The organism is Pseudomonas sp. GW821-FHT12A04 (genome assembly GCF_058807755.1).
The window spans coordinates 1-50,407 of the sequence record NZ_JBXAQZ010000024.1; the positions used below are offsets into that span (position 1 = coordinate 1).

The window sequence follows — 50,407 nt, forward strand, 5'->3', positions numbered from 1 at the left end:
GGGGTATAGCGCAGTCCGGTAGCGCGCCTGCTTTGGGAGCAGGATGTCAGGAGTTCGAATCCCCTTACCCCGACCATATTAAAAATCCTCGTATCGAAAGATACGGGGATTTTTTTTGTCCGCAGGAAACTCAAGAACGCCGCAAAATCAGTGTGGGAACGAGCTTGCTCGCGATAGCGGTCTGGCATTCAGTACATGTGTTGAATGTCAGACCGCTATCGCGAGCAAGCTCGCTCCCACAGTGGTTGAGGTGTTAGTGCAACTTGAGGCGCGGCTCGGTGCCGCGACCGATCTTGCTGCCCAGCATTAGCATCGCCGTGCGGAACGGCCCGTACAGCGCCATCTGGTGCATGCGGTACAGCGACACGTAGAACATCCGCGCCAGCCAGCCTTCGAGCATCACGCTGCCGGTGAGGTTGCCCATCAAGTTACCCACAGCCGAAAAACGCGACAGCGAGATCAGCGAGCCGTAGTCGGTGTACTTGTACTCCGGCAACGCCTTGCCTTCGATGCGCAGTTTCAACGATTTGGCCAGCAGCGAAGCCTGTTGGTGAGCGGCCTGGGCGCGTGGCGGCACATTGCGGTCGCTACCCGGTTGCGGGCAGGCGGCGCAATCACCGAACGCGAAGATGTTTTCGTCACGGGTGGTTTGCAGGGTCGGCAGCACTTGCAGCTGATTGATGCGGTTGGTTTCCAGGCCATCGATGTCCTTGAGGAAACCCGGTGCGCGAATCCCCGCGGCCCAGACTTTCAGGCTGGCCTTGATTTCGTTGCCGTCGGCGGTGATCAGGCTGTCGGCCGTCACTTCGCTGACAGCGGCATTGGTCATGACGTTGACCCCGAGTTTCTCCAGGGTTTTATGCACAGGCCCGCCAATGCGCTCCGGCAGCGCCGGCAGCACCCGTGGACCGGCTTCGATCAGGGTGATGTGCATGTTTTCCGGTTTGATCCGGTCCAGACCATAGGCTGCCAATTCGTGGGCGGCGTTGTGCAGTTCTGCGGCCAGTTCGACCCCGGTGGCACCGGCGCCGACGATGGCCACGCTGATTTGCTCGATCGTGTCGGTCTGACCGGCGTGCGCGCGCAAATAGTGATTGAGCAGTTGCTGGTGGAAACGCTCGGCCTGTTTACGGGTGTCTAGGAACAGGCAGTGTTGCGCCGCGCCCTGGGTGCCGAAATCGTTGGTGGTACTGCCGACGGAAATCACCAGCGAGTCGTAAGGCACTTCGCGGGCCGGCACCAGCTCCAGACCGGCTTCGTCGTAGGTGGCGGCCAGCTGGATTTTCTTCTTCGCGCGATCGAGCCCGCTCATGCGGCCCAGCTGGAACTCGAAGTGGTTCCATTTGGCCTGGGCGACATAATTGAGTTCGTCTTCGGAAGAGTTCAGGGAACCGGCCGCCACTTCGTGCAACAAGGGTTTCCAGATGTGGGTCAGGTTCGCGTCGACCAGCATCACGCTGGCCGTACCGCGCTTGCCCAGAGTCTTACCCAGACGGGTAGCCAACTCCAGACCGCCGGCGCCGCCGCCGACAATGACAATACGATGGGACATGGGGATAACTCGCAAGGCTAAAGGAAATCGGTGCAATTACCCGAGCGAGCGCAAGGCAGCTCATAGCGTCAGGTAACTGATAAGTCGGCTCAACAGGCCCAGACCAATGGTCACTGCCAATACCAGTACAAGGAGCATCCACGGCCGGAAAGGCCGGCGCTCGACTTGGTGCTGGGACAACTGCAGGTACTCTTCGACATGCTTTTGGTCGTCGGGGTTCAGGCGGCTGGTCATATCGGGCCTCGTCAGGAGTAGACGTTGCTGAATGTGTAGAAGCTACAGTGTTTTTACCCAGGGTTGAACGCAGCATAGCCGCTGTCCGCAATGGGTTCGACGCTAACGATGTCGTCCAGGCGAATGATGCCACTTTGTAACACCCGGGCAGTGATTCCGCCATGTCCGCGCACGGCCTGAAAGGTGCCGATGCCCAGGTTGCTTTCCAGACGCGCGCAGGGCTGGCACCAGCCGGTGGTTTCGAACGTTGCCTGGCCGATCCGGAAGCGGCGGCCCTTGAGGCTGAACAGATTGATGCCACTGATAACGAGATTGCGCCGCAGATCTTCAGGCCGGACCGGATGATCCTGTGCTCGCCCCATCAGTGAACTGATCACCGCCAGGTGCTCCCACTGAATCAGCGTTACCTGCCGCGCATTGCGCACGCCGGGGCGGGCGTGGTCGCCGGTCAGGCCGGCCTCCAGGCGCGCTTCCACGGCATCGAGTGCAAGCATCGCCGAACGTGATTGCGGGCGCACGCCGATCCAGCGTACACGACCCTGTTGTGGCACCTCGGCGATCAGCTCCTGCAGCGGGCTCACAGACTGATCCCGACGTCGAACACAATGCTGCGCCCCAGGTTGCTGCGCAAGAAGTCCGGCGCATCCGGGTGAGCGAACAGCACGCGGGCGAATGTCGGCCCAACCAATGACAGCGAGCGCCAGCCCTGGCGCAGGTATTCGGTCGGCGGCGGGAAATGGCTGTTGAGGTCCAGTACTTCGCGTTTGAGGCTGGCGAAGGCAATGATGTCCAGCTCACCCAGATCCATGCCGCGCTCTTTGTAGTTGTGCGCTTTTTTGCGCAAGGTCGGCGCCAATCGCAGCAAGAACTCGTTGGCGGGGATGCGTCGTGGCTTGGCCTCGCGGCGCACCAGTTGGCTCAGGGAAAACGCGCTGCGTCGGCGTTGCAATTCGTCGCGCCATTCATCGTTGAGGCGCCGGCCCTCGTCGAGCACGAAGAACACCTCGAAACTGGCATCGCGAAACAACACATCCGGCGGCTCCCCGGCGGGGGCGAACTCATCGGCGCGATAGGGAATGTTCAAGCCTTGCAGCAGGCGCTGGCAGACCCAACGCTCACGCTCCCACTTGCGGGCATTGGACAGGAACGCGTTGGCTTGCTCGGCCGCGATGGTCAGCAGGCGTAAGTAATCTGAGTCATCCATAGGCCCAAGCTTAGCGTTCAAATGTGATCGCAAAGAAGACAATTTGTCGGAGAGGGTCAATGCCTCCCGCTCCCATGCCCGTTTCAGGGCCCTGCACAAAATGGATAGTGATCTGCGCGCACTGGATATTGCCACGTATCGGGCGGCTCTACCCTCGGCTGTACGGACGTAAGCCGTGTTACCGCCGCTCTAAAAAAACAACAACAAGAGATATATGCCATGCGCAAGATCGACGTACATGAGGTTATCGACAACGCTCGTTTCAACCGCTTTCACTGGATGGTGCTGTTCTGGTGTGCCCTGATCATCATCTTCGACGGTTACGATCTGGTGATCTACGGCGTGGTCTTGCCGATGCTGATGAAAGAGTGGGGGCTCAGTCCTCTGCAAGCCGGTGCACTGGGCAGCTATGCACTGTTCGGCATGATGTTCGGTGCGCTGTTCTTCGGTCCGCTGTCGGACAGGATCGGTCGCAAAAAAGCCATCACGATCTGCGTGATGCTCTTCAGTGGCTTCACCGTGCTCAATGGTTTCGCCCGAAACCCCACCGAGTTCGGCCTCTGTCGCTTCATTGCCGGGCTCGGCATTGGCGGCGTGATGCCTAACGTCGTGGCACTGATGAACGAGTACGCGCCGAAAAAAATCCGCAGCACTCTGGTCGCGATCATGTTCAGCGGTTACTCGGTGGGCGGCATGCTGTCCGCCGGACTGGGCATTGTGCTGATCCCGAGTTTCGGCTGGCAGTCGGTGTTTTACGTGGCGGTCCTGCCGTTGCTGTTGTTGCCGCTGATCATGTATTTCCTGCCCGAATCGGTGGGCTTCATGTTGCGTCAGGGGCGCAATGAAGAGGCGTGCAATATTCTTCAGCGCATCGATCCGGCCTACGTCGCGCAAACCTCTGATCAATTGCACATGGCCGAAGTGAAAGGCACGGGCACCCCAGTGTTGCAGTTGTTCCGTGAAGGCCGTGCGCTGCGCACGCTGATGCTGTGGCTGGCGTTTTTCTGCTGCCTGTTGATGGTGTACGCGCTGAGTTCCTGGCTGCCGAAACTGATGGCCAACGCCGGTTACAGCCTGGGTTCGAGCCTGTCGTTCCTGCTGGTGTTGAACTTCGGGGCGATCTTCGGCGCGGTCGGTGGCGGGGTGCTGGGCGACAAACTCAATCTGCCGAGAGTGCTGGCGGTGTTTTTCGCCATGGCGGCGGTGTCGATCACGCTGTTGGGCTTCAACAGCCCGATGCCGGTGTTGTACTTGCTGATCGCCATTGCGGGTGCCACCACCATTGGCTCGCAGATTCTTTTGTACGCCTGTGCCGCGCAGTTTTACTCCATGACGATTCGGTCTACCGGTCTGGGCTGGGCGTCGGGCATTGGGCGCAACGGGGCCATCGTCGGTCCGCTGCTGGGTGGTGCCTTGCTCGGGATCAGCTTGCCCCTGCAACTGAACTTCATGGCGTTTGCCTTGCCCGGTGCGGTGGCGACCCTGGCCATGACCGTGTTCGCCATCAGCAGCCGACGTAGCGCCGCTGGCGTCAACCCAGCGTTGTCAGCGACCGGTGCCTGAATCATGAAAGCGTTTTTCCAGGACTTCTCGTTGTCAGCCGCCGTGGCTGGATTCATTGCCACGGTGATTTCCTACGCCGGCCCGTTGGTGATCATCTTTCAGGCGGCAGAAGCGGCACATCTTTCGCGGGAAGTGTTGTCGTCCTGGATCTGGGCGATCTCCATCGGCAGCGCCGTGCTCGGCATCGGCTTGAGCCTGCGCTTCCGCGTTCCGGTGATCATCGCCTGGTCGGCGCCGGGCTCGGCGTTGCTGGTGACGCTGTTGCCGGACATCTCCATGGCAGAGGCCGTGGGGGCGTATCTGGTCAGCAGCCTGATCATTTTCGTGGTTGGCATCTCGGGCGCTTTCGACCGGATCATCAGCAAGCTGCCCGCCGCCATCGCGGCGGCGATGCTGGCGGGGATCCTGTTCAGTTTCGGCACTGGCTTGTTCGTGTCGATGCAGCGCAAGCCGTTGCTGGTCCTGGCGATGTTTGCCTGCTACCTGATCTGCAAGCGTGTGATGCCGCGTTATGCGGTGATGATGGTGCTGCTGATGGGCTGTTCGATTGCCGCGTTCACCGGTGATTTACATCGTGAAGCGCTGGTGATCGGCCTGGCCACGCCGGTGTGGATCACGCCCGAGTTCAGTCTGGGCGCGATCCTGAACATTGCCTTGCCGCTGGTGATGGTGGCGCTGACCGGTCAGTTCGTGCCCGGCATGGCGGTGCTGCGCGCCAGTGGCTATCCGACGCCAGCGAGCCCGATCATCGCCAGTAGCGCGCTGGGCACCGCATTGCTGGCGCCGTTTGGTTGCCATGGGCTGAATCTGGCGGCGATCACCGCGGCGATCTGCACCGGTCGCGAAGCTCACGAAGATCCTCGCAAACGCTACGTGGCCGGGGTCGTCGGCGGCCTGTGCTACCTGCTGCTGGGGATCTTCGGCGCCACGCTGGTCTCGCTGTTTTCAGCGTTCCCCAAAGAGTTGATCGCGGCGCTGGCCGGGCTGGCCTTGTTCGCCGCCATTGCCGGCGCGTTGACCGGCGCGATGGCGGTACCGAGCGATCGCGAAGCCGCGCTGGTGACCTTTCTGGTCACGGCTTCGGGCATGTCGTTGTTCGGTTTGTCCGCGGCGTTTTGGGGGCTGATTTTCGGCATGGTCACCCATGTGCTGTTGAGCGCCCGTCGTCCCGCTCCCCGTCGCAAATCCACTGCAACTGAAGTCCTTCAATCAGTCGATCAATAACAATAAGAGAAAAACGATGAAACAGATTCTCCCAACAACCGGTTCTGCGTTGTCCCTGGCTGTCGTCTCGGGTTTTTCCACAGGGGCGATGGCAGCTGAAACCGGCTTTATCGAAGACACCAGCGCGACGTTGCAGGCGCGCAATTACTACTTCAGTCGCGACTATTCCGACATCGTCGGCGCCAACCAGCAATCGAAGGCTGAAGAGTGGGCCCAGGGTTTCATCCTCAACGTGAAGTCCGGATACACCCAGGGCACCGTCGGGTTTGGGGTGGACGTTATCGGCTTGCTCGGTCTCAAGCTCGACAGCGCTCCGGACCGGACCAATACCGGTTTGTTGCCGGTGCAGGACGACGGCCGCGCGGCAGACAACTACAGCCGTCTGGAAGGCGCGTTAAAGATGCGCTACTCCAAAACCGAGCTGAAAGTCGGTGAGTTGCAACCCAACCTGCCGGTGTTGGCATTCAGCGATATTCGCCTGCTGCCACCCAGTTATCAGGGCGCAAGCATCACCTCCAACGAGATCAATGGCCTGACTGTGCAGGGTGGTCACTTGAGTTCAACCAGCCTGCGCAACGAGGCTGGCGACGAAAAGATGCAGGCAATGCTGGGTCACGTGCCGCAGCGTCAGGTCAGCAGTGACGGTTTCAATTTTGCCGGCGCTGATTATGCCTTCAATGACAAGCGCAGCTCGGTCAGCGCCTGGTACGGGCAACTGGAAGATATCTACAACCAGCGGTTTCTGGGTTTAAAGCACAGTGAGCCAGTGGGCGACTGGATCCTCGGCGCCAACCTCGGTTACTACGATTCGCGCGAGGACGGCAAAAAACTGCTGGGTAACATCGACAACCAGGCGTTCTTCTCGTTGCTGTCGGCCAAGCGTGGCGGTCATACGTTTTACGTCGGCTATCAGGGCATGTTCGGCGACAGTGCATTTCCACGGGTATTTGCCAACATCTCGCCACTGGGCAACGAGGTGCCGACCTACGAGTTCGCCTTCACCGATGAGCGTTCCTGGCAGGCGCGTTACGACTACGACTTCGCGGCGCTCGGCGTACCGGGGCTGACCAGCACCGTGCGCTACATCAGCGGCAACAATGTCGATACCGGCAAGGGCTATGAAGGCAAGGATCGCGAGCGTGACCTCGACATCGGCTATGTGTTGCAGAGCGGTAGCCTCAAAGGCCTTGGCATCCGTGTGCGCAACGCGATGGCGCGCTCCAACTACCGCAGTGATATCGACGAGAACCGCTTGATCCTCAGCTACACGTGGACCTTGCTGTGAGCCCGGTGATCACAGGTTGCTGGTGCAATCACCCATGACGTTGTAGGTCACACGGTGGGTCTGGCCTTGATGATCGACATACACCATGGTCGCCGGTACGACCCCGCACGCTGTCGCGGTGTTCGACACAGAAACCACGCTGGCGATGTCCAGTGGCTGCGCCGGGTTGTACAGGACTGCGAGGGGCTCGTTGTCAGCGGCCATGGCCGAGGTGGCGATGACGGTCAGCAACAGGCTGATCAACGTTTTCATGTTGGCGTGCTCCGTGTCGGTTTTGATGTCTGAATTTTAGTCTTTGCCACCGACGGATAAAGGGGCGAACGGCGGATGCAGCCTTACATAAAACGTAACAGTCATCGCCCGAGGGGGGCTTATGGATGTGCTTAACAACTTGCGCGTATTCATCCGGGTGGTGGACTGCGCCAGTTTCACCGGGGCTGCCGATGCGCTGGATCTGTCGACCGCGCAGGTATCCCGATTGGTGGCGGATCTGGAGGAGCATGTTCAGGCGCGACTGCTGCAACGCACCACGCGGCGCTTGAGCCTGACCGATGCCGGCGAGCGCTTCCTGCTGCGCAGCCGGCAAATCGTCGAAGCCATGGATGAGGCGACGGCCGAGGCCCATGGCGCTCATATCAATCCGGCCGGACGCCTGCGGGTGCACAGCATGAACGGCCTGGGTGTGCTGCTCACGCCGTTGATCGCCTGCTACAGCGAGCTTTATCCCGATGTAGTGTTCGAGCTGACCTTGTCGCAGCGCAATCCCGATCCGCTGGAGGAGGGGCACGATGTGGTGATTTCGATCGCTCCGGAACTTGCCGATTCGCAAATGGTTGCGCAAGCCATCGGGCAGATTTACAGCGTGCCCTGTGCCTCCCCGGCCTATCTGCGACGCCGGGGTGTGCCGCAGCAGCCGCTGGCGCTGAGCGATCATCAATGCCTGCGCATGCTCGACCCGCTGTACGGCGATCAATGGCTTTTCCAGGACCAGGACGGCGAGCACGCCGTCAGCCCGGCCAAGACCTTTCAGTGCAATGTTGCCGAGTCGATGGTCAAGGCTTCGGAGGCGGGCATGGGCATCAGCCTGCTGCCGTTCTACACCGCGACGCGGCCCTTGAGCGACGGTACTTTGCTGCGTGTGTTACCTGCATGGCGTCTGCGCGAACGCAATGTGTATGCGCTGTATCCTTCGCGACGCTTTCTCGATGCCAAGGTCCGCACCTGGGTGGACTTTCTCAAGTCTGAGCTACCGAAGCTGTTCGCCGAACATGACGCGGTGATGAACGATCCGCGGCATTGGGCTTGAAGTCGAAGGGCATGCGGGCGGCGGTGTAGACTGAGTGCCTGTTGTTCTTCGCCTGGGAGGCGCACGTAGCCATGATCGGTGCAGAGTTGCTGTCATCGCAAACCCTTGCGGTCGGCTGGCTGATCTATGTGCCGGTGTTGATCTGGGCGATCTGTCGCGCGCCGTGGGTTGAACTGTTCACCGACAGCCGTCGTCAGCATCTGCTCTTTGGAACGGTGTTTGCGCTGTTTCTGTTGTGGCTGGTGCGGCGCGACTTTGATACCGGCGTGTCTTACCACTTCATCGGCATGACCGCAGTGACGCTACTGCTGGACTGGCCGCTGGCGCTGGTAGGTGGCCTGGTGGCGCAAACGGGGCTGGTGTTGCTCGGCCGACAGGACCTGGCGGCGGTCGGGGTCAACGGCGCGCTGTTGATTGCGTTGCCGGTGCTGGTCACCGAGTGCTGCGCCATTCTGGTGGAGAGGGCGCAGCCACGAAATCCCTTCGTGTATATCTTCGTTTCCGGATTTTTTGCCGCAGCGCTGTCGGCGTTGCTGTGTCTGCTGCTGGCGCTTTGGTTGTTATGGTTCGACGAGCGTTTTGCCATGCCGTACTGGCTGGAAGATTTTGTCGGATATCTATGGTTGATCATTTTTCCCGAAGCGTTTATCAACGGCATGATCGTCAGTGCGCTGGTCGTGTTTTGTCCGGAGTGGCTTGAGACGTTCAACCGCACGCGCTACCTCTCGGCTCCCTGGAAGGACGACGATCCCAAGTCCTGATCCGCATCAAAACCTGGAATCGCCCACTCGATGGATCAGTGGCGCGGGTCGAAGTCACCGCTGAACATTTCGTCCTCGGCATCGGGTGCCACTGGAATCTTGTGTTCTTCGGACGCCCAGGCACCCAGGTCGATCAGTTTGCAGCGGTCGGAGCAGAATGGCCGGAATTTGCTCTCGGCGGTCCATTCCACGGGGGCGCCACAGGTTGGGCAGTCGACGGTTGTTGGTTGGCTCATGACTGGCCTCCACGCAAAGAAAGATAAAAATGATGCAGGCGTTCGACCTCGCTGTGCAGCCAGGCAAGGTCGCGGTCATTGATCACGACGTCGTCGGCATGGCTCACGCGATCCTGGCGACTGGACTGGGCCTTGAGGATCGCCTGGACCTGCTGCTCGCTGGTCTGGTCACGTTGCAGGGTACGTTCGATCTGCAATTGTTCGGGGGCATCGATCACCAGTACCCGTTGGGTCATGGCGTATTGCCCGGACTCGATCAGCAGCGGCGAAACCAGAATCGCATAAGGCGATTTTGCCAGCGCCAGGTGGTGAGCGATTTCTTCGCCGATCAGCGGATGCAGGAGGGCCTCCAGCCAGCGGCGTTCTTCTGGCACTTCGAAGATCAATTTGCGTAGCGCGGCGCGGTCCAGTTGCCCGTCGGCCTGCAACACGCCGGTGCCGAAGTGTTCGGCGATTTGTGCCAGTGCCGGGCGGCCGGGTTCAACGACCCAGCGAGCGGCGTGATCGGCGTCGACCACATGCACGCCCATATCGATGAAGTGTTGGGCGGCCGCACTTTTGCCGCTGCCGATGCCGCCGGTCAGGCCGAGAATCCAGGGTTTTTCCACAGGGCTATTCATTTCAAACCGACAAACTGCCAATAGAGGTCGGTTATTTGACCACCCCAGAGCAACGCAATCCAGCCGGCAATGGCCAGATAGGGACCGAAAGGGATCGGCGTCGAGGTTTTAGCATTGCGCCAGCGCAGCAGCATCAGCCCGATAATGGCCCCCACCAGCGAGGACAGCAGGATGGTCAGCGGCAAAATCTGCCAGCCACCCCAGGCGCCCAGCATCGCCAGCAACTTGAAATCACCGTAGCCCATGCCGTCCTTGCCCGTGATCAGCTTGAACAGCCAGAACACCGACCACAGCAGGCTGTAGCCGGCTATCGCCCCCCAAAGCGCCTCGTGCAACGACACGAACAGGCCGAAACTGTTGACGATCAACCCCAGCCATATCAACGGCAGCACCAGCACGTCCGGCAATATCTGATGTTCGGCGTCGATCAGGCTCATCGCCAGCAAACCCCAGCTAAGGACCAGCATCAGGCAGGCGGGCCAACCGAAGCCGAAGTGCCAGGCAACAAATGCCGACAACAGGCCGCAGGCCAGTTCGGTCAACGGATAGCGCGGGCTGATCGCGGCCGCACAGGCTGAGCAGCGGCCGCGCAAAAACACATAGCTGAGCAGCGGGATGTTTTCCCAGGCGCGGATGCGGTGACCGCAGTGCGGGCACTGGGAGTGGGGCAGCAACAGGTTGTAGGTCGGCAGCGGCGTTTCGCCTGGCAGCCCGAGAATGTCATGGGCCTGCTCGCGCCAGTCGCGTTCGAGCATTTTTGGCAGGCGCCAGATCACGACATTGAGGAAGCTGCCGACCAGCAGGCCGGTGATGCCTGCGAGAAGGACAAAGGCCAGCGCAGATTGAGTCAGGATTTCATTCAAGGGCATGTCAGATCGCTGAGCCAAGTTGGAAGATGGGCAGGTACATGGCAACTACCAGTCCACCGACGATAACACCCAGCACCACCATGATGAACGGCTCCATCAGGCTGGTGAGGTTATCGACCATGTTATCGACGTTGTCTTCGTAGAACCCCGCGACTTTGTCGAGCATAGCGTCCAGGGTGCCGGACTCTTCGCCAATTGCAGTCATTTGTATCGCCATGTTCGGAAAGACGCCGCAGGTGCGCATGGCGAAATGCAATTGCATGCCGGTCGAGATGTCCTGCCGGATGCGCAATACCGCGCGCTTGAACACGCTATTGCCGGTCGCACCGGCCACTGATTCCAGAGCCTCCACCAGCGGCACGCCGGCAGCGAAAGTGGTCGACAAAGTACGGGCGAACCGGGCCACGGCGGACTTATGCATCAGGGTGCCCACCAGCGGCAGTTTCAGCAGCCAGGTGTCCATCCGGTCACGCAAGGCCGGGGATGTCCTGAGGGCGTGGCGTACGCCGAAGGTCATCGTGATCAGCGTGACAAGGACCACCCACCACCAGGCTTGCATGAATTGCGAGAGGCCAATGACCATCACGGTGAAGGCCGGCAGTTCGGCGCCAAAGCCTTTGAACACCGATTCGAACTGCGGCACGACATTGACCAGCAGGATCCCGGTGACAATCGCTGCGACGAACACCACCACCAGCGGGTAGGTCATGGCTTTCCTGATCCTGGCCTTGAGGCTTTCGCTTTTTTCCTTGTAGGTCGCGACCCGCTCCAAAAGGGTGTCGAGGGCACCGGCCTGCTCGCCGGCATCCACCAGGTTGCAATACAGCTCATCGAAATACCGGGGCTTCTTGCGCAGGGCGGCGGCGAAACTGCTGCCTGCCGCAACTTCCTGTTTCAGTTCGTCCACCAGCTTGCGCATGGCCGGATTGTCGAAGCCCTCGCCGATGATGTCGAAGGACTGCAACAACGGCACGCCGGCCTTCATCATCGTCGCCATTTGCCGGGTGAACAGGGCAATGTCCTGGGCCTTGATACGCTTGCCCATGCTGAAAACCGAATGGTTTTTTTTGCGAACCTTGCCCGGACTGATGCCTTGCTTGCGCAGTTTCGCCTTGATCAGCGCCGGGTTTTGAGCGCTGAGTTCGCCGGTCACTTTTGTGCCTTTGCGGTCGATGCCTTCCCACGCATACACGCTGATTTTCGCTGCCTTGACCGCCATGTTCAGTCCTGGGTATTCCGATTGAATTGCTCTTATAGCCTAGTCAAAGGATGGGGCCAAACCCGCAAGGGTGATGTGACAAAAAACGTCAGATAGTACTGATCTTGGTAGTAAGTAAGGGCTTTGCGAACACCACGCCCCCGGCCAACAGGGGCTTCTGGCCTTGGCACAGGCTGTGCTGCCATGGGGCAGGTCATGAGCCTTCGACTCATGCATGGAGCTTGTACATGAACTATCAGAAAGGTTTTACCCTGATCGAGTTGCTCGTCGTGGTAGCGATCATCGGGATCCTGGCAACCCTGGGCCTGCCGATGTATTCCAAGTACCAGGCGCGGGCCAAGGTCACGGCGGCGATGGCCGAGCTGACTGCAATGAAGGTGCCGTTCGAGGATGTGATCAGCCAGGGGGAAACGCCGACAATTGCCAACGTGGCGCCCGCTGGCAAGACATCGACCAACCATTGCGCCCTGTCTGTGACGGCTACAACGCCGGGGGCGGGATCAATCGTTTGTACGTTGCACAATGCCCCGGGGGTGGTCCAGGGCAAAACCGTCACCCTGACACGGGACGAAGCCAAAGGCTGGTCATGCAAGAGCAGCGTTACCGAGGACTACTTGCCTAAAGGGTGTTCCGGTTCTGCGGCATGAATTGCTGAATCAAGTCCCCGCTTTTGCGGGGATTTTCCTGTTTGTCGACCCGTCGTCAAATGTTGCAGATAAAGCTCAGAAATTTCAGCATCTTAGGAACTTTCCATAAACCCGCAACTTGCATGCAGTGTTTGTGCTTCTCGTGCATTTTGCATGATTTCGAAAGTTGGCTTGTTTTGTAACTTATTGATTAATAAGGTTTTAGTTCCTTCTCCAAAGTTGGCACAGCGTTCGCAATATCCTTGGTAACCCTGCCGACAAGACATCCGGCAGACTTTCCGAAAAACAGGAGTTACTCGTATGAAGAAGTTCGCTATCACTGCCGCTGCTGCTACCGCGCTGACCCTGACCATGGCCAACGCCGCGTTTGCTCAAACCACCCAGGCAACCCAGTCGCCAATGGTGCTGGCTGCCGGTGAAATGACCGAAGTGAAAGAAGATACTTCCGATACCTGGATCACCACCAAAGTCAAGGCTGACCTGATGACTGAAAAAGGCATTCCAGGTAGCGACATCAAAGTTGAAACCAACAAAGGCGTGGTATCGCTGTCGTCGACCACCGCCGTGACCGATTCGCAAAAAGAAGCGGCTGTGGCCATCACCAAGAAAATCAAAGGCGTCAAGGCGGTCTCCGCTGACGGCCTCAAAGCCGAGTAAGGCAGGCTTCTCGCCTGGACCGGGAGAAGGCGCGACAGACGGGTAGAGTCATACGTCTGTTGCAACCTGAGTGTTCATGCGAAGGGCCATAAGGATGTGGCCGTCACAGGCCCCGCGCTTTTTTCCGGGGCCTGTTTTATGTGTAGTGCTGAAAATCAATTGTGGGAGCAAGCCCGCTACCACATTGGATAGTGGCTAATTAATTTCCGCGTTTGCTGGAGATCTGCTTCAGCCGATTACCTTCGAACCGCAAGTATTGATACATCCCGCCATTCGGTCCGTAGGTCCACTCCTCGACCTGAAACTCCTCGCGTCTATCGGCACTGCGCTTGTACCCCAGCAAGTCGCGGCTGACCGGCTCACCGCATTTCTGCACGACCTCACTCGAGCGATCGCCGACGCTGATCAACTGGCTGCCACAGCGTAGGGTATCGGCCGCCCAGGCCTGACTGACGGAGAGCGCCAGAGCCAGGCCTGCCAGCTGCCGATGCATCACTCGGCATCCAGATGCATCGGAGTCACCACGCGGCCGTCGCTTTGCGCCTCGCCCAGATTGGCATCGATGAAGTACACCCGGTCATCTTCCAACTGGGCCTTGTCGACCAGATAATCCTTGATGCTGCTGGCGCGTTCCTGGCCCAGTTGACGCAACAGTACGTCGCTGGCACTCCAGAACTTGATCACCTCGGCACGCATTTTCGCGGTGCGTTCTTCCTTGCCCAGGTCCTTCCATTCGGCAGGGGGCTGGGTTTTCAGGCGGGTGCGGTAGATACCTTCGAGCAGCGGGCCCTTTTCTCCGTCCGGCACTTCCAGCAACGAAGCCTGGGCCGGGACCTTGTCACCGCGGCGCTGGAGCATTTTGTAGTAGTTGTACTGGTATTCACGCTCCAGGCGTTGTTCGGCGATCAGCGGGCCATCGCTGCTCTGGGCGGCGGTGCCTTCGATTTCCAGGCGCAGGGCCGGGCGTTCCTTGAGCGCCTTGGACAGTTTGTCGAGGGCGCCTTCGGCGTCCTTGCTCAATTCGCTGGAACCGGCTGCGAATGAAACGCTGCCCAGGTCTTCCGAACCACCACCGTTGACCAAGCCGCCAATGAGTTTGAACGGTGCTGCCGCGGCCTTGACGATCAGGTTGCGCAGGGTCTGCCAGATAATCGGCATGACGCTGAACTGAGGGTTGTTCAGGTCGCCAGTGACCGGCAGTTCGATGGAGATCTTGCCGTCGACGTCCTTGAGCAAGGCAATGGCCAGTTTCAGTGGCAGGCTCACGGCATCCGGGCTGTCGACTTTTTCACCCAGTTGCAGTTGTTCGACCACCACTTTGTTTTCAGCTTTGAGCTGACCCTTGGTGATCTGGTAGTGCAGGTCGAGATTGAGCCGGCCCTTGCGGATACGGTAGCCGGCGAACTTGCCGGAGTAGGGCGTCAGCGTGGTCAGTTCCACGCGTTTGAAGCTGGTGGCGATGTCGAGGCTGGCCATCGGGTCGAACGGATTGACCGAGCCCTTGATGGTCACCGGTGCGTAGCGATCGACCTTGCCCTTGACGTCGACACTGGCCGGTTTCGGCCGGCGGCTGTCGATGGTGCCGATCTGCCCGTTGAGTTGCTGGATGGCGGTGGCGAAGTTCGGGGTCAGGCTGAAGTCGGCGAAGTTGGCCGAACCGTCATTGATGAAAATGCCGCCAATGTGGATGCCCAACGGTTTTTCGTTGCTGGCCGGTTTGTTCGCAGCCGGTTTTGCCCCGGAATCCGCTGGCTGTGGAATCAGCAGGTCATCGATGTTGGTGGTGCGATCATCGTTGATCATGAAACGCGCATAGGGCTGGAACAGGTTGATCTTGTCGATCGACAGGCTGTCCCCATGCTGATAGTTCAGGCCTTCGACCACGACCTGCTGCCACTTGAGGAAGTCGCGGGTTTTCAAGGTGTCCAGGGTATGCAACTGATCGACCTGGGCACGGCCGGTGACGCCGAAGGCCAAGGGCTCGGTGCTTTTCAGGTCGACCGCCAGATCGCTGCCGAGCATGCCGCTGCGCAGTTCCAGGCGAATGAACGGCGTGATGTAGGACTGGGCAACCCGCAAGTCGATGTCCTTGGTCTGTACCTTCAGCCTGGCGCTGACCGGGGCCAGGTTGACCTCGCCGTCGGCCATGATCTTGCCTTGCTTGCCTACACCGGTATCGAGCTTGAGGGTAAAGGGGGAACCGTTGAGGCTGTCGAAATTTTGCAGGTCGAGGTTCAGCGGACTCAGTTCCAGGGCGACGGCGGGTTGTGCCTTGCGGTCAGCCAGATGCACCTTGTAGTTGCGCAGTTGCACATCCTTGAGCAGCACTTGCCAGGGTTTGTCTGGCGCGGCCGGTTCAGGTTTCGGTGAGTCTGCCGCCGCCGGAGTGCCGGTCGGTTCGGCATCCGCCTTGGCTTTGGCAGCGGGTTTGGCCGGCTGGCTGGCGAACAGTTTCTGCCAGTCGAGTTGGCCGTCCGATTCCAGCGCGGCCCAGGTTTCCAGTTTGTGGCTGCGGATCTTGCCCACCACCACTTGCTGCTTGGCCAGGTCCACGGTGGTTTCGCTGACGTCCAGGCGCTCGAGCTTTACCAGCGGCCGGCCATCCGGAGCCTTGATCGCGAAGGGGGCGATGCTGACCGCTACATTGCTCAGTAGCAGCTCGGTTTCCTTGGCCAGGTTGAGTTTGTAGTCGGTGCTGATGCTCATGACGCCGTTTTCGAGATCCAGTGGCACGGCATCGCGCACATAGGGCCAAAAGGCTTTCATCTTGCCGTCAGTGATTTTCAGCTTACCTTCGGAGGCGATCGGAATCAGGCTGAAGTTGCCGGTCCAGTCGATCTGTCCGCCATTGGGGCCGATGGCCACCAGGGTCATGTCTGCGCTGTCATCGGGCAGGGTACTGAGGTTCTTCAGTTCGAAATCGAGTGTGTCGTAGAGAAACTCGATGGGCTCGCTGGGCCGGGCATCTTCAAAATGCACGGCACCGCCCGCCAGTTTGATCCGCTCGATGCGCAGTGGAAACGGCTTGGCATCCGGGTCGGCCGGCGTGGGTTCGCTCTCTGGCAGTTTGAACAGCCCGAGCAGATTGAGTTTGCCGTCCTTGCTGAACAGGATTTCGGTCTTGGGCTTGGTCAGTTCGACATCAGACAGGTGCACCGCCTTGGTCCACAGGCTGTCGAATTGCAGATTGGCGTACAGGCGCTCGAAACCGACCTGCTCCTTGCCGGGTTCGCCGATGTTCAAGCCCCAAAGGGTCAGTTCAAGGCTGAACGGATTGAATTCGATCCGCTGGATGGTCGCGGGTGTAGTGGCGTAGTTGGCCAGTTGCTGGTTGGCAACGCGCAACGCGACACCCGGTAAAATCAGAAAACCCAGCAAACTGTAGAGGGCCAGAGCAGTCAACAAGGCGCCGATGGCGCGAATCAATCCTTTGTGCATGTGCGGCTTCATCTGTCTGAATCGGAGTGCCTTGGAGTATGGCATGCGTTTCCGGTTCCGAAGTGATTGGCCTGTTCATGAATTTTCAGATTTCTCCGACGACGGTCAGAGCTGCAGGATCAGGGTTTTCAGCGGTGGCTGTTGATCCATTGACGGAAAATCGGCGCCCGGTTTCATCACGGTCCATTCACGCACCGGCCGCCCGGCCTTCTCTGCACAACGCAAAACCTGTTCACGCCAGTCGTCCATGCTGACTTTCGCCAGGTTGTTGCAGCAGATCAGCACGCCGTTGTCGGCGGTGGTCAGCAAGGCCGGTTTGAGCAGGCTCTGGTAGTCGCGCAGCAGGTCGACGGTGCCAAATGCACTCTTGGCCCAGGCCGGAGGGTCCAGCAGCACCAGATCGTACTGGCGCTGTTCCAGGCGCTGATAGCTCGGCAGCTTTTGCCCGCGGCGCTGGCTGATCGGCAGGCCGGCCAGTTGGCGAATGGCCGGGAAGTAGTCGGACTGGATAAATTCCATGGTCGGCAACTGCGGGTTGAGCTGCCCGTTCTCCCGACCGACCGCCAGGTTGCCTTCGGCGAAGTCCAGGTTGCACACCTCGCATGCGCCACCGGCGGCGGCACTGAGGCCGACACCACAGGTGTAGGCAAACAGGTTCAGCACGCTTTTGTTCTTGCTGTGATCCTTGACCCAGCCGCGGGTGTTGCGCAGGTCGAGGAACAGCAGCGGGTCCTGTCCGGCGTGGCGACCACGCACCCGATAGTTCAGGCCCCATTCGTGGCCGACCAGGTCTTGCAGGGCGGCTTCGTCGGCGCGGTAGACGATGTCATCGCGATCGATGCGCGAGTTGCCACGGGAGCGGTCGTTGTAGACCAGCAGGGTTTCAAAACCCAGGTGTTGATTGATCGCTTCGTGCAGTTGCAGCAGCGTCTCGCGCTCCAGCGCCTGGTGGAAACTTTGCACCAACAACTGCGGGCCGTAGCGGTCGATGGTCAGGCCACCGGCGCCTTCCTGGCTACCGTGGAAGAGGCGATAGCAATCGGTGCCCTGCAGGTGCAGTTCGGCGAGCAGGTCCTGGCGTTGATCGAGGGCGGCGCGCAGCGCCTGATTCAAGGAAGACATGCTGGGCGCCTTGCAGGAGGGAATTGGGCGCGGGAGTTTAACACTGTGGCGAGGGGGCTTGCCCCCGTTCCAGTGCGTAGCACTGGCAAAATTTCGGAAACGCTCGTGAGCTTGGGGTCGCTTCGCAGCTCAACGGGGCGGTGCGGCGATCCGACAAGCCCCCTCGCCACAGAAAAAATCGCAGCAATACCTGTTAGGTCAATAACCCCATCCGCCGTTTAGCCCGCTGCACCGAACCGTTACGCACCGCCCAGCGCAGCATCGGCGCACTGCGATTGACGCTGGCGCGGATCAGCTTGCGTTGCAGCGGGTTCTGGCTGACGCCGAGCATGTCGCTGGCCCAGTCCGGCAGCAGGTCGATCCCGGCCTGCATCATCAGACCGCCGAAAGGTTTGGCCAAGCGACTGGGGGAGGGGGCGCTCAGCAACAGGCGCAGGACTTCACGACTGCGCTCGTCGCACAGCAGTTGAGGACGGATGCGCTTGAGGTAGTCGGCAATTTCCAGCCGCGAGCGGGGCACATCCCGGGCGCCCAGGCGTTCGGCGACCAAGGCGATTTCCGCGTAATAGCGATCCTGGTCGGCAGGTGAAAGATGCGGGTTGCGATAGCGCAAATGCGCGGCGAGAAAGTTGCTGACTTCTGCCACGTGCACCCACGTCAGCAATTCGGGATCGCTGGCGGCATAGGGGCGGCCATCCGGCGCCGTGCCGGTAATCTGCAAATGGATGGTGCGGACTTTTTCGATCAGCCACTCGGCATCCTGTCGAGAACCGAAGGTAGTGCCGGAGATGAACTGCCCGGTGCGGCGCAGGCGGCCGAGCATGTCTTCACGAAAGTTCGAATGGTCCCAGACCCCGGCCAATGCCAGCGGGTGCAGGGCCTGCAGCATCAGGGCACTGATGCCACCGATCAGCATGCTGCTGAAATCGCCATGGACTTGCCAACTCACCGAGTCTGGCCCGAACAGCCCGGGGTCGCCCTTGGGGTTTTCCAGGTCGAGTTTGCCCAAAGACAAACCGGACAGGCTCATGATCTGGGTTTCGATGCGGGTACGGATGAATTCCATGGCCACTCTGTAATTTTCTGTAGGAGCGAGCCTGCTCGCGATGGACGTTAACGATAACGCGTGTTTCCTGAATAAACGCGGTATGTCGGAGTTCATCGCGAGCGAGCTCGCTCCTACAGAAGACAGAACGTTATTGATTCAGGCGTTTATCGATCAAGCCTTGTACCACGCTTGGATCGGCCAAGGTCGAAGTGTCGCCCAGATTGTCCAGTTCGTTGCAGGCAATCTTACGCAGAATGCGCCGCATGATCTTGCCTGAGCGGGTTTTCGGCAAGGCCGGCGCCCACTGGATCAAGTCCGGTTTGGCGAAACTGCCAATTTCCTTGCTGACCAGGGCCAGCAATTCTTTCTTCAGTTCATTGTTGGTTTCGACGCCGTTCATGGGTGTGACGAAGACATAGATGCCTTGGCCCTTGATGTCGTGGGGATAACCGACCGCAGCGGCCTCGGCAATGCTCTCGTGCAGCACCAGGGCGCTTTCCACTTCGGCGGTGCCGATACGGTGGCCGGACACGTTGATCACATCGTCGATGCGCCCGGTGATCCAGTAGTCGCCATCTTCATCGCGCCGCGCGCCGTCACCGGTGAAGTAGTAGCCGGGGTAGGGCTTGAAGTAGGTGTCGACCATGCGTTGCGGGTCGCGATAGACACTGCGGATCTGTGCAGGCCAGCTGGACTTTATGGCCAGTACGCCGCTGCCGGCGCCCTTGATTTCCTTGCCTTGCTCGTCGAGCAGCACCGGTTGCACGCCGAACATCGGTTGTGTCGCACAACCGGGCTTGATCCGCTGGGCACTGACCAGCGGGCTGAGCATGATGCCGCCGGTTTCGGTCTGCCACCAGGTGTCGACGATCGGGCAACGCTCTTCGCCGACCTCATGGAAATACCATTCCCAGGCTTCCGGGTTGATCGGTTCGCCAACCGTGCCGAGTAGCCTGACGCTGGCGCGGGATGTTTGCTTCAACGGTTCCGGGCCTTCGCGCATCAGTGCGCGCAGGGCCGTCGGGGCAGTGTAGAAAATGTTCACCTTGTGCTTGTCGATCACCTGCCAGAAGCGCGAGGTACTCGGGTAGTTCGGCACGCCTTCGAAAATCAGCGTGGTCGCGCCGTTGGCCAGCGGACCGTAGACGATGTAGCTGTGGCCAGTGACCCAGCCTACGTCGGCGGTGCACCAGAAGACTTCGCCGTCGCGGTAGTCCAGCACGTACTTGAAGGTCATCGCTGCTTGCAGCAGGTAGCCACCGGTGGTGTGCAGCACGCCTTTGGGTTTGCCGGTGCTGCCGGAGGTGTAGAGGATGAACAGCGGGTCTTCGGCGTCCATCGGCTCGGGCGGGCAATCGGCGCTGGCTTCGCGCAGGGCCTGCTGGTACTTGATGTCCCGTCCTTCGACCCAGTTCACCAGCCCCTCGGTGCGCTCGACCACCAGCACGCTGCTCACGTCCGGGCAGCTTTGCAGCGCCTTGTCGACGTTCTGCTTGAGTGACACGACCTTGCCACCGCGCACGCCTTCGTCGGCAGTGATCACAGTGCGGCAATCGGCGTCGAGAATGCGGTCGCGCAACGAGTCCGGGGAGAAGCCGCCGAACACTACCGAGTGCACTGCACCAATACGGGTACAGGCCAGCATGGCGTAGGCCGCCTCGGGAATCATCGGCATGTAGATGCACACGCGGTCGCCTTTTCTCACGCCACGGTTTTTCAGCACATTGGCCAGGCGGCAGACGTTTTCATGCAGTTTTTTGTAGGTGATCGATGTCGAGTCGGCAGGGTCGTCGCCTTCCCAGATGATGGCGACCTGATCGCCGCGTTTCTCCAGGTGTCGGTCGATGCAGTTGTAGCTGACGTTCAATTGCGCACCGGCAAACCAGCTGGCTTCACCGGTTTTCAGGTTGTAGCGCTGGACGGTTTCCCAGGGCGCGCTCCAGTCCAGAAAGCGCGTGGCCTGTTCGGCCCAGAAGGTGCTGGGGTGTTCGACGGATTGGCGGTACAGGCGCTGATAGTCGTCTTGACTCAATTGTGCGGCCCGGCGGACGGCATCGGCTTTGGGGAACGTGCTGATATCGAACATGACGGTTCCTTATGCTTGTTTTGCGACAAGGATAAAGATGCGCCGAGAGGTCCATGGGTTCAAGTCAGATACAAAACAACTGTGGGAGCTAGCTTGCTCGCGATGAGGGCATGGAGGTCAACATGGTTGTCGACTGACAGTCCGTCATCGCGAGCAAGCTCGCTCCCACAGGGAATTGTTTTTGCCCACAGGATTCGGGTTGATCCAAAGCCCGTGGGTTGTGCTATCAAATCACCCGCGGTGACGACCACGGAAGTAATTGATCAGCCCTTGGGTCGAGGCGTCCTCGGCCGGGGTTTCTTCGCTGCCGACCAGGCGGTTGTAGACGCCTTTGCCCAGCTCCTTGCCCAGTTCCACGCCCCACTGGTCGAAGGCGTTGATGCCCCAGATCACGCTTTGCACGAAGACTTTGTGTTCGTACATCGCCACCAGAGCACCGAGGCGACGCGGGCTGATGCGCTCGACCACCAGGGTGTTGCTCGGACGATTGCCCGGGATCACCTTGTGCGGCGCGAGTTTCTGCACTTCGGCGTCACTCATGCCTTTGTCGCGCAGCTCGGTTTCGGCCTCGGCAAGGGTCTTGCCGAGCATCAGCGCCTGGCTCTGGGACAGGCAGTTGGCGTACAGCCACTGGTGGTGGTCGGACACTGGGTTGAAGCTGACGATCGGCACGATGAAGTCGGCCGGGATCAATTGGGTGCCCTGGTGCAGCAACTGGTGGTAGGCGTGCTGACCGTTGCAGCCGACGCCACCCCAGATTACCGGCCCGGTGTCTGTGGACACTGGCTTGCCGTCCTGGCGCACGCTCTTGCCGTTGGATTCCATGTCCAGCTGTTGCAGGTGCTTGGTGATGTTACGCAGGTAGTGATCGTACGGCAGGATCGCGTGGCTTTGCGCGCCCCAGAAGTTGCCGTACCACACGCCGAGCAAGGCCAGCAGCACCGGCATGTTCTGTTCGAAGGGCGCGGTCAGGAAGTGCTGGTCCATGGTGTAGGCACCGGACAGCAATTCCTTGAAGTTGGACATGCCGATGGCCAGGGCAATCGGTAGACCAATGGCCGACCACAGCGAGTAGCGCCCGCCGACCCAGTCCCACATCGGGAAGATGTTCTCTTCGCGGATGCCGAACGCTACTGCGGCGGCGTTGTTGCTCGATACCGCGATGAAGTGGCGATACAGCTCGGCTTCCGAACCACCCTGGGCCAGATACCACGCACGGGCAGCCTGGGCGTTCTTCAGGGTTTCAAGGGTGTTGAAGGATTTCGACGAGACGATGAACAGCGTGGTCTCGGCGCGCAGCTTCATGGTCAGTTCGTGGAACTCGCTGCCGTCGATGTTCGCCAGGTAATGGCAACGCACGCCTTTCTGGGCGTAGGACAACAAGGCTTCGGACACCAGCTCAGGGCCGAGGAAGGAGCCGCCGATGCCGATGTTCACCACGTCAGTGATCGGCTTCTCGGTGTAACCGCGCCACAGACCGTCGTGGATACGGCCGACGAGGTCGGTGATCTGGTTCAGCACCTTGTGCACTTCGGGCATCACGTTGACGCCGTTGACCGACAGCTTGTCGCCGACCGGGCGGCGCAGGGCCGTGTGCAGGGCTGGACGACCTTCGGAAGAGTTGACGATTTCGCCATCGAACAGCGACTTGATCGCGCCCTTGAGGTCGACTTCGTTGGCCAGGCCCACCAGCAGATTGCGGGTCTCGGCGTTGATCAGGTTTTTCGAATAGTCGAGAAACAGGCCGCAGCTGCTGAGGGTGAATTGAGTAAAACGCTGCGGATCGGCATTGAAGGCTTCGCGCATGCTGAAATCCTGCATGGCTTGGCGGTGGTCATTCAACGCTTGCCAGGCGGGCAGAGCGGTAACGTCGTGAGGAGTGCGGTAATACGCCATCGCTGCGGGTTTCCTTATTACTTGAACGGCCTTTTGAACACTAAAAATCCCGGAGCGCTGTGGGTGGGCGTTCCGGTCAACTGCGTCGACACGATTTCATGGCGCAGGGCGAATACAGTAAACCCCGCGCAATGATCTGTCTTGACTTTGTCTGACCTGTTTCCGGTACTTTTTTAACATCGAAGTTAGGAACGGCCCGACAAACGGAAGAGACAAGACTCGTATCAGGCAACCTGGACCGGAATGGCATTGCTGGTGTGGCTCAGTTCATTGCCCGGTGCCATGTAGAGCATGCGTGGCTTGAAGTTGAGCAGTTCGGCTTCGCTGTAATGAGCGTAAGCGCAGATGATCACGCGATCACCGACCTTGGCCTTGTGGGCAGCGGCGCCGTTGACCGAGATCATGCGCGAACCTTCTTCGCCACGGATGGCGTAGGTGGTGAAGCGCTCGCCGTTGTCGACGTTGTAGATCTGGATCTGCTCGTACTCACGAATGCCGGACAGGTCCAGCCATTCACCGTCGATGGCGCAGGAGCCTTCGTAATCGAGTACAGCGTGGGTGACTTCGGCGCGATGCAGCTTGGCTTTGAGCATGATGGCGTGCATGAGTATTTCCCAGGTCGGAATCGAACGGCGGGCAGTTTGCCCGAAGGGGTTGTGGGCGGCAATACGAATGAAGCGAAGGGTTTGAAGTGTACTTTTGTGGCGAGGGGGCTTGCCCCCGTTCCAGTGCGTAGCACTGGCAAAATTTCGGAAACGCTCGAAAGTTTGGGGCCGCTTCGCAGCCCAACGGGGGCAAGCCCCCTCGCCACAGACTCACTCCACAGAATTCGAGAGTGTTTAGATTGGCGCGTCGAGGTTCAGGTGCAGGTTGTCGATCAACCGCGTCGTACCGAGGAACGCCGCCACCAGAATCACCAGGTCACGATCCTGCGCCGTCGCCGGGCGCAAGGTCAGTGCATGGCGGATTTCCAGATAGTCAGGACGCAGGCCGGCTGCTTCAAGCTGTTTGATCTGGGTGCCGATCAGCGCCGGGTAGTCGCGTTCGCCCTGCTTGATCGCTTCGCCGATCGCATTCAGCGTGCGATAAACCACCGGTGCCACAGCGCGTTGCTCTTCGCTGAGGAAACCGTTGCGCGACGACAGCGCCAGGCCATCGGTTGCGCGAACAGTCGGCTCACCGATGATCTGGATCGGCATGTTCAGGTCATGAACCAGCGCGCGAATCACCGCCAGTTGCTGAAAGTCTTTCTCGCCGAAAATCGCCAGGTCCGGCTGGACCATGTTGAACAGCTTGCTGACCACCGTCGCCACGCCTTCGAAATGCCCCGGACGGCTGGCGCCGCACAGACCTTCGGACAATTGCGGGACACTGACGCGGGTCTGGCCGGCCATGCCGTCGGGATACATTTCTTCAACGGTGGGGGCAAACAGCAAATGGCAACCGGCCTGGAGCAGTTTTTCCTGGTCGGCGGCGAGGGTGCGCGGGTACTTGTCGAGGTCTTCGCCAGCACCGAATTGCAGCGGGTTGACGAAAACGCTCGCCACCACGAAGTCCGCCCGTTGGGAGGCTTTGGTCACCAGCGCCACGTGGCCGCTGTGCAGGTTGCCCATGGTTGGCACAAAGGCGATGCGTTTGCCTTCGCCACGGGCTCGGGCCACGGCGGCCCGCAGTTCGCGTACGGTTTTTACGGTGTTCATGCAGAGAATCCGTGTTCTATCCCAGGGAAAGTTGCCGCTTTGACTTCAGTCACGTAGGCATTCAATGCAGCTTCAATGCTGGTCTGGCCAGTCATGAAGTTTTTCACGAATTTCGGCACGCGACCGGTAATGGACAGGCCCAGCATGTCGTGCAGAACCAGCACCTGGCCGTCGGTGCGATTGCCGGCGCCAATACCGATCACCGGAATCTTCACCGCCTGGGTGATTTCTTCCGCCAGTTCGCTCGGGACGCACTCGAGCAGCAGCATTGCCGCGCCAGCCTGTTCCAGGGCGATCGCGTCGGCACGCATCTGCCGCGCCTGGTTTTCATTGCGACCCTGGACCTTGTAGCCGCCAAGGATGTTCACCGACTGTGGCGTCAGGCCCATGTGCGCGCAGACAGGGATGCCGCGCTCGGCCAGCAGGCGGATCGAGTCGGCCAGCCACAACGCTCCTTCGACCTTGACCATGTGCGCGCCGGCCTGCATCAACAGGGCGCTGTTGGTCATGGCTTGCTCGGTGGTGGCGTAGGCCATGAAAGGCAGGTCGGCGAGGATCAGGGCATCGCTGTTACCGCGTTTGACGGCGGCCACGTGGTAAGCCATTTCCGAGGTGGTGACAGGCAAGGTGCTGTCGTGGCCCTGCAGAACCATGCCGAGGGAGTCGCCCACCAACAGCACTTCGACGCCGGCCTGATTGCAGGCGTGGGCGAAGGTCGCGTCGTAGCAGGTCAGCATGGTGATTTTTTCACCTTTTTGCTTCAGACCTTGCAGGGTGGTCAGGGTGATGGCTGGCATGAAAAGTTCCTCATTCAGGCGCTGTGGAAACTACTGCGAGTAACGCGCGTGATTCTTCGTTGAATACAGGCGCACGCTCTTTCGTCGTGCTTTTAAGGCCTGGATTGCGCCCTTGAACGCCGTGTAGGCGGCAGCGGGACGCCTATAGTCGTGAGGAGAACGAGGGAAGTCAATTGCGTGTGTTACCGCATTGTTACGGGTGGGGTGTTACCGGGGTAACTGATGCGATTCAGCAGCAGATCTTGTGCGCGACACAAAACCAATGTGGGAGCGGGCTTGCTCGCGAAGGGCGCATCAGATTCAACATTAATGTTGATTGATACACCGCTTTCGCGAGCAAGCCCGCTCCCACAGGGTATTTGTGTCACGCCGGGAGGAGGCGTTCCAGGCCGACGAACGGGCATGCCTTGAGCAGTTCGGCCAAGTTCCGGCCATCGACCAAGTGCAGATCCGCAGGGGCCAGTTCCGCCAGCGGGTACAACACGAAGGCCCGTTCCTGCATGTGGTAATGGGGAACCTTGAGGCGCGGTTCGTCGATCAGGCGATCACCGAACAGCAAGATGTCGAGGTCCAGCGTGCGCGGTCCCCAACGCTCAAGACGCTCGCGACCCTGGCCGTTTTCGATGGCCTGCAAGGCATCCAGAAGATCCAGCGGCGCCAGTGTGCTGTCGAGAGCGGCGACTGCATTGGTGTAACGCGGTTGGCCGGGCAGAAGCGAGTCACTTTGGTAAAACGCAGAAACCCCGACCAACTCCGATTGCGGCAACTGCGCCAGCGCTTCGACGGCGCTGCGCAATTGTTCGGCGGGGTCAGCCAGATTGCTGCCCATGCCGATGTAGATGCGTTCCATGGATTACTCGCCCGTGGTGCTCGAAGCGCCGGCAGCGCGTTTGCGCTTGGAACCACCGCTGCGGCGACGCTTGCGCGGGGCGCCGGTGCCTTCGTCCTTGCCGCTGAGGTCGCGAATCATGTCGCGACGCTCGCTTTCGTTGGCGTCCTGATAGTCCGTCCACCATTCGCCCAGGCCATCGGTCTGCTCGCCGGCGCTTTCACGTAGCAGCAGGAAGTCGTAGCCGGCGCGGAAGCGCGGATTGTCCAGCAACAGATCGGCACGCTTGCCGCTGCGGCGGGGCAGGCGTTCCTGCATGTCCCAGATTTCGCGGATCGGCATGGTGAAGCGTTTCGGAATCGCAATGCGCTGGCACTGCTCGGCAATGAGTTCGTGCGCCGCTTCCTGCATCGCCGGAATCGGCGGCATGCCACGCTCCTGCAGGCGCAGGACGCGGGCCGGCAGGGCAGGCCAGAGCAGGGCTGCAAACAGGAACGCCGGGGTCACCGGTTTGTTCTGCTTGATCCGCAGGTCGGTATTGATCAGGGCTTCGCTGATCAGGGTGTGGGTGTACGTCGGGTTGTATTCCAGTGCTTCGGCGCTGGCGGGGAACAGTGGATCGAACAACTGCAGGTCGACCAGCATTTCAAACGTGTCGGCGGCATGGCCGGAGAGGAACAGCTTGAGCACCTCTTCGAACAGACGAGCCGACGGGATCTCGCGCAGCATCGGCGCCAGGCCGCGGATAGGCAGGGCGCTGTGTTTTTCGATGCCGAAGTTCAGCTTGGCGGCGAAACGCACGGCCCTCAGCATCCGTACCGGGTCTTCCTGGTAGCGTTGCGTCGGATCGCCGATCAGGCGGATCAGGTGATTGCGGATGTCGTGTACGCCGTTGGCGTAGTCGAGGATGCGTTCGCTGACCGGATCGTAATACAAGGCATTGATGGTGAAGTCGCGACGTTGCGCGTCCTCTTCCAGGGTGCCGTAAACGTTATCGCGCAAGATGCGCCCGCTTTCGTTGCGCGAAGACTGGTTGCTGTCTTCCTCGTCTTCGTTTTGCGGGTGATTGGCGCGGAAGGTCGCGACTTCGATGATTTCGCGGCCGAAGTGGATGTGCACCAGTTTGAACCGGCGCCCGATGATTCGCGCGTTACGGAATTCGGCCCGTACCTGCTCGGGTGTGGCGCTGGTGGCAACGTCGAAATCTTTCGGGGTGATACCCAGCAGCATGTCGCGCACGCAACCGCCAACCAGATAAGCCTGATAACCGGCGTTCTGCAGGCGTTCAACGATATTCACCGCGTAACGGCTGAATTGCGCCTTCTGCAGCGAGTGTTGGCCGCTGTTGAGCACTTCAGGCGTGCTGCGAATGTGTTGCGTAGGACGCTTGGGAGAACGGAATGACTGGAACAGCTTCTTCAGCATGGGATGCACTGTTTGAAGGAATATTCGGCCATAACAGAAGAATGACCGCATGATGGGCGGGGATTCTAGCATTTAGTCGGGGGATGGTGTAGGACACTGTGGGAGCGAGCTTGCTCGCGATGGTGTGAACGATGATGCGGAAAACCGGATGCCCAGTGCTGCCTGTGGTTTTTTCGCGAGCAAGCTCGCTCCTACAGGTACAGGAAGCGGGTATGGGGGGGAATCGCAGAAACCACAAGGGGAGCCGAAGCTCCCCAAGAAGTAGTTGCATGCTCTATTTTTATTTTTGGTTTCGGGCTTCTTGTTTTTGTTGAGTGCCCTCGCCATGAAGCTTTCCTTCATGACCCTCCCAATCGGGAGCCAAGAGCAAACGGATTGCTTTGGTCGCTGAATTGCAGTGATCTTTCGATCCAACCAGTACAGGCTCTGTCTTAAGACAGTTTTTTGTTGTTCTCGGCCTGGTCGTGGGGCAAGCCCCAAATACAACGCCTCTCCAAAAGAATCAGTTAGCTGCGCCTCTCGCCGTCTTGTTTTTATTGTGCGTGAGTCGATTCGTCTTATTTTTATTGTCTTGTGCATTGCTTGTTATTGTTCTTGTACCAAACATATAGCAGGGTGCGTGCCAACTTTTGCGAAACTCAATAAAACAAGGGGTTAGGCCGGTCGGCAGGCATTTCGAGGGCCAAAAAAAGCCGGGGCTTCGTTACCGTAAGCCCCGGCTTCTGTTACGTGAAAAAACTGAGGTAACAGTTTTTTCAGCAAAGTCATGTGTTACCCGCACATGAGACAGGTACGGTTCAGCTTTCGCTGGTCACCCCGGTCTTGCGACGTGGGATTCCCAGGCGCTGACGGCGCTCCCACAGGCATTTGCGACTGACCCCGAGCTTGCGGGCCAGCTCGGTTTCGGTCATGTGGTCCTGATGTTCGAGGACGAAATGCTGGAAGTAGTCTTCCAGGGAGAGATCTTCGGTCGGTTCGTGGTTGCTGTTACTGGCGTTGCCCTGTTGTGGCGCCAGGCCAATGAATTCGTCGTCTTCCAGGTCGCCCAGTTCGATGTCGATACCCAGCAGCTCGGCGGAGATTTCCGGGCTTTCGCACAGGATAACGGCGCGCTCGACGGCGTTTTCCAGTTCACGAACGTTGCCCGGCCAGGAGTAGTGACGAATGGCTTGCTCGGCATCCGCGGCGAATTTCAGGTCGGTGCGGTTGATCCGCGCACTTTGCCGCGCCAGGAACGCATTGGCGATTTCGTTGACGTCCGCACCGCGTTCGCGCAGGGCTGGCAACTTCAGCGCGATAACGTGGAGGCGGTAATACAAGTCTTCACGGAACTGGCCGATCTTCGCCAGGCTCTTGAGGTCGCGGTGAGTCGCGGCGATCAGGCGCACGTCGACTTTTTGCGACTGCACCGAGCCCACGCGACGAATCTCGCCTTCCTGCAATACGCGCAGCAGGCGAGCCTGGGCTTCCAGTGGCAGTTCGCCGATTTCGTCGAGGAACAAGGTGCCGCCGTCCGCCGCTTCCACCAGGCCGGCGCGCCCGGCGCTGGCGCCGGTGAATGCGCCTTTTTCGTGGCCGAACAGCTCGGACTCGATCAGGCTTTCCGGAATGGCTGCGCAGTTCACCGAAATCATCGGCGCCTTGGCACGTTTGGACAGGTTGTGCAGGGCGCGCGCCACCAGTTCCTTACCGGTACCCGATTCGCCCTGGATCAGAACGTTGGAGTCGGTCGGTGCCACTTTGCGGATCTTGCCGTACAGGTCCTGCATCGGTGGGCACGAGCCGATAATGCCGATCTCACCGTTGCTGTTGTCGGTACCGGATTTCGCCGCACCGTTGGCGGCTTTGCCGGCAACCGCTTCACCGCCGGCTTGTACCGTTTGTCGGTCACGCAGGATTCGTGCGGCCGCTTGCAGCATTTCGTCATGGTCGAATGGCTTGGCAATGTAGTCCACCGCGCCCATTTTCATCGAGTCGACCGCCGAGCGCAGGCTGGCATAGCTGGTCATGATCAGCACCGGCGTGCCCTGGGCGAGCTTGATCAACTCCGTGCCAGGCGCGCCCGGCAGGCGCAGGTCACTGATGATCAGGTCGAACGAGGGAATGGTGAAGCGTTCTTGTGCTTCCTGCACTGATCCGGCTTCGCTGACCTGGTACTGGTTACGTTCCAGCAGGCGGCGCAAGGCGGAGCGGATAATGGTTTCGTCTTCGACGATCAAAATGTGCGGCATTGATTCGATACTCTCGACGGTCTCAGTTCACAGCGGACGTCGCTTCGACATGACGCGGCAAGGTAACCCTGATTCGGGTACCGCGTTGGCTTTGAACATCAGCCGGGCTGTCGATGGTGATTTGTCCATAATGCTCTTCAACGATGGAATAGACCAGTGCAAGGCCCAGACCGGTGCCTTCGCCAGGGTCCTTGGTGGTGAAGAAAGGTTCGAACAATCGGTCCATGATGCTCGACGGAATACCGCTGCCTTCGTCCTCCACGATCAGATCGACCGTGTGTTCGCCGGCTTCGCTCTTGACCCGTACCGCACTGCCGGGAGGCGAGGCGTCACGGGCGTTTGAAAGCAGGTTGATCAATACCTGAGCCAACCGTTGCGGGTCGCCTTCGACCCAGTGTTCGGGGTCGCACAGGTTGTAGAACTGCACTTCGAAATTGCGCCGGTTCAGGGCCAGCAGGCCGATGGCATCCTGAGCCACTTCGGCCAGACAGACGGGCTCGTCGTTGTGCTGATGGCTGCCGGCATGGGCAAAGCTCATCAACGACTGGACGATGCGCGACACGCGTTTGGTCTGCTCGAGGATCTGGCCGCTGATTTCCTTCAGCTCGCCGTCTTCTTCACGTTCTTCGCGCAGGTTTTGCGCCAGGCACGCGATACCGGTGATCGGGTTGCCGATTTCATGGGCCACGCCGGCCGCCAGTCGACCGATGCTGGCCAGGCGCTCGGAGTGCACCAGTTTGTCCTCGAGCATCTGGGTTTCGGTCAAGTCTTCCACCAGCAACACCAGGCCACTGTTGCCCGGTGCGAGGGGTTCGTCGATCGCCGCTTTGTGCAGGTTCAACCAGCGTGTCTGGCCGTCGAGGGCCAGGTGCTGTTTGTGCAAGTGCTCGTCCGGCAGATTGATGAAGCCTTGCAGCAGGTCTTTCCATGGGTCGGCAATGGTACTCAGGCGCGAACCGACCACGCGCTGCGCGGCGATGCCGGTGAGTTCCTCCATGGCCTTGTTCCACATGAGGATCTCCTGATCCTTGGCCAGTGAGCAAACGCCCATCGGCAATTCCTGAAGGGTCTGGCGGTGATAGCGGCGCAAGGCATCGAGCTCGGCGGCCAGGCCGGTCAGGCGTGAGTGGTAATCCTCGAGGCGGCTTTCGATGAAGTGAATGTCTTCGGTGACGTAGTTTTCGCCGCCAGCCTTGTACGGCAGGAACGTCTCGACCATGTCCTGGGCCACGCTCGGGCCCATCAGGCCGGAGAGATTGGCTTCGATGCGGTCACGCAAGCGACGCAGGGCATAGGGGCGGCGCTCGTCGAAAGGCAGATAGAGGTCGCGCAGTGCCTGTTCCACTTCTTTCTGCGCCGCTTTTGCACCCAGTGGCTTGGCCAGTTGCGTGGCGAACTCCTGGGGCGAGGCGGCGTGCAGTTCCCGGCGTTGCGGGCGGCGAACGTTATCCACAGCGCAGGCTTCGGCAGCGCTGGCCTCTTCGGTGCTGGCGTTGGTGAACAGCGAGATCAGCGTGAACATCAGCACGTTGGCCGCCAGCGAGGCAATCGCCGCCATGTGCCAACTGGTGTCGTCCAGCACGTAGATCATGTTCAGCAGTGGAATGTAGAAGCCTTGCAGGTTGCCAACCAGCGGTAACAGCATGGTCACCAGCCACACCAGGATCCCCGCCAGCAAGCCGGCGATGAAGCCGCGACGGTTGGCGGTCGGCCAATACAGGACCGAGAGCACGCCCGGCAGGAACTGCAACGTGGCGACGAAAGCGACAATGCCGAGGTTGGCCAGGTCCTGCTCGGCTCCGAGCATCAGGTAGAAACCGTAGCCGGCCATGATGATTGCGACGATCAGCGCCCGGCGAGTCCACTTCAGCCAGCGGTAGATGTTGCCTTCGGCCGGTGGTTGATACAGCGGCAGGACCAGGTGGTTCAAGGCCATCCCGGACAGTGCCAGCGTGGTGACGATGATCAGGCCACTGGCGGCGGACAGCCCGCCGACATAGGCCAGCAACGCCAAAGCCTTGCTGTTGGCGGCGATACCGATTCCCAGGGTGAAGTATTCCGGGTTGGTGGTGGCGCCCAGTTTCAGGCCGGCCCAGAGAATCAGCGGCACTGCCAGGCTCATCAGCAACAGGAACAGCGGTAGGCCCCAGCTCGCACTCACCAGCGAACGCGGGTTGAGGTTCTCGGTAAAGGTCATGTGATACATGTGCGGCATCACGATCGCCGAGGCGAAGAACACCAGCAGCAGCGTACGCCACGGGCCTTCCTGCAACGGTGTGTGCAGGGCGGCGAGCGCGGTCTGGTTTTGCAGCAGCCACAGTTCAAGCTGTTGCGGGCCGTCGAACACGCCGTAAAGCGCATACAGCCCGACACCGCCGAGGGCGATCAGCTTGATCACCGACTCGAAGGCAATCGCGAACACCAGGCCTTCATGCTTTTCGCGGGTGGCGATGTGACGGGAACCGAAGAAAATCGTGAACAGCGTAATCAGTGCGCAGAAGCTCAGGGCCACGCGATGCTGTACCGGCTCTCGGGTGAGGATGCTGATGGAGTCGGCGACCGCCTGAATTTGCAAGGCCAGCAGCGGCAGTACGCCGACCAGCATGAAAATCGTGGTCAGCGCACCGGCCCAGGTACTGCGGAAGCGGAAGGCAAACAGATCCGCCAGCGACGACAGTTGATAGGTGCGGGTGATCTTCAGGATCGGGTAGAGCAGCACCGGCGCCAGCAGGAATGCCCCGGAAACGCCCAGGTAGCTGGACAGAAAACCGTAGCCGTATTGATAGGCCAGGCCCACGGTGCCGTAAAACGCCCAGGCACTGGCGTAGACGCCCAGTGACAGGGTGTAGGTCAGCGGGTGGCGAATGATCGCCCGGGGAATCATGCCCCGTTCGCTGATCCAGGCCACACCGAACAGCACCGCCAGGTATGCGGCGCTGATCAGGATCATCTGGGTCAGACTAAAGCTCATCGGCATCTTTTTGGCTCTGCAGGATGAAGGTCACGACGATCAGAATCAGCCAGAGCAGATAAGGGCGATACCAGGCGCCAGTGGCGTCGATCCACCAATCCATGATGGCCGGGGAAAACAGGTAAATCCCCACTACCAAAAGCAGGACCAAGCGATAGATGTACATCCCGGCCTCTCTTTTTTATGCGCGTGCCCGAAAACGTGCGGCGATGGTAACGGATGGGTGCGCCACTGCAAGTGCGATCACAATAGCTGTGCCTCGGGCAGGCTCAGTGTGCGCGGGATCAGCGAGGCATCCCAGTGGGCAATGCCCCAATTGAGCACTTCCCGTGGCGTGGCGTACGTCAGTTCGGTTCCCGGGTTCTGTCCCAGCGCCCGTAGCGCCCGCAGCAGCAGTGGCGTTGCCTGATCCTCGGTCAACGGCGGCGAACGGTAGGATTTACCGAGTTTGTTGCCGTCAGGCTGGGTAATCAGCGGGATATGCAGATAACGCGGTTGAGGCAGGCCGAGCAGTTCTTGCAGGTAGAGCTGGCGGGGCGTGGAGTCCAGCAAGTCGGCACCGCGAACGATATCGGTGATGCCTTGCCAGGCGTCGTCCAGGACCACCGCCAATTGATAAGCGTAGAGCCCGTCGCGGCGGCGGATCACGAAATCGCCGACTTCCCGCCCCAGATGCTGTCGGTATTGGCCCTGCACCCGGTCAATGAAATGGTATTCCAGTTCCGGTACGCGCAGGCGGATGGCCGCATCGTCAGTGCCATGGCCGGCATTGCGGCACAAGCCCGGATAAATCCCGTGATACGGCTCCAGCTGTTTGCGCGAGCAGGTGCAGGCGTAGGCCAGGCCTTGATTGAACAGGCGATCGATCACCTCGGCGTAGGCATCGTGCCGCTCGCTTTGGCGAACCAGGCCGCCATCCCACTCAAAGCCATAGCTTTCCAGTGCCTTGAGAATGGCCGCCTGGGCGCCGGGTACTTCACGGGGGGGATCGAGGTCTTCCATGCGCATCAGCCAGCGTCCACCCACCGAGCGCGCGTCCAGGTAGGAGGCCAGCGCGGCGACCAGTGAACCAAAATGCAGGTGGCCGCTGGGCGTCGGGGCGAAACGCCCGATGTAGGTGGGGGAGGTGGTGGCGGTCATCAGGGCAAGGCTACTTATTCCAGGCTGTCGTCAGATTCCTGTAGGAGCGAGCTTGCTCGCGATTGCCGTCAACGATAACGCTGGGAGTCTGGTACCCCGCAGCGTTCTCAGGTTCATCGCGAGCAAGCTCGCTCCTACAGTGATGGCGATTTTAATCGCAACGGGCATCAGCGAATTTTGGAAACAAAAACGGAGCGTTCGCACGCTCCGTTCTTCGTTCAAGTCGCAATTATTTGCCGACTTGCTTTTCCTTGATTTCCGCCAGGGTCTTGCAGTCGATGCACAGGTCGGCGGTAGGGCGCGCCTCGAGGCGCTTGACGCCAATCTCGATGCCGCAGGACTCACACCAGCCGTACTCTTCGTCTTCGATCAACTGAAGCGTCTTGTCGATCTTCTTGATCAACTTGCGTTCACGATCGCGGGCACGCAGTTCGAGGGCGAATTCCTCTTCCTGGCTGGCACGGTCTGCCGGATCAGGGAAGTTGGCCGCTTCGTCCTTCATGTGGTCCACGGTCTTGTCGACACCTTCCATCAGCTCTTTCTTCCACTGATTCAGGACCTTGGTGAAGTGCTTGCGCATGGGCTCGCCCATGTACTCTTCGCCGGTTTTCTGAACATAGGGCTCGAAGCCGCTGATCGTCTGGTTTTGCTGCTTTGCTTGGGTGGACATGAAATAGACCGCCTCTACTCTTGTAATCCATCTGCGCAGGATTGCTCCATCACCGACACCTGCCGGCCCTGCGGCTGCAAGCGGGCGAACTTACCAGATCAACTCGGGCCGCGCTACTCCCGGATGTCGAGCTCGCGGCACAGGGTGCTTGCAAATGATGACAAACCGTTGTCTGGTGGCTCTGGAACCCTGCTCAATTATTGATTTTAGTCAAACCTTGCGCGCGCGCCTGAGTCGTTTGTGATCGGCCTTACAAGGCCTCTGACCGCTTTAGGTTCTCGCTCGTTCCTGCGCTTGGGTAGAATCGGTTTTTTTTCCGTTGAAGGAAGGCCAATGGCTCAGCCCTACAGTGCCCGCAGTCGCGCGATCGAACCTTTCCATGTCATGGCGCTGCTGGCGCGGGCCAATGAATTGCAGGCCGCCGGCCACGATGTGATCCACCTGGAAATCGGCGAGCCGGACTTCACCACCGCCGAACCGATCATCCGGGCCGGCCAGGCTGCGCTGACAGCGGGAAAGACCCGTTACACCGCCGCACGCGGCATTCCAGAGCTGCGCGAGGCCATTTCGGGCTTCTATCAGCAGCGTTATGGTTTGAACATCGATCCGCGGCGCATCCTCATCACGCCTGGCGGGTCCGGCGCGTTGCTGCTGGCCAGCGCTTTGCTGGTCGACCCCGGTAAACACTGGTTGCTGGCGGATCCGGGCTACCCGTGTAACCGGCATTTCCTGCGGCTGGTCGAAGGCGCGGCACAACTGGTGCCGGTCGGTCCGGAGGTGCGCTATCAATTGACGCCGGACCTGATCGAGCGTCATTGGGACCACGACAGCGTCGGCGCATTGGTGGCGTCGCCAGCCAATCCAACCGGCACGATCCTGACCCGCGACGAGCTGGCGAAGCTGTCTGTCGCGATCAAGGAGCGCCACGGTCATCTGGTGGTCGACGAGATTTATCACGGCCTGACCTACGGCACCGATGCGGCCAGCGTGCTGGAAGTCGACGACAGTGCATTCGTTCTGAACAGCTTTTCGAAGTACTTCGGGATGACCGGTTGGCGGCTCGGCTGGCTGGTGGCCCCCGACGCGGCCGTCGGTGAGCTGGAAAAGCTCGCCCAGAACCTCTACATCAGTGCTCCAAGCATGGCGCAGCACGCTGCGCTGGCCTGTTTCGAGCCGGCAACCATCAGCATTCTCGAAGAGCGTCGCGCCGAATTTGGCCGGCGTCGGGATTACCTGTTGCCGGCCTTGCGTGAACTGGGCTTCGGTATTGCCGTGGAGCCGGAAGGGGCTTTCTATTTGTACGCCGATATCAGCAAGTTCGGCGGCGATGCCTTCGCGTTCTGCAAACACTTTCTCGAAACCGAGCACGTGGCATTCACCCCGGGGCTGGATTTCGGGCGTTATCAGGCCGGGCATCATGTGCGGTTTGCCTATACGCAAAATCTCGAGCGTTTGCAGGAGGCGGTCGAGCGCATTGCCCGTGGGTTGCGGAGCTGGCAAGGCTGATGCGTTTTCATCCTCCCCTCGAAGAAGGGCGCCTGATCCGACGTTACAAGCGATTTCTCGCCGATATCGAAACCGTTGGCGGCGAATTGCTCACCATTCACTGCCCGAACACTGGCTCGATGCTCAATTGTCAGGTCGAAGGCGGGCAGGTCTGGTTCAGTCGCTCCAACGACCCGAAACGCAAGTTGCCTGGCACCTGGGAGATTGGTGAAACTCCGCAAGGGCGGCTGTTTTGCGTGAATACCGCCCGAGCCAATGGTTTGATCGAAGAGGCGCTGCGGGCGGGCGTCATCACCGAGCTGAACGGTTTTACCGGGCTCAAGCGTGAAGTGGCTTATGGTCAGGAAAACAGTCGTATCGATTTCCGCCTTGATTACCCCGAAGGGCCGGCCTACGTCGAAGTCAAAAGCGTGACCCTGGGCTTCGACGGTACGGCGGTGGCGGCGTTTCCCGATGCGGTCACCCAGCGTGGCGCCAAGCACTTGCGGGAGCTGGCCCACCTGGCGAGGGACGGTATTCGCGCGGTGCAGTTGTACTGTGTTTGCCTGACCGACATCGAGGCTGTGCGCCCGGCGCAGGAAATCGATGCCGCTTATGCGCAAGCCTTGCGTGAGGCTATTGCCTGTGGTGTCGAGGTGTTGGCTTACGGTGTGCGGTTGAGCCACGAAGAAGTGCTGGTCGACCGACGTCTGGACGTGTTGCCGGGCGGCTAAAGGCTGATCCAGATCCCTTGTTCATCCTCGCGGCAGACCACGCTGGTCAAGGCTTGCCCTGCGCAAGGGCCGGCGACGCATTCACCGTCTTCGATCAGGAACAGTGCGCCATGGGTGGCGCACTGGATCAGGCTGTTGCTGGGGTCGAGAAACTGGTCGGGATGCCACTCCAGGGCAACGCCCCGGTGCGGGCAGCGATTGATGTAGACGTAAACCTGTTCGCTGCGGCGCACTGCAAAAAACTTTTGGTCATCGATGTCGAACCCGCGGCTGCTGTCATTGACCAACTCGGCGCCTGCGCAAAGCAACTTCATGTCTATCCTCGGTCCCGCAACTCGTGACGGGATATGTCCGAGCTGGGCGGTTAAATGCTATCAAATGGCGGTCTTGCCCGCCGGGGACAAGTGCCTGTCGTCGAGGATACTTGGCCTGATCATTCGATGCCCGGGAAACCTTCAAAGAAAGCTGTTTATGCGCCTGACCACCCGCGTCGTCGTGATCTGCATGGAGCATCCATCGCGGCATCCTGTCAGTACTTTTCCACAGGCAAAAAAAGACCCGGCAAGAGCCGGGTCAAATAACCGTGATTAGCCTGATGAGGAGATAATCCGAGAGTCCGAACCAAGGGCTTTTCAGAATATCGACCAGTCTCGCGACCAGTTGTGATAATCATATCGATTCTCATTACCAAGTCAACCGCTGTTTTTCGATTTCCTTGCGATTTGCCGGATTTGTGTCTGCAGGCCCCGCAATCATTGGGTTCCAGGTTGCAAAACTTCAGAAATAGTTGTCGGATCAATTCTTGTTGCGTGTAGAGATGGCTTCCAGTTGTTTGTTCAGGGCTTCCTTGCGCTCGGCAGGAATATCATTCCAGTGAACGTCCATCAGGGCGCCTTCAATTGCGTACAACAACACCTTGGACGCCCGAAAACCGCGCGTGCGCACGGCCCGATAAGCATCCACCGCCCCGAGGCGACGCAAGTCCGAAGCGCTATGGATGCCCACGGCATGCAGCCATTGCGCTGACGTCTTGCCAAGATTCTTCAGGTGTTGCAGTTCATCATTCATCAAGCCTCCTTGCGATGGCCGAATGGAGAGCGTGGGCAATCTTCTGAGGAGTGTAGCCATCAGTAGGAAAAGCGTGATTGTTTGCTCGTTTACGACGCAAATGCTTCTAAGAAACGAGCATTGGCAGTGCATGAACAAGTCTATGAGCGCAGTGGAGAGAGAGGCGGGGAAGAATCTGGAAACAAAGGGCGAACATCCCCACCGTCCAGCGCAACGAGAGGCGCCGGACGTGTCAGTCAGCGACGATGATCAGCGGGTGCGATAGCGCAATCGCGTGCCGAAGTTCATCGACATCAGGATTTCGTCGGCACTGAGTTCCACTGGAAAGTACGTACCGGAGATTTGCGCGTGGGCCAGGCTCGCGCCTTCCAGGTTCGCTTTGCGAAAATCGATGCCGCGCAAGTCGGCGGAACGGAAGTAGGCGTCGCTGAAATCCACGCCGTCGGCATTCAGTTCGCGCAGGTCCAGCCCCCGGAAATCTCCACCCACCATGTCGATGGGGCCATCCTTGGGGCGTTCACTGTTGAAGCCTTTGATGTCGTCTTTGTGCAGCAGGGCATATAGCGGTGTGTCGAGAAGTTTTGGCTGGCTCATGTCGCATCACCTGATGTTTTTATGACGCCAGTATAGTGCCACTATTTGACAGTCGTGAAGCCAGCGAGGGCCTCACGACTGAAATAGTTCTTACAGCCCTGGCAGGCGCTGGCGAATTTGCTCCACAACGGTATCGAGCGTCCCGCTTTCATTGGTCTGGACGCGTTTGCTGCAGAGGATTTCCGCGGGTGTCAGCGCTTCACGGCTGTCTTGCTGGGCGGCGATAACAGCCAGGGTGGCGTCGGACGGGTCTTTCTTGTCTGCCTGGCGCATGGCCAGCCAGCTTTCGATTACAGCCTGTGGCGCATTGCAGTCGAGGATCAGGAAGGGTGCACCCGTGGCCTCGGCCACCTTCGCTGCACTGTCACGCTGATCACGCTTGAGGTAAGTGGCGTCGACCACCACCGGGAAACCCGCACGCAGAATGACGTCGGCGATTTCGTGGAGGCGGGCATAGGTCGCCGCGCTGGCGTCGGCGCTATAGATGCCGGCCTGCACGTCATTCTCGACGGTTTGCTCGCCGAACAGGCGCTTGCGCTCGACATCGGAACGCAGGCGAATCGCGCCCAGGGCTTCGACCAGGCGCATGGCGACATGGCTCTTGCCGACAGCGGAAACACCGTGGGTAATGGCCATGAAGCGTGAAGGAATGGTGCTGTAGCTTTCGGCCAGGTTGGCGTAGTTGCGGTACTGGCGCAAGGTCGTGGCGCGCTGCACCGCAGTGGCGTCGGCCGGCATGCTGAACAGGGCAACCTTGGCGCGAACCAGTGCGCGGTAGGCTTTATAGAAGTTCAGAAGTTCGAGACCGCGATAGTCGCCGGTCAGCTCCAGGTACTGGCTGATGAAGCGACGCGCCAGGCACTTCAGGCCGCGATCTTCCAGGTCCATCGCCAGGAAGCCGGTGTCGGCATAAACGTCGGTAAAGCGAAACGGTTCGTTGAATTCGATGCAGTCGAAGATCACGACCTTGCCGTCGATCACGGTTGCATTGCCCAGATGGATATCACCGTGGCATTCACGAATGAAACCTTCGGCCTTGCGCTGGGCGAGTAGCGGTTTGAGGCGCTCGAAGCTGCTTTCGGCCCAGGCTTGCAGGGCGTCGAGTTGCAACAGGTCGGCTTTGTCGCTGAGGAACGGACGAATCTGTTCGAAGTTCTGCCGCACCGGCGCCATGACGCTGTCCGGGGTGCCGGCTTCGTGCCCGGCCGGCACTTTCGGTGCGCTGAGGTGGAAGCGGGCGATTTGCTCGGCCATCTCGTCGATGTGCGCGGTGGTCAGTTCGCCATTGGCTTGCAGGGTGCTGAGCAAGCCGTTTTGCGGGAACTGACGCATCTTCAGTACATAGTCGATGGCCGGGCCTTCACCGCCCAGTTGCGGAGCCTCGGCGCTGCCGGTGACGGGCAGCACTTCGAGATACAAATCGTCGGTCAGACGCTGGTTCAGGCGCAGTTCTTCAGCGCAAAAGTGTCCGCGAGCCTCAAGGCTGGTGAAGTCGAGAAAACCGAAATTGACCGGCTTCTTCACTTTATAGGCATAGGGGCCGGTAAGCAGTACCCAGGAAATATGGGTCTCGATGACCTGGAATCCCTCTACAGGATGCGGGTAGAGGGCAGGGTTTTGCAGGGCAGCGATCAGGGACTGGCTCACAGGCGATCCTTCAGAGTCTGGGAAATTCAAGGCCGTCATTATGGCCGCAAGTCCGCTTGACGCAAACCTCGGAGCGCTCCTGTTGAGGATGAATAAAGTGCGTATAATCCGCCGCCATGACTCGTACTCGAACTCCCCGTACCCCGAAAAAACCACCCTCCAGGGGCCTGCGCCCGTGGCTGGGCTGGGCCATTAAACTCAGTCTGGTCGCCCTTGTGGTGCTGGCCGGATTCGCCGTTTACCTTGATGCGATCGTCCAGGAGAAGTTTTCCGGCAAGCGCTGGACCATCCCGGCCAAGGTTTACGCGCGCCCGCTCGAGCTGTTCGTCGGACAGAAGCTGAGCCGGGATGATTTCCTGACCGAGCTCGATGCCTTGGGCTATCGCCGCGAAAGCGTGGCCAACGGTCCGGGGGCGGCGTCGGTCAACGGCAATACCGTTGATCTGAATACCCGTGGCTTCCAGTTCTATGAAGGCATGGAGCAGGCGCAACCGGTGCGGGTGCGTTTCTCCGGCGATTACGTGGCCGAGTTGGCGGGGGCAAAAGGCTCGAAGCTGTCGGTGGTGCGCCTGGAGCCGCTGCTGATCGGCGGCCTGTACCCGAAAAACCTCGAAGACCGGATTCTGATCAAGATCGATCAGGTGCCACCGTACCTGCTTGAAACGCTGGTGGCGGTCGAGGATCGCGATTTTTATCATCACTTTGGTGTTTCGCCGAAGTCGATCGCCCGTGCCATCTGGGTCAACGGTTCGTCCGGGCGCATGCGTCAGGGCGGCAGTACCCTGACGCAGCAGTTGGTCAAGAACTTCTACCTGACCAACGAGCGCAGCCTGAGCCGCAAACTCACCGAAGCGATGATGGCGTTGCTGCTTGAACTGCACTACGACAAGCGCGAAATCCTTGAGGCTTACCTCAACGAAGTGTTTGTCGGGCAGGACGGTCAGCGTGCGGTGCACGGTTTCGGTCTGGCCAGCCAGTTCTTCTTCAGCCAGCCGCTGGCCGAGCTCAAGCTGCATCAGGTCGCGCTGCTGGTGGGCATGGTCAAGGGGCCTTCTTCCTATAACCCCCGTCGTAATCCGGAGCGTGCCCTCGAGCGGCGCAACCTGGTACTCGATGTGCTGCAAGAGCAGGGCGTCGCGACCGCCGAGCAGGTTGAGGCAGCGAAGAAAATGCCGCTGGGCGTGACCAAGCGCGGCAGTCTGGCGGACAGCTCGTTCCCCGGCTTCCTCGATCTGGTCAAGCGTCAGTTGCGCGAAGACTATCGCGACGAAGACTTGACCGAAGAAGGGCTGCGCATCTTCACCAGTTTCGACCCGATCCTGCAGATGAAGGCTGAAGCCTCGGTCAACGACACCTTCAAGCGTCTGGCGGGGCGCAAGGGTTCCGATGACGTCGAAGCGGCAATGGTCGTGACCAACCCGGAGACCGGGGAAGTGCAGGCCATGATCGGCAGTCGCCAGGCCAGTTTTGCCGGGTTCAACCGGGCGCTGGATGCTGTACGGCCGATCGGCTCGCTGATCAAGCCGGCTGTTTATCTGACCGCACTGGAGAAACCGAGCCAGTACACATTGACCAGTTGGCTGTCGGACGAGTCCTTCTCGGTCAAAGGCGCGGATGGTCAGGTCTGGAAGCCGCAGAACTACGATCGTCGTTCTCACGGTACGGTGTTCCTCTATCAAGGCCTGGCGCATTCCTACAACCTGTCGACCGCGCGTCTTGGTTTGGCGGTCGGTGTGCCGAACGTATTGAAGACGGTGGCGCGCCTGGGTGTGACGCGTGAATTCCCGGCCTTCCCGTCGATGTTGCTCGGGGCCGGCGGCATGACGCCAATCGAAGTGGCGACCATGTACCAGACCTTGGCCAACGGCGGCTTCAATACGCCGATGCGCGGGATTCGTAGCGTGCTGACTGCCGAGGGCGAGCCACTCAAGCGTTATCCGTTCCAGATTCAGCAGCGTTTTGATCCGGCCTCCATTTACCTGATCCAGAGCGCCATGCAGCGGGTGATGCGTGAGGGTACCGGCAGCTCGGTTTATAACGCGTTGCCAAGGACCCTGACCCTGGCGGGCAAGACCGGTACCAGTAACGATTCGCGAGACAGTTGGTTTGCCGGTTTCAGCCAGGACTTGCTGGCGGTGGTCTGGCTGGGTCGCGACGACAACGGCAAGACGCCATTCACCGGCGCCACCGGGGCCTTGCAGGTCTGGACCAGTTTTATGCGCAAGGCCGACCCGTTGCCGCTGGACATGCCGCAGCCGGATAATGTCGTTCAGGCCTGGGTGGACTCGCGAACCGGGCAAGGTTCTGACGCCGGTTGCCCTGGTGCCGTGCAGATGCCGTATATTCGCGGCAGCGAACCGCCTCCCGGTGCCGCTTGCGGTGGTGAAAACCCTGCCGAGACGGTGATGGACTGGGTCAAGGGCTGGATGAATTAAGCAAAGAGGGTTTCAAGTGAACAAGTGGTTGATTCCAGCGGTTGCCGCCGTAGCTTTGCTCAGCGGTTGCTCTAGCGTACAACGTGGCTCGATTCCGGTCGTGGATTCCGGCACTGCCGTGTCCAACAGTGAGCGGATCTCGGCCAATGGCGGTTTCCGCCAGACGACCGTCAAGCGCCCTGCGCAGGGTCAGTCGCAGACCCAGGCGATTCCGCAAGGTGACAGCGGCGTTGTGGTGATGGTGCCAGGCGCGGCAACGACTTCGATGCCGATCAGCACCACGCCGATTACCCCGGGTCCGATCACGCCGGGGCCGATCGACACGTCGCCGGTCCAATCGGCGCCGATCAATCCGGGCAGCTACAGCATGCCGTCGTCGCCAAGCGGGATTCCATCGGCCAGTTCGGGCGGGCTTTCTGCCGACGAGCAATTGGACGGCCCGGTATTGGCTTTGCTGACCACCGCTCAACAGCAACAGGCGAGCGGTGATCTCAATGGTGCCTCCTCCAGCCTCGAACGCGCCCAGCGCGTTGCTCCGCGTGAGCCTCAGGTGCTTTTCCGTCTGGCCCAGGTACGCATGGCTCAGGGCGATGCGGCCCAAGCCGAGCAGTTCGCTCGCCGTGGACTGACCTTTGCCAATGGCCGTCCAGCCCTTCAGGCGAACTTGTGGGAACTGATTGGCCAGGCGCGTGAAAAACAGGGTGACTCCCAAGGCGCGGCATTGGCTCGACAGAAGGCCAAGGTAACGCTGTGATGGATGTGCGCTTTCTGAAAATCGCCGATCAACTGTTGTTGATCGAGCGCGAGTTGCGGGTGCAAGGGTGGTGGGATGAAGTCCCGCCCTCTGCCGAAGCGCTTTCCAGTGTCGAGCCGTTTTCGGTCGACACACTGGAATTCGAGCAGTGGCTGCAATGGATCTTCCTGCCACGCATGAAGATGATCCTCGAGCAGGATTTGCCGCTACCCAATGCTTCGGGCATTCAGGAAATGGCTGAAATGGTCTTTGCCGGGCGCAATGTCCAGGGTAGGGATCGGCAGTTACAGGTGCTGCTCAAAGAATTCGATCAACTGATCACCGCGTCCCGCTGAGCCAGAAGCTGCCAGTGTCCGCTGGCAGTTGTTCACAATATCCCTCTATTTTGTCGGCCGTTTCAGGGTAAGTGCATTCGCGTGCCAATTTTTTGCTAAAAGTTGCGCAATCAAAGCTAACACGGGGTGGATTTACGGGTTTTTTCTTGCGTTCTCATGTGCTTAGTAGAATAAAGCACATAGACGACTTGACTTGCGAAGGCCGAAACAGAAGAATCCAAAGTCCGCTGTACAGGGACTGCCAGAAGCAGACCCTCTCAGCAGATCATGAGGCGCATATCCGCGTCGACCTGTTACACCCGCAACGCGTTACCTCGCGCTGGGTGGGAAAGCCCCGCAACACTTGGGACGATCCCAATACTTGCTCAGTCAGTGCTGACGTAGTCGGCGACCACCGTCGCTCATGCTCTGCCGAGAAGTAAACCTATTAAGACCCGTCCCATTTTTCGTGGGCGGTATTCTGGCGTTTTAGAGGTGAGCAACGTGGAGCTTTTATCTGGCGGTGAGATGCTCGTCCGCTTCTTGCGTGACGAAGGCGTCAAATATATCTACGGGTACCCGGGTGGTGCTCTTCTTCATGTCTACGATGCCCTGTTCAAAGAACCGGAAGTGACCCACATCCTGGTTCGTCACGAGCAAGCGGCTACCCATATGGCTGACGGCTACGCCCGTGCCACCGGTAAAGCCGGCGTGGTACTGGTGACTTCCGGTCCTGGCGCAACAAACGCCATCACCGGTATCGCCACCGCCTACATGGACTCCATTCCGATGGTGATCATTTCCGGCCAGGTGCCTAGCACCATGGTTGGCACCGATGCGTTCCAGGAAACCGACATGATCGGTATCTCCCGGCCGATCGTGAAGCACAGCTTCATGATCAAGCACGCGTCGGAAATCCCGGAAGTCATGAAGAAGGCGTTCTACCTGGCGCAATCCGGTCGTCCTGGCCCGGTCGTTGTCGATATCCCGAAAGACATGACCAACCCGGCCGAGAAGTTCGAATACGTCTTCCCGAAAAAAGCCAAGCTGCGTTCCTACAGCCCGGCTGTACGCGGTCACTCCGGTCAAATCCGCAAGGCGGCAGAAATGCTCCTGGCGGCCAAGCGTCCTGTGTTGTACTCGGGCGGCGGCGTGATCCTGGGCAGTGGTTCCGCACCACTGACCGAACTGGCGAAGATGCTCAACCTGCCAGTGACCAATACCCTGATGGGCCTCGGTGGCTACCCTGGCACCGACCGTCAGTTCATCGGCATGCTCGGCATGCACGGCAGCTACACGGCCAACCTGGCGATGCACCATGCTGACGTGATCCTCGCTGTCGGCGCACGTTTCGACGACCGTGTCATCAACGGCGCGTCGAAGTTCTGCCCGAACGCCAAGATCATTCACATCGACATCGATCCGGCTTCGATCTCCAAGACCATCAAGGCCGACGTGCCTATCGTGGGGCCGGTTGAGAGTGTCCTGACCGAAATGGTCGCGATCCTCAAGGAAATCGGCGAGACCCCGAACAAGGAGTCCGTTGCCAGCTGGTGGAAGCAGGTTGACGAGTGGCGCGGTGATCGCGGCCTGTTCCCGTATGACAAGGGCGACGGCAGCAAGATCAAGCCTCAGACCGTGATCGAAACCCTGTGCGAAGTGACCAATGGCGATGCCTTTGTGACCTCCGACGTGGGTCAGCACCAGATGTTTGCTGCGCAGTACTACAAGTTCAACAAGCCGAACCGCTGGATCAACTCCGGTGGCCTGGGCACCATGGGCTTCGGTTTCCCGGCGGCCATGGGCATTCAGTTGAGCTATCCGGATGCCGACGTCGCCTGTGTGACGGGCGAAGGCAGTATCCAGATGAACATCCAGGAGCTGTCCACCTGTTTGCAATACGGTTTGCCGGTAAAAATCGTCATTCTGAACAATGGCGTTCTGGGTATGGTTCGTCAGTGGCAGGACATGAGCTATGGCAGCCGTCACTCGCACTCCTACATGGAGTCGTTGCCTGACTTCGTCAAGCTGGCTGAAGCCTATGGTCACGTTGGCGTGCGCATCACTGAATCGAAAGATTTGAAGTCGAAGATGGAAGAAGCGTTCGCCATGAAAGATCGCCTGGTGGTGATCGATATTTCGGTCGATACCAGCGAGCACGTCTACCCGATGCAGATCAAAGACGGCTCCATGCGCGATATGTGGCTGAGCAAGACGGAGCGTACCTAATCATGCGGCACATTATTTCCTTGCTTCTGGAAAACGAACCCGGTGCTCTGTCTCGTGTGGTTGGCCTGTTCTCGCAGCGCAACTACAACATCGAAAGCCTGACTGTGGCACCAACCGAAGACCCGACCCTGTCGCGTCTGACGCTGACCACGGTCGGTCACGATGAAATCATTGAGCAGATCACCAAGAACCTGAACAAGCTGATCGAAGTGGTAAAACTGGTCGACCTGTCGGAGAGTGCTCACATCGAGCGCGAACTGATGCTGGTCAAGGTCAAGGCCACCGGCGCCCAGCGCGCCGAGATCAAGCGCACTACCGATATTTACCGTGGGCAGATCGTCGATGTCAGCGCCAGCGTGTATACCGTTCAACTGACCGGTACCAGCGACAAGCTCGACAGCTTCATTCAGTCCATTGGCACCGCCTCGATTCTGGAGACCGTCCGTAGTGGCGTGACCGGCATTGCCCGCGGCGACAAAGTACTCAGCATCTAAACCAAATTAGCGAACGGCCTGAACGGCCTGATATAGGGGAAATTCATGAAAGTTTTCTACGATAAAGACTGCGACCTGTCGATCATCCAGGGCAAGAAAGTTGCCATCATCGGTTATGGTTCCCAGGGCCACGCTCAAGCGTGCAACCTGAAAGACTCCGGCGTTGACGTGACTGTCGGCCTGCGTAAAGGTTCGGCTACCGTTGCCAAGGCTGAAGCCCACGGCCTGAAAGTGACCGACGTTGCTTCTGCTGTTGCAGCTGCCGACCTGGTCATGATCCTGACCCCGGACGAATTCCAGTCCTCCCTGTACAAGAACGAAATCGAGCCGAACATCAAGAAAGGCGCCACCCTGGCCTTCTCCCACGGCTTCGCGATCCACTACAACCAGGTTGTGCCGCGCGCTGACCTCGACGTGATCATGATCGCGCCGAAGGCTCCGGGTCACACCGTGCGTTCCGAGTTCGTGAAGGGCGGCGGTATCCCTGACCTGATCGCTATCTACCAGGACGCCTCGGGCAACGCCAAGAACGTCGCTCTGTCCTACGCTGCCGGCGTTGGTGGCGGTCGTACCGGCATCATCGAAACCACTTTCAAGGACGAGACTGAAACCGACCTGTTCGGCGAACAAGCCGTTCTGTGCGGCGGTACCGTTGAACTGGTCAAAGCCGGTTTCGAAACCCTGGTTGAAGCTGGCTACGCGCCGGAAATGGCCTACTTCGAGTGCCTGCACGAACTGAAGCTGATCGTTGACCTCATGTACGAAGGCGGTATCGCCAACATGAACTACTCGATCTCCAACAACGCCGAATACGGCGAGTACGTGACCGGCCCTGAAGTCATCAACGCCGAATCCCGTCAGGCCATGCGCAACGCCCTGAAACGTATTCAGGACGGCGAATACGCCAAGATGTTCATCAGTGAAGGCGCTACCGGCTATCCTTCGATGACCGCCAAGCGTCGTAACAACGCCGCTCACGGTATCGAAATCATCGGCGAGCAACTGCGCTCCATGATGCCGTGGATCGGTGCCAACAAGATCGTCGACAAAGCTAAAAACTAAATCGCGCGCTTGTACGAAAAACGCGGCTTAGGCCGCGTTTTTTCGTTTGGGGGCCGGTTCTGGTATAAAGCTGCATCGTTTGCGGCCGAACCGTCGTCCCAGACACCTGTCCAAACTTTCCACCCGTTGCAAGGTAATGTCCATGAGCGAACGCCCCGAAGAGCCAAACCAGGCTTCTGACGCCGAAAGCCTGCTGCCCATCGATGAACATGTCGAGGAAGGGCATGACGCCGAAGGTCGTAAAGTCCGGCATCGTGGTATCTATCTTCTGCCGAATCTGTTCACCACTGCGAATCTGTTCGCAGGGTTCTATTCCATCATCAACTCAATGAGCGCCCAGGCGGCCTTGAGTGCCGGTGACTCGGCCAATGCGAGCAAGTATTTCGCGTTCGCGGCCATCGCGATCTTCGTCGCAATGGTGCTCGATGGTCTTGATGGGCGCGTGGCCCGCATGACCAATACCCAGAGCGCCTTCGGTGCCGAGTACGACTCGCTGTCGGACATGGTTGCCTTTGGTGTTGCCCCGGCATTGCTGGCCTTCGGTTGGGCCTTGGGTGACATGGGCAAGGTTGGCTGGATGGTCGCCTTCATCTATGTGGCGGGCGCGGCCTTGCGCCTTGCGCGCTTCAACACTCAGGTCGGTACCGCGGACAAGCGCTACTTCATCGGTCTGGCCAGTCCTGCCGCTGCGGGTGTGGTTGCAGGTATCGTCTGGGCGTTCAGTGACTACGGCATTCAGGGTTCCAAGATGTCCTTCCTGGTTGCGCTGATGGTTGCGGCGGCCGGCATGCTGATGGTCAGCAACATCAAGTACAACAGCTTCAAGGAACTGGACCTGAAGGGGCGGGTGCCTTTCGTGGCGATTCTCGCCGTGGTGCTGGTGTTCGCGGTGGTGTTCAGTGACCCTCCGCGCATCCTGCTGCTGGTGTTTCTCGCCTATGCAGCCTCCGGCCCGGTTCAATATCTGTTACGTCTTCGCCGTAACAAGAGCGCGTAATTTCCCTCATACTCCGCAGTCTATGGGTGCATCTGTCCTCCAAAGCTGCGGAGTAAACATGCTGATCAAAGTCCCCAGAACGTCCGACTGCCACGAGTCGGACGTCACGCCTGAATCCCTCTATCTTTCTCGACGCAAAGTGCTCGGCGCCACGGTTGCGGGCTTCGCTCTGGGCAGCCTGCCGCAATGGGCCAGCGCTGGCGATGCTGTGCGTTATCCGGATGTCGAGCCCGGCAAGGCGCCTTCCTGGTTCAGCGAAAAACTTCCGGCTACCCAGTGGGGAGCGATCAGCGTCAAGGATGAGGCGATCACGCCGTTCAAGGATGCGACCCACTACAACAACTTCTACGAGTTCGGCACAGACAAAGGTGATCCGGCCGCCAATGCCGGCACGCTGAAGACGGAACCGTGGTCGGTAGTTGTGGACGGGGAGGTGGGCAAGCCCGGGCGGTACGCGCTGGAGGACTTCATGAAGCCGTATCGGTTGGAGGAGCGAATCTACCGGCTGCGTTGCGTGGAAGCCTGGTCGATGGTCATTCCCTGGATCGGTTTTCCGCTCTCGGCCTTGCTCAAGGAAGTCGAGCCGACCTCGAAAGCCAGATTCATCCGCTTCGAAACCTTGCAGGATCCCAAAAGCATGCCGGGTCAGCGCTCCGGTTTTGCATTGATCGACTGGCCCTATGTGGAAGGGTTGCGACTGGATGAGGCCATGAATCCATTGGCGATTCTCGCAGTGGGGATGTACGGGCGTGAATTGCCTAATCAAAACGGTGCGCCGTTGCGTTTGGTGGCGCCTTGGAAATATGGCTTCAAGAGCATCAAGTCAATCGTGCGCATCAGTCTGGTCAGCGAGCAGCCGAAAACCACCTGGCAGAGTATTGCTGCGGATGAATATGGCTTTTATGCGAACGTGAATCCCACCGTTGATCATCCTCGCTGGACTCAGGCGCGTGAACGCCGCCTGCCCAGTGGCTTGTTCAAGCCCAATGTGCGCGACACGCAAATGTTCAACGGCTATTCAGAGGAGGTCTCCTCTCTATATACGGGGCTCGACCTGAGGAAGAATTACTGATGCGCTATCCGTTTTGGCGTATCGGTGTCTTTGTCGTGGTGCTGGTGTGGCCGCTGCTGTGGCTGTACCAGGCTTGGGAAGATGTCCTCGGGCCGGATCCGGGCAAGGTGCTGGTCGATCGATTGGGTTTGGGGGCGCTTGTTCTGCTGCTTGTAACCTTGAGCATGGCGCCTTTGCAGAGACTCACCGGTTGGTCGGGGTGGAATGCCGTGCGGCGACAGTTGGGATTGTGGTGCTTTGCCTATGTGCTGCTCCACCTCGGTAGCTACTGCGCATTCATTCTTGGTTTTGACTGGTCGCAGTTGGGTGTCGAGTTGCGCAAGCGACCTTACATTATTGTCGGGGCGTTGGGTTTTCTTGGTTTGCTGGCATTGGCGGTGACTTCCAATCGATACAGTCAGCGACGATTGGGCGCTCGCTGGAAGAAGTTGCATCGCCTGGCTTATGCCATTCTCGGGCTTGGATTACTGCATATGCTCTGGATTGTGCGCGCCGACCTGAAGGAGTGGGTGATCTATGCATCTATAGGTGCGTTGCTGTTAATGCTGCGGCTACCGCCTGTGGCTCGTCGAATCCCGCGTCTAATGGCTAAAAAGGCCTCTTCTGCCAAAAAGGCGTAAATAGTGGTTGACGGCAGATTCCAGGTGTCTATAATTCGCCCCACTTCCGGCGCAGTCGAAACGGAAAACTCCTTGGTAAACAAAGAGTTATGCAGTTTCGGCAGCAGGTTGCTTCAGTTCATCGAAGCACAAAGGGAGTTGAAAAAGAGGTGTTGACAGCAGCGTGTAACGC

Annotated in this window: 47 protein-coding genes; 18 read left to right on the forward strand and 29 right to left on the reverse strand. The window is 59.5% G+C overall.

The features are described 5' to 3' along the window. Nucleotides 1–253 precede the first annotated feature (253 nt). Genes AC1RS8_RS27310 through AC1RS8_RS27325 form a run of 4 tightly spaced genes read right to left on the reverse strand, consistent with a single transcriptional unit; the run spans nt 254 to nt 2,990 of the window. Complete coding sequence (locus AC1RS8_RS27310; RefSeq protein ID WP_090451465.1) at nt 254–1,552, reverse strand: NAD(P)/FAD-dependent oxidoreductase; 1,299 nt, start codon at nt 1,550–1,552, stop codon at nt 254–256. Between the two features lie 60 nt (nt 1,553–1,612). Then, nucleotides 1,613–1,786 carry a DUF3094 domain-containing protein gene (locus AC1RS8_RS27315; RefSeq protein ID WP_007970531.1) on the reverse strand — a complete coding sequence of 58 codons (174 nt, stop codon included), beginning with the start codon at nt 1,784–1,786 and terminating at the stop codon, nt 1,613–1,615. A gap of 53 nt (nt 1,787–1,839) precedes the next feature. Beyond that, a complete protein-coding gene (locus AC1RS8_RS27320) occupies nt 1,840–2,367 on the reverse strand; it encodes an MOSC domain-containing protein (protein WP_090451463.1) in 528 nt (175 codons plus the stop codon). Further along, a complete protein-coding gene (locus tag AC1RS8_RS27325) occupies nt 2,364–2,990 on the reverse strand; it encodes a DUF1780 domain-containing protein (protein WP_007970534.1) in 627 nt (208 codons plus the stop codon). The genes AC1RS8_RS27320 and AC1RS8_RS27325 overlap by 4 nt, the downstream gene beginning before the upstream one ends. A gap of 219 nt (nt 2,991–3,209) precedes the next feature. On the opposite strand from AC1RS8_RS27325, the gene AC1RS8_RS27330 reads away from it, so the two are divergent. From AC1RS8_RS27330 to AC1RS8_RS27340, 3 genes are read left to right on the forward strand one after another with little or no spacing between them, the layout of a single operon-like run. Continuing rightward, nucleotides 3,210–4,553, forward strand: coding sequence for an aromatic acid/H+ symport family MFS transporter (locus tag AC1RS8_RS27330; protein ID WP_489339243.1), 1,344 nt, complete (start codon nt 3,210–3,212; stop codon nt 4,551–4,553). A 3-nt stretch (nt 4,554–4,556) separates the two neighbouring features. Next, the gene (locus AC1RS8_RS27335) at nt 4,557–5,777 is read left to right on the forward strand and encodes a benzoate/H(+) symporter BenE family transporter (protein ID WP_489339242.1); all 1,221 of its coding nucleotides are present in this window, start codon (nt 4,557–4,559) and stop codon (nt 5,775–5,777) included. Nucleotides 5,778–5,793: 16 nt separating this feature from the next. Further along, on the forward strand, nt 5,794–7,062 hold the full coding sequence (locus AC1RS8_RS27340; RefSeq protein WP_489339241.1) for an OprD family porin: 1,269 nt from the start codon (nt 5,794–5,796) through the stop codon (nt 7,060–7,062). Between the two features lie 9 nt (nt 7,063–7,071). Here AC1RS8_RS27340 and AC1RS8_RS27345 read toward each other — a convergent pair whose 3' ends face one another. Then, nucleotides 7,072–7,314 (reverse strand): DUF2790 domain-containing protein, encoded by a 243-nt coding sequence (locus AC1RS8_RS27345; RefSeq protein WP_223500404.1) that lies wholly within the window; start codon nt 7,312–7,314, stop codon nt 7,072–7,074. Between the two features lie 121 nt (nt 7,315–7,435). Between AC1RS8_RS27345 and AC1RS8_RS27350 the strand changes: the two genes are divergently transcribed. Together AC1RS8_RS27350 and AC1RS8_RS27355 are read left to right on the forward strand one after the other, a co-directional pair. Further along, nucleotides 7,436–8,368: a LysR family transcriptional regulator gene (locus AC1RS8_RS27350; protein WP_489339240.1), complete on the forward strand. Its 933-nt coding sequence runs from the start codon at nt 7,436–7,438 to the stop codon at nt 8,366–8,368. Nucleotides 8,369–8,439: 71 nt separating this feature from the next. Further along, nucleotides 8,440–9,129 (forward strand): energy-coupling factor ABC transporter permease, encoded by a 690-nt coding sequence (locus AC1RS8_RS27355; protein ID WP_007990394.1) that lies wholly within the window; start codon nt 8,440–8,442, stop codon nt 9,127–9,129. A gap of 35 nt (nt 9,130–9,164) precedes the next feature. Here AC1RS8_RS27355 and yacG read toward each other — a convergent pair whose 3' ends face one another. Genes yacG through AC1RS8_RS27375 form a run of 4 tightly spaced genes read right to left on the reverse strand, consistent with a single transcriptional unit; the run spans nt 9,165 to nt 12,073 of the window. Continuing rightward, nucleotides 9,165–9,365 carry a DNA gyrase inhibitor YacG gene (gene yacG / locus AC1RS8_RS27360; protein ID WP_102672246.1) on the reverse strand — a complete coding sequence of 67 codons (201 nt, stop codon included), beginning with the start codon at nt 9,363–9,365 and terminating at the stop codon, nt 9,165–9,167. After that, nucleotides 9,362–9,985: a dephospho-CoA kinase gene (coaE, locus tag AC1RS8_RS27365; RefSeq protein ID WP_489339239.1), complete on the reverse strand. Its 624-nt coding sequence runs from the start codon at nt 9,983–9,985 to the stop codon at nt 9,362–9,364. The genes yacG and coaE overlap by 4 nt, the downstream gene beginning before the upstream one ends. Further along, nucleotides 9,982–10,854, reverse strand: coding sequence for a prepilin peptidase (locus tag AC1RS8_RS27370; protein WP_102672244.1), 873 nt, complete (start codon nt 10,852–10,854; stop codon nt 9,982–9,984). Before AC1RS8_RS27370 ends, coaE begins: the two co-directional genes overlap by 4 nt. A 1-nt stretch (nt 10,855) precedes the next feature. Next, nucleotides 10,856–12,073, reverse strand: a complete 1,218-nt coding sequence (locus AC1RS8_RS27375) for a type II secretion system F family protein (protein WP_154862184.1) — start codon at nt 12,071–12,073, stop codon at nt 10,856–10,858. A 227-nt stretch (nt 12,074–12,300) separates the two neighbouring features. Between AC1RS8_RS27375 and AC1RS8_RS27380 the strand changes: the two genes are divergently transcribed. Then, nucleotides 12,301–12,720, forward strand: coding sequence for a pilin (locus AC1RS8_RS27380; RefSeq protein WP_057713264.1), 420 nt, complete (start codon nt 12,301–12,303; stop codon nt 12,718–12,720). Nucleotides 12,721–13,020: 300 nt separating this feature from the next. Continuing rightward, nucleotides 13,021–13,377, forward strand: coding sequence for a BON domain-containing protein (locus AC1RS8_RS27385; RefSeq protein ID WP_057713265.1), 357 nt, complete (start codon nt 13,021–13,023; stop codon nt 13,375–13,377). A 199-nt stretch (nt 13,378–13,576) separates the two neighbouring features. On the opposite strand, the gene AC1RS8_RS27390 is transcribed toward AC1RS8_RS27385, so the two are convergent. From AC1RS8_RS27390 to dksA, 16 genes are all read right to left on the reverse strand, one after another. Further along, nucleotides 13,577–13,870, reverse strand: a complete 294-nt coding sequence (locus tag AC1RS8_RS27390) for a DUF2845 domain-containing protein (protein ID WP_407516372.1) — start codon at nt 13,868–13,870, stop codon at nt 13,577–13,579. After that, entirely contained in the window at nt 13,870–16,860 is a 2,991-nt protein-coding gene (locus AC1RS8_RS27395; protein ID WP_489339237.1) for a DUF748 domain-containing protein, read from the reverse strand. The genes AC1RS8_RS27390 and AC1RS8_RS27395 overlap by 1 nt, the downstream gene beginning before the upstream one ends. Nucleotides 16,861–16,920: 60 nt before the next feature. Continuing rightward, nucleotides 16,921–17,937 (reverse strand): class I SAM-dependent rRNA methyltransferase, encoded by a 1,017-nt coding sequence (locus tag AC1RS8_RS27400; protein WP_489339236.1) that lies wholly within the window; start codon nt 17,935–17,937, stop codon nt 16,921–16,923. A gap of 193 nt (nt 17,938–18,130) precedes the next feature. After that, nucleotides 18,131–19,003, reverse strand: coding sequence for an oxygenase MpaB family protein (locus AC1RS8_RS27405; protein ID WP_489339235.1), 873 nt, complete (start codon nt 19,001–19,003; stop codon nt 18,131–18,133). A 130-nt stretch (nt 19,004–19,133) separates the two neighbouring features. Further along, nucleotides 19,134–21,071 (reverse strand): acetate--CoA ligase, encoded by a 1,938-nt coding sequence (gene acs / locus AC1RS8_RS27410; RefSeq protein ID WP_154947950.1) that lies wholly within the window; start codon nt 21,069–21,071, stop codon nt 19,134–19,136. Between the two features lie 231 nt (nt 21,072–21,302). Continuing rightward, the gene (pgi, locus tag AC1RS8_RS27415) at nt 21,303–22,967 is read right to left on the reverse strand and encodes a glucose-6-phosphate isomerase (RefSeq protein ID WP_057713271.1); all 1,665 of its coding nucleotides are present in this window, start codon (nt 22,965–22,967) and stop codon (nt 21,303–21,305) included. Nucleotides 22,968–23,191: 224 nt separating this feature from the next. After that, entirely contained in the window at nt 23,192–23,572 is a 381-nt protein-coding gene (gene panD / locus AC1RS8_RS27420; protein WP_003228271.1) for an aspartate 1-decarboxylase, read from the reverse strand. 234 nt (nt 23,573–23,806) lie between these two features. Further along, nucleotides 23,807–24,667, reverse strand: coding sequence for a pantoate--beta-alanine ligase (panC, locus tag AC1RS8_RS27425; RefSeq protein ID WP_057713272.1), 861 nt, complete (start codon nt 24,665–24,667; stop codon nt 23,807–23,809). Then, on the reverse strand, nt 24,664–25,464 hold the full coding sequence (gene panB, locus AC1RS8_RS27430; protein ID WP_008050167.1) for a 3-methyl-2-oxobutanoate hydroxymethyltransferase: 801 nt from the start codon (nt 25,462–25,464) through the stop codon (nt 24,664–24,666). Before panB ends, panC begins: the two co-directional genes overlap by 4 nt. Before the next feature lie 364 nt (nt 25,465–25,828). Then, nucleotides 25,829–26,314, reverse strand: a complete 486-nt coding sequence (gene folK, locus AC1RS8_RS27435; RefSeq protein ID WP_489339234.1) for a 2-amino-4-hydroxy-6-hydroxymethyldihydropteridine diphosphokinase — start codon at nt 26,312–26,314, stop codon at nt 25,829–25,831. Between the two features lie 3 nt (nt 26,315–26,317). Beyond that, complete coding sequence (locus AC1RS8_RS27440) at nt 26,318–27,718, reverse strand: polynucleotide adenylyltransferase PcnB (protein ID WP_056728631.1); 1,401 nt, start codon at nt 27,716–27,718, stop codon at nt 26,318–26,320. A 797-nt stretch (nt 27,719–28,515) separates the two neighbouring features. Next, complete coding sequence (locus AC1RS8_RS27445; RefSeq protein ID WP_057713275.1) at nt 28,516–29,949, reverse strand: sigma-54-dependent transcriptional regulator; 1,434 nt, start codon at nt 29,947–29,949, stop codon at nt 28,516–28,518. 22 nt (nt 29,950–29,971) lie between these two features. Further along, entirely contained in the window at nt 29,972–32,926 is a 2,955-nt protein-coding gene (locus tag AC1RS8_RS27450; protein WP_167362842.1) for a sensor histidine kinase, read from the reverse strand. Then, the gene (locus tag AC1RS8_RS27455) at nt 32,910–33,086 is read right to left on the reverse strand and encodes a hypothetical protein (RefSeq protein ID WP_003176118.1); all 177 of its coding nucleotides are present in this window, start codon (nt 33,084–33,086) and stop codon (nt 32,910–32,912) included. The genes AC1RS8_RS27450 and AC1RS8_RS27455 overlap by 17 nt, the downstream gene beginning before the upstream one ends. Before the next feature lie 77 nt (nt 33,087–33,163). Continuing rightward, on the reverse strand, nt 33,164–34,060 hold the full coding sequence (gene gluQRS, locus AC1RS8_RS27460) for a tRNA glutamyl-Q(34) synthetase GluQRS (protein ID WP_057713277.1): 897 nt from the start codon (nt 34,058–34,060) through the stop codon (nt 33,164–33,166). Between the two features lie 229 nt (nt 34,061–34,289). Beyond that, nucleotides 34,290–34,730 (reverse strand): RNA polymerase-binding protein DksA, encoded by a 441-nt coding sequence (gene dksA / locus AC1RS8_RS27465; RefSeq protein WP_008053890.1) that lies wholly within the window; start codon nt 34,728–34,730, stop codon nt 34,290–34,292. Nucleotides 34,731–35,063: 333 nt separating this feature from the next. On the opposite strand from dksA, the gene AC1RS8_RS27470 reads away from it, so the two are divergent. Together AC1RS8_RS27470 and sfsA are read left to right on the forward strand one after the other, a co-directional pair. Beyond that, nucleotides 35,064–36,236 carry a pyridoxal phosphate-dependent aminotransferase gene (locus AC1RS8_RS27470; RefSeq protein ID WP_489339233.1) on the forward strand — a complete coding sequence of 391 codons (1,173 nt, stop codon included), beginning with the start codon at nt 35,064–35,066 and terminating at the stop codon, nt 36,234–36,236. Beyond that, a complete protein-coding gene (gene sfsA, locus AC1RS8_RS27475; protein ID WP_489339232.1) occupies nt 36,236–36,949 on the forward strand; it encodes a DNA/RNA nuclease SfsA in 714 nt (237 codons plus the stop codon). The genes AC1RS8_RS27470 and sfsA overlap by 1 nt, the downstream gene beginning before the upstream one ends. Here sfsA and AC1RS8_RS27480 read toward each other — a convergent pair. The 4 genes from AC1RS8_RS27480 to AC1RS8_RS27495 all read right to left on the reverse strand — a co-directional run bounded on the left by AC1RS8_RS27480 (nt 36,946) and on the right by AC1RS8_RS27495 (nt 40,258). Then, nucleotides 36,946–37,263, reverse strand: a complete 318-nt coding sequence (locus tag AC1RS8_RS27480) for a Rieske (2Fe-2S) protein (protein ID WP_489339231.1) — start codon at nt 37,261–37,263, stop codon at nt 36,946–36,948. The two genes, sfsA and AC1RS8_RS27480, sit on opposite strands and share 4 nt — an antisense overlap. Nucleotides 37,264–37,744: 481 nt before the next feature. Further along, nucleotides 37,745–38,017 carry a TfoX/Sxy family protein gene (locus tag AC1RS8_RS27485; protein WP_057713281.1) on the reverse strand — a complete coding sequence of 91 codons (273 nt, stop codon included), beginning with the start codon at nt 38,015–38,017 and terminating at the stop codon, nt 37,745–37,747. 249 nt (nt 38,018–38,266) lie between these two features. After that, on the reverse strand, nt 38,267–38,611 hold the full coding sequence (locus tag AC1RS8_RS27490) for a pentapeptide repeat-containing protein (protein ID WP_008053898.1): 345 nt from the start codon (nt 38,609–38,611) through the stop codon (nt 38,267–38,269). A gap of 90 nt (nt 38,612–38,701) precedes the next feature. Then, nucleotides 38,702–40,258 (reverse strand): bifunctional aminoglycoside phosphotransferase/ATP-binding protein, encoded by a 1,557-nt coding sequence (locus tag AC1RS8_RS27495; protein WP_429522084.1) that lies wholly within the window; start codon nt 40,256–40,258, stop codon nt 38,702–38,704. A 116-nt stretch (nt 40,259–40,374) separates the two neighbouring features. On the opposite strand from AC1RS8_RS27495, the gene mrcB reads away from it, so the two are divergent. From mrcB to msrQ, 9 genes are all read left to right on the forward strand, one after another. Then, nucleotides 40,375–42,693, forward strand: coding sequence for a penicillin-binding protein 1B (gene mrcB, locus AC1RS8_RS27500; protein ID WP_057713283.1), 2,319 nt, complete (start codon nt 40,375–40,377; stop codon nt 42,691–42,693). A 16-nt stretch (nt 42,694–42,709) separates the two neighbouring features. Then, complete coding sequence (locus AC1RS8_RS27505; protein ID WP_489339229.1) at nt 42,710–43,447, forward strand: tetratricopeptide repeat protein; 738 nt, start codon at nt 42,710–42,712, stop codon at nt 43,445–43,447. Beyond that, entirely contained in the window at nt 43,447–43,782 is a 336-nt protein-coding gene (locus tag AC1RS8_RS27510) for a YqcC family protein (RefSeq protein ID WP_489339228.1), read from the forward strand. The genes AC1RS8_RS27505 and AC1RS8_RS27510 overlap by 1 nt, the downstream gene beginning before the upstream one ends. Nucleotides 43,783–44,265: 483 nt before the next feature. After that, nucleotides 44,266–45,990, forward strand: a complete 1,725-nt coding sequence (locus AC1RS8_RS27515) for an acetolactate synthase 3 large subunit (protein ID WP_489339227.1) — start codon at nt 44,266–44,268, stop codon at nt 45,988–45,990. Between the two features lie 2 nt (nt 45,991–45,992). Next, entirely contained in the window at nt 45,993–46,484 is a 492-nt protein-coding gene (ilvN, locus tag AC1RS8_RS27520) for an acetolactate synthase small subunit (RefSeq protein WP_003205610.1), read from the forward strand. Nucleotides 46,485–46,529: 45 nt separating this feature from the next. Further along, entirely contained in the window at nt 46,530–47,546 is a 1,017-nt protein-coding gene (gene ilvC / locus AC1RS8_RS27525; protein ID WP_003228216.1) for a ketol-acid reductoisomerase, read from the forward strand. 142 nt (nt 47,547–47,688) lie between these two features. Then, nucleotides 47,689–48,543 carry a CDP-diacylglycerol--serine O-phosphatidyltransferase gene (pssA, locus tag AC1RS8_RS27530; protein ID WP_007971084.1) on the forward strand — a complete coding sequence of 285 codons (855 nt, stop codon included), beginning with the start codon at nt 47,689–47,691 and terminating at the stop codon, nt 48,541–48,543. Nucleotides 48,544–48,601: 58 nt separating this feature from the next. After that, a complete protein-coding gene (gene msrP / locus AC1RS8_RS27535) occupies nt 48,602–49,615 on the forward strand; it encodes a protein-methionine-sulfoxide reductase catalytic subunit MsrP (protein ID WP_489339226.1) in 1,014 nt (337 codons plus the stop codon). Continuing rightward, entirely contained in the window at nt 49,615–50,235 is a 621-nt protein-coding gene (gene msrQ / locus AC1RS8_RS27540; RefSeq protein WP_489339225.1) for a protein-methionine-sulfoxide reductase heme-binding subunit MsrQ, read from the forward strand. The genes msrP and msrQ overlap by 1 nt, the downstream gene beginning before the upstream one ends. The last annotated feature ends 172 nt before the right edge of the window (nt 50,236–50,407 follow it).

Bases quoted from the DNA above. Each gene is read 5' to 3' on its own strand.
- AC1RS8_RS27310 (WP_090451465.1), bottom strand. From the start codon at position 1,552: ATGTCCCATCGTATTGTCATTGTCGGCGGCGGCGCCGGCGGTCTGGAG.
- AC1RS8_RS27315 (WP_007970531.1), bottom strand. From the start codon at position 1,786: ATGACCAGCCGCCTGAACCCCGACGACCAAAAGCATGTCGAAGAGTAC.
- AC1RS8_RS27325 (WP_007970534.1), bottom strand. From the start codon at position 2,990: ATGGATGACTCAGATTACTTACGCCTGCTGACCATCGCGGCCGAGCAA.
- AC1RS8_RS27330 (WP_489339243.1), top strand. From the start codon at position 3,210: ATGCGCAAGATCGACGTACATGAGGTTATCGACAACGCTCGTTTCAAC.
- AC1RS8_RS27335 (WP_489339242.1), top strand. From the start codon at position 4,557: ATGAAAGCGTTTTTCCAGGACTTCTCGTTGTCAGCCGCCGTGGCTGGA.
- AC1RS8_RS27340 (WP_489339241.1), top strand. From the start codon at position 5,794: ATGAAACAGATTCTCCCAACAACCGGTTCTGCGTTGTCCCTGGCTGTC.
- AC1RS8_RS27345 (WP_223500404.1), bottom strand. From the start codon at position 7,314: ATGAAAACGTTGATCAGCCTGTTGCTGACCGTCATCGCCACCTCGGCC.
- AC1RS8_RS27350 (WP_489339240.1), top strand. From the start codon at position 7,436: ATGGATGTGCTTAACAACTTGCGCGTATTCATCCGGGTGGTGGACTGC.
- AC1RS8_RS27355 (WP_007990394.1), top strand. From the start codon at position 8,440: ATGATCGGTGCAGAGTTGCTGTCATCGCAAACCCTTGCGGTCGGCTGG.
- yacG (WP_102672246.1), bottom strand. From the start codon at position 9,365: ATGAGCCAACCAACAACCGTCGACTGCCCAACCTGTGGCGCCCCCGTG.
- coaE (WP_489339239.1), bottom strand. From the start codon at position 9,985: ATGAATAGCCCTGTGGAAAAACCCTGGATTCTCGGCCTGACCGGCGGC.
- AC1RS8_RS27370 (WP_102672244.1), bottom strand. From the start codon at position 10,854: ATGCCCTTGAATGAAATCCTGACTCAATCTGCGCTGGCCTTTGTCCTT.
- AC1RS8_RS27375 (WP_154862184.1), bottom strand. From the start codon at position 12,073: ATGGCGGTCAAGGCAGCGAAAATCAGCGTGTATGCGTGGGAAGGCATC.
- AC1RS8_RS27380 (WP_057713264.1), top strand. From the start codon at position 12,301: ATGAACTATCAGAAAGGTTTTACCCTGATCGAGTTGCTCGTCGTGGTA.
- AC1RS8_RS27385 (WP_057713265.1), top strand. From the start codon at position 13,021: ATGAAGAAGTTCGCTATCACTGCCGCTGCTGCTACCGCGCTGACCCTG.
- AC1RS8_RS27390 (WP_407516372.1), bottom strand. From the start codon at position 13,870: ATGCATCGGCAGCTGGCAGGCCTGGCTCTGGCGCTCTCCGTCAGTCAG.
- AC1RS8_RS27395 (WP_489339237.1), bottom strand. From the start codon at position 16,860: ATGCCATACTCCAAGGCACTCCGATTCAGACAGATGAAGCCGCACATG.
- AC1RS8_RS27400 (WP_489339236.1), bottom strand. From the start codon at position 17,937: ATGTCTTCCTTGAATCAGGCGCTGCGCGCCGCCCTCGATCAACGCCAG.
- AC1RS8_RS27405 (WP_489339235.1), bottom strand. From the start codon at position 19,003: ATGGAATTCATCCGTACCCGCATCGAAACCCAGATCATGAGCCTGTCC.
- acs (WP_154947950.1), bottom strand. From the start codon at position 21,071: ATGTTCGATATCAGCACGTTCCCCAAAGCCGATGCCGTCCGCCGGGCC.
- pgi (WP_057713271.1), bottom strand. From the start codon at position 22,967: ATGGCGTATTACCGCACTCCTCACGACGTTACCGCTCTGCCCGCCTGG.
- panD (WP_003228271.1), bottom strand. From the start codon at position 23,572: ATGCACGCCATCATGCTCAAAGCCAAGCTGCATCGCGCCGAAGTCACC.
- panC (WP_057713272.1), bottom strand. From the start codon at position 24,667: ATGAACACCGTAAAAACCGTACGCGAACTGCGGGCCGCCGTGGCCCGA.
- panB (WP_008050167.1), bottom strand. From the start codon at position 25,464: ATGCCAGCCATCACCCTGACCACCCTGCAAGGTCTGAAGCAAAAAGGT.
- folK (WP_489339234.1), bottom strand. From the start codon at position 26,314: ATGGAACGCATCTACATCGGCATGGGCAGCAATCTGGCTGACCCCGCC.
- AC1RS8_RS27440 (WP_056728631.1), bottom strand. From the start codon at position 27,718: ATGCTGAAGAAGCTGTTCCAGTCATTCCGTTCTCCCAAGCGTCCTACG.
- AC1RS8_RS27445 (WP_057713275.1), bottom strand. From the start codon at position 29,949: ATGCCGCACATTTTGATCGTCGAAGACGAAACCATTATCCGCTCCGCC.
- AC1RS8_RS27450 (WP_167362842.1), bottom strand. From the start codon at position 32,926: ATGCCGATGAGCTTTAGTCTGACCCAGATGATCCTGATCAGCGCCGCA.
- AC1RS8_RS27455 (WP_003176118.1), bottom strand. From the start codon at position 33,086: ATGTACATCTATCGCTTGGTCCTGCTTTTGGTAGTGGGGATTTACCTG.
- gluQRS (WP_057713277.1), bottom strand. From the start codon at position 34,060: ATGACCGCCACCACCTCCCCCACCTACATCGGGCGTTTCGCCCCGACG.
- dksA (WP_008053890.1), bottom strand. From the start codon at position 34,730: ATGTCCACCCAAGCAAAGCAGCAAAACCAGACGATCAGCGGCTTCGAG.
- AC1RS8_RS27470 (WP_489339233.1), top strand. From the start codon at position 35,064: ATGGCTCAGCCCTACAGTGCCCGCAGTCGCGCGATCGAACCTTTCCAT.
- sfsA (WP_489339232.1), top strand. From the start codon at position 36,236: ATGCGTTTTCATCCTCCCCTCGAAGAAGGGCGCCTGATCCGACGTTAC.
- AC1RS8_RS27480 (WP_489339231.1), bottom strand. From the start codon at position 37,263: ATGAAGTTGCTTTGCGCAGGCGCCGAGTTGGTCAATGACAGCAGCCGC.
- AC1RS8_RS27485 (WP_057713281.1), bottom strand. From the start codon at position 38,017: ATGAATGATGAACTGCAACACCTGAAGAATCTTGGCAAGACGTCAGCG.
- AC1RS8_RS27490 (WP_008053898.1), bottom strand. From the start codon at position 38,611: ATGAGCCAGCCAAAACTTCTCGACACACCGCTATATGCCCTGCTGCAC.
- mrcB (WP_057713283.1), top strand. From the start codon at position 40,375: ATGACTCGTACTCGAACTCCCCGTACCCCGAAAAAACCACCCTCCAGG.
- AC1RS8_RS27510 (WP_489339228.1), top strand. From the start codon at position 43,447: ATGGATGTGCGCTTTCTGAAAATCGCCGATCAACTGTTGTTGATCGAG.
- ilvN (WP_003205610.1), top strand. From the start codon at position 45,993: ATGCGGCACATTATTTCCTTGCTTCTGGAAAACGAACCCGGTGCTCTG.
- ilvC (WP_003228216.1), top strand. From the start codon at position 46,530: ATGAAAGTTTTCTACGATAAAGACTGCGACCTGTCGATCATCCAGGGC.
- pssA (WP_007971084.1), top strand. From the start codon at position 47,689: ATGAGCGAACGCCCCGAAGAGCCAAACCAGGCTTCTGACGCCGAAAGC.
- msrP (WP_489339226.1), top strand. From the start codon at position 48,602: ATGCTGATCAAAGTCCCCAGAACGTCCGACTGCCACGAGTCGGACGTC.
- msrQ (WP_489339225.1), top strand. From the start codon at position 49,615: ATGCGCTATCCGTTTTGGCGTATCGGTGTCTTTGTCGTGGTGCTGGTG.